The organism is Enterococcus sp. 3H8_DIV0648 (assembly GCF_002140655.1).
Taxonomy (GTDB): Bacteria; Bacillota; Bacilli; order Lactobacillales; family Enterococcaceae; genus Enterococcus_A; species Enterococcus_A hulanensis.
The window spans coordinates 3,458,778-3,507,930 of sequence record NZ_NGLG01000001.1; the positions used below are offsets into that span (position 1 = coordinate 3,458,778).

At 42.0% G+C, this 49,153-nt stretch carries 46 protein-coding genes; 36 read left to right on the plus strand and 10 right to left on the minus strand.

Annotated elements, in window-relative coordinates:
* The 9 genes from A5875_RS15765 to A5875_RS15805 form a co-directional block, all read left to right on the plus strand.
* Positions 1–1,486, plus strand: a 1,486-nt coding sequence (locus tag A5875_RS15765; protein ID WP_254911882.1) for a helix-turn-helix domain-containing protein, incomplete at its 5' end; no start/stop codon positions are given.
* Entirely contained in the window at positions 1,479–2,021 is a 543-nt protein-coding gene (locus tag A5875_RS15770; protein ID WP_088934468.1) for a hypothetical protein, read from the plus strand. The genes A5875_RS15765 and A5875_RS15770, both read left to right, overlap by 8 nt.
* 15 nt (positions 2,022–2,036) lie before the next feature.
* Positions 2,037–9,287, plus strand: a complete 7,251-nt coding sequence (locus A5875_RS24170) for a Spy0128 family protein (protein ID WP_088934469.1) — start codon at positions 2,037–2,039, stop codon at positions 9,285–9,287.
* 26 nt (positions 9,288–9,313) lie between these two features.
* Entirely contained in the window at positions 9,314–9,622 is a 309-nt protein-coding gene (locus A5875_RS15780; RefSeq protein WP_088934470.1) for a DUF2089 family protein, read from the plus strand.
* A 183-nt stretch (positions 9,623–9,805) separates the two neighbouring features.
* On the plus strand, positions 9,806–10,249 hold the full coding sequence (locus A5875_RS15785) for a PTS fructose transporter subunit IIA (protein WP_088934471.1): 444 nt from the start codon (positions 9,806–9,808) through the stop codon (positions 10,247–10,249).
* 64 nt (positions 10,250–10,313) lie between these two features.
* The gene (locus tag A5875_RS15790; protein WP_088934472.1) at positions 10,314–11,789 is read left to right on the plus strand and encodes a fructose-specific PTS transporter subunit EIIC; all 1,476 of its coding nucleotides are present in this window, start codon (positions 10,314–10,316) and stop codon (positions 11,787–11,789) included.
* 68 nt (positions 11,790–11,857) lie between these two features.
* Positions 11,858–13,036, plus strand: coding sequence for a MalY/PatB family protein (locus tag A5875_RS15795; RefSeq protein ID WP_088934473.1), 1,179 nt, complete (start codon positions 11,858–11,860; stop codon positions 13,034–13,036).
* A 1-nt stretch (position 13,037) separates the two neighbouring features.
* A complete protein-coding gene (locus A5875_RS15800; protein WP_088934474.1) occupies positions 13,038–14,780 on the plus strand; it encodes a PTS sugar transporter subunit IIA in 1,743 nt (580 codons plus the stop codon).
* Between the two features lie 10 nt (positions 14,781–14,790).
* Complete coding sequence (locus tag A5875_RS15805; protein ID WP_176244700.1) at positions 14,791–15,894, plus strand: M20/M25/M40 family metallo-hydrolase; 1,104 nt, start codon at positions 14,791–14,793, stop codon at positions 15,892–15,894.
* A 53-nt stretch (positions 15,895–15,947) separates the two neighbouring features.
* Here A5875_RS15805 and A5875_RS15810 read toward each other — a convergent pair whose 3' ends face one another.
* Entirely contained in the window at positions 15,948–16,748 is an 801-nt protein-coding gene (locus A5875_RS15810; protein WP_088934476.1) for a hypothetical protein, read from the minus strand.
* A gap of 144 nt (positions 16,749–16,892) precedes the next feature.
* On the opposite strand from A5875_RS15810, the gene A5875_RS15815 reads away from it, so the two are divergent.
* From A5875_RS15815 to A5875_RS15845, 7 genes are all read left to right on the plus strand, one after another.
* Positions 16,893–17,639, plus strand: coding sequence for an AAA family ATPase (locus tag A5875_RS15815; RefSeq protein ID WP_088934477.1), 747 nt, complete (start codon positions 16,893–16,895; stop codon positions 17,637–17,639).
* A gap of 77 nt (positions 17,640–17,716) precedes the next feature.
* Positions 17,717–18,373, plus strand: coding sequence for a DUF998 domain-containing protein (locus tag A5875_RS15820; protein WP_088934478.1), 657 nt, complete (start codon positions 17,717–17,719; stop codon positions 18,371–18,373).
* 142 nt (positions 18,374–18,515) lie between these two features.
* The gene (locus tag A5875_RS15825) at positions 18,516–19,625 is read left to right on the plus strand and encodes a hypothetical protein (RefSeq protein ID WP_088934479.1); all 1,110 of its coding nucleotides are present in this window, start codon (positions 18,516–18,518) and stop codon (positions 19,623–19,625) included.
* A gap of 286 nt (positions 19,626–19,911) precedes the next feature.
* Positions 19,912–20,736 (plus strand): class I SAM-dependent methyltransferase, encoded by an 825-nt coding sequence (locus A5875_RS15830; RefSeq protein ID WP_088934480.1) that lies wholly within the window; start codon positions 19,912–19,914, stop codon positions 20,734–20,736.
* A 47-nt stretch (positions 20,737–20,783) separates the two neighbouring features.
* Complete coding sequence (locus A5875_RS15835; protein ID WP_088934481.1) at positions 20,784–21,476, plus strand: aspartate/glutamate racemase family protein; 693 nt, start codon at positions 20,784–20,786, stop codon at positions 21,474–21,476.
* Positions 21,477–21,489: 13 nt separating this feature from the next.
* Entirely contained in the window at positions 21,490–22,719 is a 1,230-nt protein-coding gene (locus A5875_RS15840) for a glycosyltransferase (protein WP_088934482.1), read from the plus strand.
* A 69-nt stretch (positions 22,720–22,788) separates the two neighbouring features.
* The gene (locus A5875_RS15845) at positions 22,789–23,580 is read left to right on the plus strand and encodes a MerR family transcriptional regulator (protein ID WP_088934483.1); all 792 of its coding nucleotides are present in this window, start codon (positions 22,789–22,791) and stop codon (positions 23,578–23,580) included.
* A 49-nt stretch (positions 23,581–23,629) separates the two neighbouring features.
* On the opposite strand, the gene A5875_RS15850 is transcribed toward A5875_RS15845, so the two are convergent.
* Together A5875_RS15850 and A5875_RS15855 are read right to left on the minus strand one after the other, a co-directional pair.
* Positions 23,630–24,196, minus strand: a complete 567-nt coding sequence (locus tag A5875_RS15850) for a hypothetical protein (RefSeq protein WP_088934484.1) — start codon at positions 24,194–24,196, stop codon at positions 23,630–23,632.
* 138 nt (positions 24,197–24,334) lie between these two features.
* Positions 24,335–25,030, minus strand: a complete 696-nt coding sequence (locus A5875_RS15855) for an SDR family NAD(P)-dependent oxidoreductase (protein WP_088934485.1) — start codon at positions 25,028–25,030, stop codon at positions 24,335–24,337.
* 105 nt (positions 25,031–25,135) lie between these two features.
* Between A5875_RS15855 and A5875_RS15860 the strand changes: the two genes are divergently transcribed.
* On the plus strand, positions 25,136–25,579 hold the full coding sequence (locus A5875_RS15860; protein WP_088934486.1) for a MerR family transcriptional regulator: 444 nt from the start codon (positions 25,136–25,138) through the stop codon (positions 25,577–25,579).
* Positions 25,580–25,855: 276 nt separating this feature from the next.
* A complete protein-coding gene (locus A5875_RS15865; RefSeq protein ID WP_088934487.1) occupies positions 25,856–26,731 on the plus strand; it encodes an ROK family protein in 876 nt (291 codons plus the stop codon).
* Positions 26,732–26,778: 47 nt separating this feature from the next.
* On the opposite strand, the gene A5875_RS15870 is transcribed toward A5875_RS15865, so the two are convergent.
* Positions 26,779–27,111 (minus strand): hypothetical protein, encoded by a 333-nt coding sequence (locus A5875_RS15870; RefSeq protein ID WP_088934488.1) that lies wholly within the window; start codon positions 27,109–27,111, stop codon positions 26,779–26,781.
* 183 nt (positions 27,112–27,294) lie between these two features.
* On the opposite strand from A5875_RS15870, the gene A5875_RS15875 reads away from it, so the two are divergent.
* The 4 genes from A5875_RS15875 to hxlA all read left to right on the plus strand — a co-directional run bounded on the left by A5875_RS15875 (position 27,295) and on the right by hxlA (position 30,118).
* On the plus strand, positions 27,295–27,864 hold the full coding sequence (locus A5875_RS15875) for an isochorismatase family protein (protein ID WP_088934489.1): 570 nt from the start codon (positions 27,295–27,297) through the stop codon (positions 27,862–27,864).
* Positions 27,865–27,963: 99 nt separating this feature from the next.
* Positions 27,964–28,911 carry a class I mannose-6-phosphate isomerase gene (locus A5875_RS15880; RefSeq protein WP_088934490.1) on the plus strand — a complete coding sequence of 316 codons (948 nt, stop codon included), beginning with the start codon at positions 27,964–27,966 and terminating at the stop codon, positions 28,909–28,911.
* A 1-nt stretch (position 28,912) separates the two neighbouring features.
* A complete protein-coding gene (gene hxlB, locus A5875_RS15885) occupies positions 28,913–29,476 on the plus strand; it encodes a 6-phospho-3-hexuloisomerase (protein WP_088934491.1) in 564 nt (187 codons plus the stop codon).
* A gap of 15 nt (positions 29,477–29,491) precedes the next feature.
* Positions 29,492–30,118 (plus strand): 3-hexulose-6-phosphate synthase, encoded by a 627-nt coding sequence (gene hxlA / locus A5875_RS15890; RefSeq protein ID WP_088934492.1) that lies wholly within the window; start codon positions 29,492–29,494, stop codon positions 30,116–30,118.
* Between the two features lie 33 nt (positions 30,119–30,151).
* On the opposite strand, the gene A5875_RS15895 is transcribed toward hxlA, so the two are convergent.
* Complete coding sequence (locus A5875_RS15895; RefSeq protein WP_088934493.1) at positions 30,152–32,086, minus strand: BglG family transcription antiterminator; 1,935 nt, start codon at positions 32,084–32,086, stop codon at positions 30,152–30,154.
* Between the two features lie 240 nt (positions 32,087–32,326).
* Between A5875_RS15895 and A5875_RS15900 the strand changes: the two genes are divergently transcribed.
* From A5875_RS15900 to A5875_RS15925, 6 genes are all read left to right on the plus strand, one after another.
* A complete protein-coding gene (locus A5875_RS15900; protein WP_088934494.1) occupies positions 32,327–32,788 on the plus strand; it encodes a PTS sugar transporter subunit IIA in 462 nt (153 codons plus the stop codon).
* Positions 32,785–33,108 carry a PTS fructose transporter subunit IIB gene (locus tag A5875_RS15905; protein ID WP_088934495.1) on the plus strand — a complete coding sequence of 108 codons (324 nt, stop codon included), beginning with the start codon at positions 32,785–32,787 and terminating at the stop codon, positions 33,106–33,108. Before A5875_RS15900 ends, A5875_RS15905 begins: the two co-directional genes overlap by 4 nt.
* Before the next feature lie 18 nt (positions 33,109–33,126).
* The gene (locus tag A5875_RS15910; protein ID WP_088934496.1) at positions 33,127–34,227 is read left to right on the plus strand and encodes a PTS fructose transporter subunit IIC; all 1,101 of its coding nucleotides are present in this window, start codon (positions 33,127–33,129) and stop codon (positions 34,225–34,227) included.
* A 449-nt stretch (positions 34,228–34,676) separates the two neighbouring features.
* Positions 34,677–37,352, plus strand: coding sequence for a mannosylglycerate hydrolase (mngB, locus tag A5875_RS15915; protein ID WP_088934497.1), 2,676 nt, complete (start codon positions 34,677–34,679; stop codon positions 37,350–37,352).
* Between the two features lie 26 nt (positions 37,353–37,378).
* Positions 37,379–38,257, plus strand: a complete 879-nt coding sequence (scrK, locus tag A5875_RS15920; RefSeq protein ID WP_088934498.1) for a fructokinase ScrK — start codon at positions 37,379–37,381, stop codon at positions 38,255–38,257.
* A gap of 132 nt (positions 38,258–38,389) precedes the next feature.
* Entirely contained in the window at positions 38,390–38,815 is a 426-nt protein-coding gene (locus A5875_RS15925) for a phosphate-starvation-inducible PsiE family protein (RefSeq protein WP_088934499.1), read from the plus strand.
* A gap of 61 nt (positions 38,816–38,876) precedes the next feature.
* Here the strand turns inward: A5875_RS15925 and A5875_RS15930 are convergent, their stop codons facing one another.
* Positions 38,877–39,752 carry a sulfite exporter TauE/SafE family protein gene (locus A5875_RS15930; RefSeq protein ID WP_088934500.1) on the minus strand — a complete coding sequence of 292 codons (876 nt, stop codon included), beginning with the start codon at positions 39,750–39,752 and terminating at the stop codon, positions 38,877–38,879.
* A 119-nt stretch (positions 39,753–39,871) separates the two neighbouring features.
* Entirely contained in the window at positions 39,872–40,738 is an 867-nt protein-coding gene (locus tag A5875_RS15935) for a LysR family transcriptional regulator (protein WP_088934501.1), read from the minus strand.
* A 273-nt stretch (positions 40,739–41,011) separates the two neighbouring features.
* Between A5875_RS15935 and A5875_RS15940 the strand changes: the two genes are divergently transcribed.
* Entirely contained in the window at positions 41,012–41,551 is a 540-nt protein-coding gene (locus tag A5875_RS15940) for a prolyl-tRNA synthetase associated domain-containing protein (protein ID WP_088934502.1), read from the plus strand.
* A gap of 38 nt (positions 41,552–41,589) precedes the next feature.
* Here the strand turns inward: A5875_RS15940 and A5875_RS15945 are convergent, their stop codons facing one another.
* The 3 genes from A5875_RS15945 to A5875_RS15955 all read right to left on the minus strand — a co-directional run bounded on the left by A5875_RS15945 (position 41,590) and on the right by A5875_RS15955 (position 44,443).
* The gene (locus A5875_RS15945) at positions 41,590–43,158 is read right to left on the minus strand and encodes an L-serine ammonia-lyase, iron-sulfur-dependent, subunit alpha (protein ID WP_088934503.1); all 1,569 of its coding nucleotides are present in this window, start codon (positions 43,156–43,158) and stop codon (positions 41,590–41,592) included.
* 11 nt (positions 43,159–43,169) lie between these two features.
* Positions 43,170–43,382, minus strand: a complete 213-nt coding sequence (locus A5875_RS15950) for a tautomerase family protein (protein ID WP_088934504.1) — start codon at positions 43,380–43,382, stop codon at positions 43,170–43,172.
* A gap of 74 nt (positions 43,383–43,456) precedes the next feature.
* The gene (locus tag A5875_RS15955) at positions 43,457–44,443 is read right to left on the minus strand and encodes an ornithine cyclodeaminase family protein (protein ID WP_088934505.1); all 987 of its coding nucleotides are present in this window, start codon (positions 44,441–44,443) and stop codon (positions 43,457–43,459) included.
* Between the two features lie 146 nt (positions 44,444–44,589).
* On the opposite strand from A5875_RS15955, the gene A5875_RS15960 reads away from it, so the two are divergent.
* The 7 genes from A5875_RS15960 to A5875_RS15990 all read left to right on the plus strand — a co-directional run bounded on the left by A5875_RS15960 (position 44,590) and on the right by A5875_RS15990 (position 48,825).
* Positions 44,590–45,516 (plus strand): FAD:protein FMN transferase, encoded by a 927-nt coding sequence (locus A5875_RS15960; RefSeq protein ID WP_088934506.1) that lies wholly within the window; start codon positions 44,590–44,592, stop codon positions 45,514–45,516.
* Between the two features lie 162 nt (positions 45,517–45,678).
* On the plus strand, positions 45,679–45,948 hold the full coding sequence (locus A5875_RS15965; RefSeq protein ID WP_088934507.1) for a type II toxin-antitoxin system RelB/DinJ family antitoxin: 270 nt from the start codon (positions 45,679–45,681) through the stop codon (positions 45,946–45,948).
* Entirely contained in the window at positions 45,938–46,291 is a 354-nt protein-coding gene (locus tag A5875_RS15970) for a type II toxin-antitoxin system PemK/MazF family toxin (protein ID WP_088934508.1), read from the plus strand. Before A5875_RS15965 ends, A5875_RS15970 begins: the two co-directional genes overlap by 11 nt.
* 588 nt (positions 46,292–46,879) lie before the next feature.
* Positions 46,880–47,365 (plus strand): rhodanese-like domain-containing protein, encoded by a 486-nt coding sequence (locus tag A5875_RS15975; RefSeq protein WP_088934509.1) that lies wholly within the window; start codon positions 46,880–46,882, stop codon positions 47,363–47,365.
* Positions 47,366–47,576: 211 nt separating this feature from the next.
* Positions 47,577–47,762, plus strand: coding sequence for a type II toxin-antitoxin system HicA family toxin (locus tag A5875_RS15980; protein WP_088934510.1), 186 nt, complete (start codon positions 47,577–47,579; stop codon positions 47,760–47,762).
* A gap of 36 nt (positions 47,763–47,798) precedes the next feature.
* Positions 47,799–48,176, plus strand: coding sequence for a type II toxin-antitoxin system HicB family antitoxin (locus A5875_RS15985; RefSeq protein WP_088934708.1), 378 nt, complete (start codon positions 47,799–47,801; stop codon positions 48,174–48,176).
* Positions 48,177–48,336: 160 nt separating this feature from the next.
* Complete coding sequence (locus A5875_RS15990) at positions 48,337–48,825, plus strand: hypothetical protein (protein WP_088934511.1); 489 nt, start codon at positions 48,337–48,339, stop codon at positions 48,823–48,825.
* Positions 48,826–49,153 lie beyond the last annotated feature (328 nt).

Genomic DNA, 49,153 nt, shown 5'->3' on the forward strand with positions numbered 1-49,153 from the left:
AAAATATATTAATCAAAAGTTAATCCAGATTTGGAAGGAGCGAGAAATGCAGGCAAACGATTTATTAATGGATGATGACCGTTATAAATGGTATTTACTCCAGTATTTGGAATTAAACAAGAATGCGTATTGCTCAGTTGATCAGCTTGGAGATATTTTAGAGCTTTCTCGCTATAAACTAGAAAAATATCTGCAGGAACTTCAGGATGAGCTGAAAGAAAATCATTACGACGCAACGATCGAGTTGTTGGAAACTGGTGAAATCGAGGTTCATCACTTGACTCATGCGATCGTGAAAAAAATGCGGCTTTACTTGGTAGAACGAAGTCTTTCCTACCAGATTTTTCACCGCTACGTAACAAAAGAAACCAGTCTTGATAATCAGATTGAAGAGCTGCATGTGAGCCGTTCGAGCACCTATCGTTTATACAAACATTTGAAAGATCAGCTCACCGATGAAGGCTTTCAGTTAAAGAAAAACCAACTGATCGGTGCTGAAGGAACTCTCCGAAATTTTTTATTTGGTTTGTATTATGAAATGTTCAATGGTTTAGCCAATCCCTTTGATGAGGAGCTCCAGCATCAAACAAAAGAGCTCTTTCGTTATTTAGAACATTATCTGAATTTATCGCTTCCTAAAACGAAGGAACATAAGCTGCTGTTTTTCATGAGTATCGGCTTGATCCGTATGAGAAACAATCATTCAATGGATCAAGAATACGTCGAGTATGAGGAAAGTGCTGCCACTGAATATCTGAGCAAATGGTTGGATGGCCATTTTTCTTTGACTCAAACAGAAAAGCGGCGAGAGATTGCCGCATTGCTGCTGTTTTGTCAGATGATGGAGATCGACTCGAAGCAGGAGCTGACACTCCTCGCGGGAAAAGAAATGCGGCAGGCCGAGGATTTGGTGGATGATTTTTTAACTTATTTGGCCGCTCACTCACGTTTTGAGATTCAGCGATTAAAAGAGGATACCGGATTAGTCTCAGGATTACTCAGAATCAATCGCCGATGGCTGCTTTATCATTTCCGTGAAACGACCTTTGTGACGAAAATCCAGCGTCGCTACTTTCAAGAGATCAATCCCAAACTCGATGAGTTGATCCAAGACTTCATTGAAACAATCGCTCAACGCGGTTTGTTTCATTCGGATCAAGAGCGTAATAAATTGTACTACGATTATCTATTCTTTCTGATCACACAGATTTCAGTAGAAGAATTGGAAGATCCAGTCTTTATTTGTATCGACTTTTCTCATGGCAGCAGCTACAACGAATACATTCAAACAATGCTGAGTTCCTTGCAAAGTATGAACATCTGCTATGAGGAAAAGTTAAGTACCAAAACTCAAATCTATTTATCTGATTTTCTGATCGACACGCTTCCTTGCCATCAAATGATTTGGAAGCGTCCGCCGACACCGGAGGATTGGGCGGAATTTGGCCACTTATTATTGACTGTTAAAGGAGGCGCTTATGAATAGGAATTTGTTGATCGCACTGACTTTGCCGTCGATGATGTTTTATCAATCAAATGCGCCGATCATATACAGCAGTGAGAAGTTGATCGCTCAAGTAAAAGAAGAGCAGGCGATGCGGACGTTTGATTTATCAGATACGGGAAATACGCTGATTGTGTCAAATGATCGAATAGAAGAAAAAAGGGAATCCGCTGCTTCAACCGAAAGCGGCAAACCAGATCAGTCCACGAATCACGCTCGAGAGAGGGAGAATGATTCGTCTGAAACGACGGAAAGTACGCACAGCGAAAAAACAGAGACATCAAAAACGACAGGTGTCCTGCCGAAAACGAAACAAAAGGCTGCGGAGCACAAGAAAAACAGCAACGAAGTTTTAGAAACGATCGAACAGAAAATCAGTGCCTTGCCATTTACGAACCCGCCTTCTGATAAAAATGGCGAACGGGAACTGGTTCGGATGCTGGCGAGTATGTCTGGGACGATTCTGTATGGCACCAAAATGACTGAAACCAATCGACAAGAATATATTACTTTTTAAAGGGGATGGAACAGGATGAAACAATTGAAAAAAATCTGGTCACTGACAGCGATTTGCGGAATGATTATCGGAATTTTCCCGATGACCATTTTCGCAGAGACGATCACAGCAGCGAGTGTGGTGATCAATCAAGCAGAAATTACAACTACCGAGGATCAAGCAATCACGGAAGACAATCCGATAAAACATAAAGCAACAGTAAAAACAAAATTAAGCTGGTCATTGGATCAAGCTGCTTTGATCGATGAAGGGACACTGACAGCTGTCAATTTGCCAGCGAATCTAAATTTTCCAGATCAAGCCGGCAGTTTAGGCGAGATGGGTAACTATCAAGTCAGCAACCAGCAGCTGCTTTTTCAGTTCAATAAAAATTATCAGGAAACAGAAGATGGTCGCGCACCTGATTTTACCAGTGCAAAGTTCTATGAAGGTGTAGTGGAATTAACTGCTGAAACAACAGCAGAAGATGTGGAAACAGAAATGGTCGATTTTGGAAATAATTTAGTTTCGACACTTTATTACGATAAAAAAGTTGATCCGGCTGCTGATCCGCTGGAAGCAACCGAAGCAGCAAAGAAATTTCAACCGCAGACACACAATCCTAGTTTGAATGAACGAGGCGTAAATCTTTTTAACGATATTCAAATCACTGATTTGGATGGAAATGCCTTTACCGAAGCCAATCCAGCTGTAAAAGATGCGAATATCAATATCCATTTTAATTGGTCATTAGATGATGACGAAAATATTTTAGATGGCGATACTTATACGTATCAATTACCAGAATATTTTTCCGTTCACAATATTGTTAAAGGCGATTTATACAATGATACAAGCAAACTAGTCATGGGAACTTTTTATGTAGATCAAATTGGGAAAATGACGGTTACGTTTAACGCAACTGGAACAAACCTAAGTGAACGTCAAGGAACGATAACTTTATCCACTGAGTTGAATGTGACTGAGGATAAGGAAGAGATAAAGATCGAAACAGATATCACCGATCAAGAGGATCAAAAAATCACGATTTACATTCCGATAGCTAAAGGAGACATCCATAAAGCGGGCATAATTGCTCAAAATAATTCGATTACATGGACGATCACTGCGAATAGAGATCGCCGAAATCTGAAAAATGCAGTTATCACTGATTATTTCCCAGATGGCCTGAATCTCTGGTACGTGAATTATTATCTTCAGGAAGAAGATGGTACATGGACGAAATCAGAGGATTTTGAATACAAACAAAAAGACGAAAAGACATTTGAATTTAGATATATAAAAGAAGAGTTAAACGTTCCTGTAAAAATAGAAGTTAATGCAACGGTAGCGGATACTTCTCAAAAAGAGTTTGTGAATCACGCAAAGATTGAGGGCAGCAATTTTATTACAAATTCAACAGAAGCAAGTGTTTCGATTGATGAAAAGGATAATTTCAAAAAATTGCTAAACTATAATTTGAGTGATGGGATTTTTAATTGGGAGGTAAAGTCCACTTTTACTCAAAGCGGCGGTATATTGAAGGATTGGATGTACAACAAAGTAGAAGCTGACAAAGCTGTTCATTTCTTAAAAAAGGAAACGTTGCAGGTTTTCTATCAAGACGGTAAAGAAGTTCCCAACGATGATTGGGAATTTGTAACCACTCCTGCTAGTGAGTTTAAACAGAAAAATGGCGAATATGTTCATTTTACCTTGAAGTTCAAAAATCCTGGTGTCTATACCATCAAATATTCAACGGAGGCTTTTGAAAAACCAGTTAAGCCAGGAACCGAGGTGGGAAATCTAGCAACAGTAATTGATGGGGAAAACACTGAAGAATTAATTGGAGGAGAAATAGTTAAAGTAAGTGAAGAAATAGGTGTAGGTAAAAGAGCAGAGAAGAAGAATTACACCAATTCTACCGTTGATTACGTGATAGATTTCAATACTGAGAAAGTTATGATGAATAACGCAGTGATCATTGACCGTTTTGAACGACTGAATGGAAGAAACAAAAATGCTCAACAGCTAGTTGAATCAACATTGAAGCTGACAACCGCCAGTGGTGTCATATTGACAAAAGGGGAAGACTATATATTAGAAAATTTAGCTGGCGATCCTGAATATAAAACAGGATTTAAGATCACGCTGATAAATGCCTATGCACGGACGAATGAAGTATTCAAAATGATCTATACTGCTAAGTATTTTGTCCATGAGCAACCAAAGGAAGATGATGGTTTGCCGAGTATCCGCTTTGATAATAGTGTTACAGTTTCATTTACTGACAATGATGGAAAAGAACATTTAGACGGTGCTGAAACAGCCTTTTGGTTGGATATCAAGTTGACATACAATGGTCTCAAACAGGGCGTCTTCGTTTCTAAGGATACAAATGTTGCAAAGAAGCTGGATATTTATAATTTAAATCCGTTTAGCGATACAACCGCCCCAACAGACAGCGTGTACTGGTCAGCAATCTTTAACTTGTGGAATAGGAAGCTGCCTGAAAATACAACGATAAGAGAAGCATTGGGAGAAGGTCAGAAAAAACGAGAAATCGTGATTTATGATATCGGCATTTCCGATTCAACCGCAAAGATAAATAAATTGGATTATAAGTGGGAGCTTGAGAAAGATTATACGATTATCGATGACAATGGTGTACCCGTCATCAAGCTGCTAAAAGAGAAGACAAAAATGTTTGCGATCTTTGTTTCCGCCGATGCCTCTGAAGAAGTATACAAATATAAAAATGTAGCGACCATGACAATCCCTGGTGAAGAGCCTTTAAAGATCGAGGGAATAGCAGAAAAGAGTGACAAGGACGATTGGCTCGATAAAAGCGGACAGCAGGGTACTGGCGATGACTACCGTTTGATCAACTGGTCGGTAGTATTGAATAAAGATGGTCATAAAGTCGTTCAACCATATATTGAAGATACGATTGATATGGCTGATCAGACCTTTGTCTATGATGCAGATAAAAATGTGCTCGTTAAAGTTTACAAAGCAAAAGATGATGGAAAAGGCGGTTTTGAAAAAGACGGGGAAGCAATTGTCTTCGATGAAGAAAATCGCCCAGTTGTGACAACCGACTTGGCTGAAGGAACCCAAACATTGACAATCAAGTTGGGAGATTCAATCAATTCGCCGTACATCATAGAATATCAAACCATGCTTGATCCAGATATCGGTAATAATGAAAAGGTCAGCAATAAAGCCATACTCTTCGGAAAAGATGTCTATATTCATGAAACATCCAAAGAAGTCGTAGTGAAATCAACGAATGGTGAAGGAACCTCCAGCGGGAAAAACGGGTCGTTGGAATTCAGAAAGTTAGACGAAAACAAAGAACTGATTACGAGCGATTCTGCCTTTTTCGATCTTTATCGAAAAGACAAAGAAGGCAACTTAACGCTGATGCTGTCAAATATCGAAGTAAAAGGCGACAAGATTATTGAAGACGGCACTGAAGTCGATAACCTTTCCAAGCTGCGCTACGGAAAATATGTCGTTGTCGAAAGCAAAGCACCAGACGGATATGTAAAAGATGATACGAAGTATGAGTTTGAAATTGATAAGGATCATGTTGAATATACCTTTACTCTGGAAAATAAAAGAGAATCAAACAGCCTTGATACGAAAATCGAGCTGGCAGCGCAAAAAGAATTAAGCGGTCGCCCGCTAGAAAATGAAGAATTCAGCTTTAACCTAAAAGGTGATGGCGTGGATCAAACAGTCAAAAACGATGAAGATGGCAAAATTGTTTTTGACGAAATCTACTACCTCGCAGAAGGAACACACGAATACACAATCTCAGAAGTCATTCCATCTGAAAAGGAAACAGGAATCACATATGACGAGACGAAGTACAAAGTAACGGTCACAGTAGAAGAAAAGGCTGGCAAGTTAGAAGCCACGTTGGTCTACGAAAACGTAAAAGCCGGCGAAGTTCCAATCTTCAAAAATTTCTACAAAGCATTGCCAACCAGCATCAAGTTGGAAGCGAAGAAAGAACTAGAAGGTCGAAAACTGAAAAATGAAGAATTCAGCTTCAGTCTAAAAGGTAATAATGTCGATCAAACAAAGAAAAATAACCTTGATGGCAAAGTCGAATTTGCTGAGATCAACTATGACCAAGCTGGCACCTATGAATACACAATCTCAGAAGTCATTCCATCTGAGAAAGAAACCGGGATCACTTACGACGAGACGAAGTACAAAGTAACGGTCACAGTAGAAGAAAAGGCCGGTAAGTTAGAAGCCACGGTAGTCTACGAAAACGTAAAAGCCAGCGAGGTTCCAGTCTTCAAGAACACGTATAAAGCATTGCCGACTAGCATCAAGTTGGAAGCGAAGAAAGAATTAGCTGGTCGTGAACTAAAAAATGAAGAATTCAGCTTCAGTCTAAAAGGTAATAATGTCGATCAAACAAAGAAAAATAATATTGATGGCAAAATCGAATTTGATGAGATCACTTATTCAGAAGAAGGTGTGCACGAGTATACGATCTCAGAAGTCATTCCATCCGAAAAAGAAACAGGAATCACTTATGACGAGACGAAGTACAAAGTAACCGTTATAGTAGAAGAAAAGGCTGGCAAGTTAGAAGCCACAGTAGTCTACGAAAACGTGAAAGCCGGCGAAGTTCCAGTCTTCAAAAATGCCTACAAAGCTTTACCAACTAGTATCAAGCTGGAAGCGAAGAAAGAGCTAGACGGTCGAAAACTAAAAAATGAAGAATTCAGCTTTAACTTAAAAGGTGATAATGTCGATCAAACGAAACAAAATAGCCTTGATGGCAAAGTTGAATTTGATGAGATCACTTATTCAGAAGAAGGCACACACGAATACACAATCTCAGAAGTCATCCCATCTGAAAAAGAAACCGGAATCACTTACGATGAGACGAAGTACAAAGTAACGGTCACAGTAGAAGAAAAGGCTGGCAAATTAGAAGCTACGGCAGTTTACGAAAACGTAAAAGCTGGCGAAGTTCCAATTTTCAAAAATGCCTACAAAGCTTTACCAACTAGTATCAAGCTAGAAGCGAAGAAAGAACTAGAAGGTCGAAAACTGAAAAATGAAGAATTCAGCTTCAGTCTAAAAGGTAATAATGTCGATCAAACAAAGAAAAATAACCTTGATGGCAAAGTTGAATTTGATGAGATCACTTATTCAGAAGAAGGTGTGCACGAGTATACGATCTCAGAAGTCATCCCATCTGAAAAAGAAACCGGGATTACCTACGACGAGACGAAGTACAAAGTAACAGTGACGGTTAAAGAAGAATCCGGCGAACTAAAAGCCACGGCAGTCTACGAAAACGTAAAAGCTGGCGAAGTTCCAATCTTCGAGAACGCGTATAAAGCATTACCAACCAGCATCAAGTTGGAAGCGAAGAAGGAACTAGAAGGTCGAAAACTGAAGAATGAAGAATTCAGCTTTAATCTAAAAGGCGACGGCGTGGATCAAACAGTCAAAAACGATGAAGATGGCAAAATTGTTTTTGACGAAATCTACTATCTCGCAGAAGGCACACACAAATACACGATCTCAGAAATCATCCCATCTGAAAAAGAAACAGGAATCACTTACGACGAGACGAAGTACAAAGTAACGGTCACAGTAGAAGAAAAGGCTGGCAAGTTAGAAGCCACGGCAGTCTACGAAAACGTGAAAGCCGGTGAAGTTCCAGTCTTCAAAAATGCCTACAAAGCATTACCAACCAGTATCAAGCTAGAAGCGAAGAAAGAACTAGCTGGTCGAAAACTGAAGAATGAAGAATTTAGCTTCAATCTAAAAGGTGATAATGTCGATCAAACGAAACAAAATGATCTTGATGGCAAAGTCGAGTTTGATGAGATCAACTATGACCAAGCTGGCACCTATGAATACACGATCTCAGAAGTCATCCCATCTGAAAAGGAAACCGGGATCACTTACGACGAGACAAAATACAAAGTAACGGTCACAGTAGAAGAAAAAGCTGGCAAGTTAGAAGCCACGGCAGTCTACGAAAACGTAAAAGCTGGCGAAGTTCCAGTCTTCAAAAATGCCTACAAAGCATTACCAACTAGCATCAAGTTGGAAGCGAAGAAAGAACTAGACGGTCGAAAACTGAAGAATGAAGAATTTAGCTTCAACCTAAAAGGCGACGGCGTGGATCAAACGAAACAAAATGACCTTGATGGCAAAGTCGAATTTGATGAGATCAACTATGACCAAGCTGGCACCTATGAGTACACAATCTCAGAAGTCATCCCATCTGAAAAAGAAACAGGAATCACTTATGACGAGACGAAGCACAAAGTAACGGTCACAGTAGAAGAAAAGGCTGGCAAGTTAGAAGCCACGGCAGTCTACGAAAATGTAAAAGCTGGCGAAGTTCCAATCTTCAAAAATTTCTACAAAGTTTTACCAACCAGTATTAAGTTAGAAGCACAAAAAGAATTAAGCGGACGCGAATTAAAAAATGAAGAATTCAGCTTCAACCTAAAAGGCGACGATCTCGATCAAACAGTCAAAAACGATGAAAATGGAAAAATTACGTTTGATGAAATCAACTACACGAAAGCTGGCACGTACAACTATACGATTTCCGAAGTGATCCCAGAGGAAAAAAATCCGACGATCACTTACGATGATACGGAGTATAAAGTCATCGTTACAGTAGCAGAAAAAGCTGGCAAGCTGGAAGCATCGGTAGACTATGAAAATGTCAAAGCCAATGAAGTTCCGACCTTTAAAAATCTGTTCACCCCTGAAAAAAAAGTGCCGACAGGTGAAATCCTATTGAAGAAAATCGATAGTAAAACTGGGAAAACACTAGCAGATGCAGAGTTCAAGCTTGTTGATGAAAAAGGCCAGCCGGTAGCGGGGCATGAAAAAATCGTTACTAGTGCAGACGGAACGATCTTCATTAAAGGATTGACTGATGGGAATTATCAATTGATCGAAACGAAAGCACCAAAAGGCTATCAATTAGACGAAACACCGATTGAATTCACGGTGAAAAATAGTCAGCCAAGCAAAAAAGAAATCAAGAAAGAAAACACGCGAATCAATTTACCGGATACCGGAGATTCTAGTGATCCAAAAACTAATAATGCAGCGACTAATACCCACACAACTTATCGCAATGGCTCTGCAAGTAGTTCAGCGACATCAAAGCGATTACCATCGACAGGTAGTGTTCGCAGCAATGGATTGATCATTTTAGGCTTGTTCTTCTTAGCCATGATCGCCTTAGTAATTTTTGGGAAACGTAAAAAAGTTTAGCTATAAGAGCAGAAAAGAGGGAAGATATGAAAATCGGTGAAGAACCAAGTTGGATTTTGGATTTGAACGATGAGGAGCTTGAGTTTATAAAATATTTCGTCCTTTCGTCCGGATCAATTAAAAAGTTAACAGGAATTTACTCCACGAGTTATCCAACCTTACGTAAACAATTGGATAAACTTATTCAAAAAATTCGCGTCGGTGAACGCAAAGAAAACGATAAGGTCATTCGCTTGATCCAGCAACTTGAAAGAGAAGGAAAGATTGATCAGGATATTGCCGACACAGTTGTGTCAGAATATGGCAAGTCATTAAATTGTTTGCTTACAGAATAAAATGAAGTTTCAAGTCTAACCTATATACTAGGGAAGACTTGAAACTTTTTTTGTTAATCAAATGTCCGAATGAAGATGACAAACACTTTACTTTGTGAGCCTTTTGTCTCTGCATAGATGACAAATAAAACATGTTGCAACGCTTTAATTGTCTGTATGATGAAAATGTAGGAGGCGAACGAAATGGAAAAACTCACTGAGAAAGATTTAAACTTTGATTTGAAAGCGGATACGCAAAAAGAAGCGCTGCATGCTCTAGCTGAACAGGCGTTTGAAAGAGGAAAAATTGCGGACACAGAAATTTTTTATCAAGAATTATGCAATCGTGAAAAAGAAAGTACCACAGGATTTGGAAATGGTGTGGCAATCCCACATGCAAGACATAGTGTCGTACAAGAAGCTGGAATTTTAGTTGCTCGCTGCAAAAACAACTTGGAATGGAACTCAATGGATGGTGAACCAGTCAATGTATGTATTTGTCTGATTGCACCAGATGATCAAAATGATTTTCATCTAAAAACATTAGCCAAAATTTCTCGACGGATGATCCATGATGATTTTATTGAAACATTGAAGAATGCTTCAGAAGCAGATGTGTTAGCGGAAATAAATAAAGTCATTGAGTAAGAGAGTCATTTATTTTTTAGGGGTCAAAAAATAAATTCATTAATATGAATCAGGAGGAAAAAGAATGAGTTATAAGATCGTAGCAATAACAAACTGTCCGGCTGGGATCGCCCATACCTATATGGTAGCGGAAGCTTTTGAAAAAAGAGCGCGTGAGCTTGGGCATGAGATCCATGTTGAAACTCAGGGAGCCAGCGGAGTTGAAAATCGTTTGACCGATGCTCAGATCGCAGAAGCGGATTATGTCATTTTAGCGATGGGAAAAACCATGAGCGACTCAGAGCGAGCACGTTTTAATGGAAAGAAAGTCATTAACCTTAAAGTCAGTGATGCGTTGAAGGAAGCCAAAACGATTTTTGATCAATTAGAAGAACGTTCGGTATTGATGGAGGGTGACAAGCCTCATGTGAAATTAGGCAAACAGGATTCGGCGCAAGGTTCGATCATGTCTCATTTGATGGCAGGAATTTCTGCCGCATTACCATTCGTAATCGGCGGCGGTGTCTTAGTCGCGCTGGCCAACGTCCTGATGCGTTTTGGGATGGCTTATACCGGCTTCGATGATGGCGGCGCGTCATTCGCTTGGATCATGGAGCAAGTCGGATATTTAGGATTTAAGTTTATGATCCCGATTATGGGTGCTTATATTGCCAATAGTATCGGCGACAAACCAGCATTAGCACCAGCCTTTATTATTACTTATTTTGCTAATGACAATACGATGCTAGGTACGGAATCTGGTTGTGGTTTCTTCGGAGCAATTTTCTTTGGTTTGACGATTGGTTACTTTGTTAAATGGATCAAGGGCTTCAAGTATCCTCAAGCTGTGAAATCGTTGATGAACTTAACGATCATTCCATTTCTCACGATTCTTATATTTGGTACTTTGACCTTCTATCTCGTCGGTCCACTTTTGGGCGGTATGATGGACGGCATGTTGAAATTCTTGAATGGTGTACCGGCTGAATTTAAGCTGCCATTAGCCTTCTTGATCGGTGCGATGTTAGCCTTTGATATGGGGGGACCAATCAATAAAATCGCTTGGTTCTTCTGCTTCTCACTTGTTGCGGAAAAAGTCTATGTTTGGTATGCCATCGTTGGTGTGGTTGCTTCAGTACCGCCAGTTGCTGCGGGAATCGCTTCACTTGTTTGGCCAAAAATGTTTTCTAAGGATCTGCGTGATACGGCTACATCCGCGATCATTGTTGGGGCAACAGTAGCCACCGAGCCTGCGATCCCATTTGCAATGTCTGATCCAATTCCAATGATTGCAGCGAATACCTTATCAGGCGGATTGACTGGGGTCTTGACCATTATGTTGGGAATTGAACGTTTAGCACCTGGTATTGGTGTGTTTGATCCATTGCTAGGTTTGATGACACCAGGCTGGGCCTTCTATCTAGCTTATGCTTTTGGTGTAGCCAGCAATATCTTGTTGATTGTTGTCTTTAAGAAGCTCCGTGTTCGTCACACTACCAAGAAATTAGCTGCCAAAGCAGCGCAGGGTGATGTGATCGAAGGGGAGATCGTTAAAGAATAAGACAAAACAAACGATTGAGCGTGAGAAGCTTTTGTTTTCTCACGCTTGAATTGATTGGAGGAAAAAGAATGATTCATGATTTTGATTCCATTATTGATCGAAAAAATACATATAGTACTCAATGGGACTTTGTCATTGATCGCTTTGGAGAAGCGGATCTTTTGCCCTTCTCAATTTCGGATACCGACTATCGTGCGCCGGAACGGCTGCTAAACAAGCTGCATCAAGTGATTGATCACGGGATTTTCGGCTACAGCCGTTGGAATCATGCCGATTTTAAACAAACGATCACTCGTTATTATCAGTGGGCGCATCATACAAAAGTGGCAGATGAGTGGGTCGTTTATAGTCCGAGTATCCTGTACAGTATTTCAGTTCTGTTGCGGCTGTTGACTGAAAAAGATGAGGGAGTACTGGTTTTTGATCCAATGTACGATGCCTTTATCAAAGTGGTCAATGAAAATGATCGTAAGCTGTTGACTGTGCCGCTAAAGCGTGAGGAGCACTACAAGATCGACTTTGCCTTACTGGAAGAAAAAATCGCAAAATGCAAAATCTTTTTACTTTGTTCGCCCCATAATCCCACGGGCAAAGTTTTTACTAAAGAAGAACTGGCTAAGATCATTTCACTATGCAAGAAATATCAGGTGTATTTGATTAGTGATGAAATCCATAGTGACATTATTTTGTTTGATGCCGTTCATTATCCAATCTTGAATTGGTACAATGACTATGATCGGCTGATTCTTTTGAACTCAGCCTCAAAGACCTTTAACATACCGGGATTAGGCGGTTCGTATGGGTTGATCCCTGATCAAGAATTGCGAACGGAATTTTTGGTTCAGACAAGGGAACGCGATTTTGTGAACTCTCCCAGCATCATGGGGATGATCGCTACGATGACTGCGTATAATGAGTGCCAGGAATATGTCATGGAGTTAGTTCATTATATAGAAGAAAACATGCGCCAATTAAAAAACTATCTAGCTGAGCAGCTGCCGGAAATTCAATTTGAGCTTCCGCAGGCAACCTATCTGGCATGGCTGGATGTGCGAGGATTGCCGTTTTCTGATGATGAGCTTCAAAAGGCTTTGGTTCAAGTTGGGAAAGTCGGGATTATGCGTGGTGATGTGTACGGAGCAGAGGGCCGCGGCTTTTTACGGATGAATGTGGGCTGTCCGCAGGTGAAAATGCTGGAGGGGCTTCAGCGCATGAAACAGTCGATGGATTTTTTAGAGGAGGGATAGTATGTTGAATGAGCGCCAGTATATTATTATTGAATTGCTGACAAAGGCGCCTTCGCCTATTCGCGCCGATGAGATTGCAAAAATCGTAGTGAAATCCAAACGAACGATCATGCGGGATTTATCTAGTATCAAACTTTTTCTGGAAAGCAATAATGTCGGTGAGTTAATGGCATCTCCTGATCAGCAGGGCTACAAAATTCGGATCATCGATGATCAGGCCTATGAAGAAGTCATGATGAAAAATATCAATGATGAACATATTATTTTGTATCAATTGATTATGAACGATTACGTCACTATCGAACAGCTAGCAGATTTATTGTTTGTTTCTCGGATTACCGCTTCTGAGAAAGTTGGGGTTATCAAAGAAACCTATTCTTCGGTGCTGAACATCACTGTTTCTCATAAAGGACATTATTTAGCGGAATCGAATGTGACCAAGTGCTTTTTGCTGAGCAATTTGGTTGAGACGAATCCGAAGTATTATTTAGAACTGGCTAGGGTAACGGCTGAGCAATATGAGCTGTTACTTTCGCAACTCAAACATTCAAAAGTAATTATGGATTATTTTCCTAACATGTCAGAAAGCCAGTTGGCCAATCTTTTTATTGCTAGTTTGTTGTATATCAATAACGGCTGTGAAGAAAACGAAGACTTTGAATACATTTATGGAGCGTGCCAATTGTCATATACACCGCAAGCGATCAAAAATCTCAGTTTGGTCTCTGATTATTGTGTGAACACGAATTTGAATTTGGGGATTCATCAAATTGAAGAGATCCTTCAAAAAATCGAACAGGAAAATAATATTCGCTTTTCGAATCCTGAATTAGCGAAGCAATTGTATCATCATCTAAAACGAATTCTTTGCTACCCGGTCTTTCTCAAGAGCAAGGAAATCCATAATATTTCCAACATCAAGGCACTGTATCCGTTTGCCTTCGATTTAGGAATCGTCTTTATTGATTATATGAAGAAGCTGTATGATTACCGAATTACGAACAGCGATTTGATAGGCTTGTATTTTACCGTGGGCATGGAAAGCATGATGAAAAAGAAACCTCATATCTTGATTTACTCCCATGTCAATTCAATCGCCAACATTAATCGGCAGCTGATCGAAGCGTCTATTTCAAATTGTAAAGTGGAGATTTGTGATTCCTTAGAACAAGTTCAGCTAGAAGATTTTTCCTTGATTGTTAATAGCAGCTCGGAAGCATTAGAGTGCAACCTTCCTGTGTTTCAAACAGAGTACATTTTTAGCGAAACCGATCTGGCGAAGCTCAAGGCGATGATGGAAAATATCAGCATCGGTTATAGCTTGAAAACCATTTTCCCGAAGGAATACAGCTTTACTTATAAAGTCAAAGAGAATGAGAGCTGGTTGGAAATCCTTGCGGCGATTTGTGATCGCTTAGAAGAATCATTAGTCATTTCGAAAGAAGAGGCGAAGCGTATCATTGAACGAGAAAAATCTGGGAATCCGTTAGTGATCAATAATTACTCGGTCCCTCATTGCATCAGCAAACGAGAGAATTTTGTCATTTGTATCTATATCCATTTAGATCGTCCGGTAATGGTTGAAACGACGTCCGTTTCGCAAGTTTTGCTGACGATGATGAATCCTAATATGAACAAATCAATCAATATTTTTAAATTCCTATATCGTTATTTACAGGAATATCAAGAGCCGTTATCGACAGTAGAAAGCTATGATGAATTTATTCAATTTATTGAAAAATGAGGTCTTATCGATGAGTGAGATAGTAAAGATTTTTCTGGAACTAGCAAAAATTCCGTCGCCGTCAAAAAAAGAACGTCCGGTCGCCGAGTATATCAAAAACTATTTGGCTAAGTATCCAACGATTGAGGTGCTAGAGGATCGAACGGGGCAAAAAATTGACGGCAATTGCGGCAATCTGATCGTAAAAATACCAGGCGGCAGCCCTCACATTTTATTTGATGCCCATATGGATACTGTTGCTCCTTGCGATGCAATCAATCCTCAGCTTAAAAATGGCGTGATTACTAGCGACGGTACATCAATTTTAGGTGCCGATGATAAGAGCGGGTTGGCTTTGATGCTGGCCCTGATTGATCACCTAATGACAGATGACTTTCCACATCCGACGTGCACTTTTCTGTTTACCGTTTGCGAAGAGCAAAGCCTTATGGGAGCCAAATTATTAGAACAAAAATACCTCGATTCAGTGGATTACATCTACGTTTTAGATGGTGAAGGGCCGATTGGGACAGCAGTTGTGAAGACACCTCATGGCTGTAAGGGAACTTTAAAAGTTATCGGAAAAGAGGCGCATGCAGGAGTTTGTCCAGAAGAGGGGATCAATGCCTTTGTAGTTGCGGCCGAGGCAGTTTCAACCTTGTCAATTGGTCGAATTGATGAGGAGACTACCTGTAATATCGGCGTTGCTCAAGGTGGCACCGCGACTAATGTGGTTATGGGAGAGCTGAGTCTTCAATTTGAAGCTAGAAGTTTTTCTCCACAGAAGCTTGAGGAGTTAACAAATCATGTAAAAGAAACTTTTGCACGGGTTTGCCAGCAATATGGTGCTCAGTTTGAGGAGACGCTTCAACTAGGAACCCCAGGCTATCAGTTAGCAGATGCGGCCCCCATTTTAACAGCCTTTAAAAAAGCCTGTGAGCATGAAGCTGTTGTTTATCAAGGCGCTGCATGTGGAGGCGGCAGCAATGCCAATGTTTATCGTATGCGTGGAATCAACGCGGTCAATCTATCGACGAATATGCAAAATATTCATTCAGTCAATGAGCAGATTGCAGCAGCTGATTTGGAAAAAATGCTGACTGTGTTAAAGCAGCTTCTTCAGAAAGTAAAATGATTTTTTGTCGGTGAAGCTCACCGACTTTTTTTATTTTCAAGTTAACGAACTGATCAATCATCAATCTCTTCAAAATGCTTTCTACCTCGCAAGGCCTTTACATCATTTTTCAAATTTCCGCCAAAAATCACAATCCCCATGCCAAACAGCAGGGTCCCGGCAATTCCGGCGATGCGTGTCATCGGGTCCGTGACCATCCAAACGCTGCCGATAGTCAGGATAAGCGAGAGGATAAAAAAGAAACCACTCTTAATACTTTGGTAAATCATGCTGGCTTTAGTTGGAGTCGATGGCTTATCGACATTTTCCTGATTATCAACCTGATAGCTTTCACCTAAATATTGCTCATGATGATTAGAGAAGTCATCAAAGCCAATCGTCGTACCTAAAATATCATCTTCGTTGATCCAGTCTGTCATTTCAAAGGAATCCAATGCATCGAATAATGCTGAAAACGTTGCAAGTACGTCGGCCGTATTTTCGAAGAAGAAAAGATAATCCAAGTAGATGAGTTCTAGCTTATCGGCGTACTCGCTTTCTTCGGCAATCAGCTCTTGGAAATCTTGGTAGAGCGCCAGCAAGTCAGGATAGACCGTCGCAACATACTCTGAACGAGAATCAAGATTTTGCAGGAACTCTTCAAACGTTAGATCAATCACCCCGAATTGTTTCTCTGCTAAACGTCGTTCGAATTCTTTTTCTGAGAGTGTTTCAGCCAATTCGAAGGTTTCGAGTTGTTGCGCGAGCTGCTGCAAGTGTTCTTCCGCTAAGCCCATGAGCCAAAAGGTCGGCAGACTATTATTTGATTCGAGAATGTGGGTTGTTTCCGTGGTTAAATAGCAACGATTGCCCATGTCTGCCCCTCCATTTTTCCTTCTATTTAGAAACATCATAACATATCGTTTAACAGTATTTTTGAAGAAAGAAGCTGGACATGACTACTTTTTGAGCGCCGCTCCATGTAGAATGGTCTATAACTAGAACAAAAGGAGGAAGCGATGTTTGTACATGAGTTGAAATTGAGTGAGCTGCCAAAGAACATGGAAATGACTTATCCCTTCGGTGTGTTTGCTGTTCAAGAAATTTTGCGAAGTGGTGGATTGCGATTTGAGCGGCCGGTTACTTTTTTATCTGGCGATAATGGAACTGGCAAGTCCACGATTTTAGAAGCGATCGCGACAGTATATGGGATAAATCCAGAAGGCGGCAGCCAAAATTTTAATTTTCATACGGTGGACAGCCATTCTAATTTGTATGAGTTTATCCGTTTAGTTCGAAAAGGCAGCCTGCCTAAAACAAAGTTCTTTCTGCGCTCAGAAACTTATTACAATGTGGCCTCTGAGTTGGAGGAGCTGGCGCGCGATCCGATGGAAGGCGATCTAGCCTTTGCTTCCTATGGCGGAAAATCCCTGCACACTCGCTCTCACGGGGAAGGATTATTATCGATCATTGAAAATCGTTTTGGCAAAGACGGCTTTTACCTATTAGACGAGCCGGAGGCGGGCCTAGCGACAAGCCGCCAATATGCTTTGCTGCAGGAAATCCATCGTTTGGTACAAGCCGGAAGTCAGTTGATTATTGCAACCCACTCCCCCATACTGATGGCTTATCCTGATGCGACGATCTATCAATTTTCCGAAGAAGGCTTGGAAGTTTTGCCATTAGAAGAAACAACCGCTTTTAAAGAAACGAAACTATTTTATGATGATCCCAAGCGCATGCTGCATTATTTGCTGTATCAATAATGATGAGGGCTTTCTTTTTCTCGTGGAGACGTTCAATGCTAGAATGAAGCTAGCTAGGATCTTAGGAGATGAGGAAAGTGAGCTTCTTAAAAAAATACGGCTTCCATTTTTTACTGCTGGGAGTCATCAGCGATTTTCTAACGCCCTATGTCTTGGGGCTTTTTTATCCTAAACTTAATCAGATGACTGCGGTCATGAGTCTGTTTGGCGAGGTGGGGAGCCCAGTTCGCGGCGCTTTTTTGATTTGGTCGGTGGTTGCCGGTTGTTTTTATACGCTGTCTTTGCCGGCAATTTATGCGATCTTTAAAGAAACCTCTAAACCATTGGCTGGAATCGTTGCTGCGGCGATCGGTTCATACGGTATTGGAGATTGTATTTTTACCGGCTTATTCAGTGTTGATTCTGCGGAGGCACAGTGGAATTTTTCTACATGGGTGCATAATATTGGTTCGGGGATCGGCTATGCGGGCTTTTTACTTTTTCCGTTGTTTCTGAGTTTGATTTATAGAAAACAAAAGAACCTACAAGCCAGTCACCGCTATTTTGTTTTATTGCTGTTGAGTCTGGCTGTTGCAGCAATCTACGGATTAGCCCGCATCCCGCAATTAAATCAATTTACCCTTTTTCAGCAATTAGGCTTTTGGCAACGGCTCAGCTTTGTATTTAATTATTTGCCGATGGTTCTTTTTGCACACGAACAACTCCAAAAGGCTCGCAAACAAATTAGCCATTAGCTGATCTGTTTGCGGGCTTCTTTGAGCTTCAAGAATTTTAACGATTCGATAAAAAAGATTTGTGTTAGCCAATCCGTACCTATATGATGGGATTAAGAATATTTATAAATAGGGTTTAGTTTAATAAAAGGAGATAGGCGAGATGAAAAAGTTTAAAGTGATTATGGTTATTGCGTTAGCGTTGGTAGTTTTCACTGGATGTAAGAAGCAGACGCAGAAAGAATTTTCTGAAGAATTAGCAAAACAGGGTGAAATGAATTCAGGAGAGTTTTCAGCTGTGATCGATAAATTAACGATAGAGACAGAGGATTCAGATGCACCAACTCGTACAATGACGGATATGGCAGCAAAATTGATCAGCGGGACGAAAGTATCTGGAGATTACTTAATTGATTTCAAGAAAGAGCTTTTGGCAACGAATATGACAGTTGATAACTTGGGGCAAAAGCTTCCTATTGAATTATATATAGATGGAAAGAGACCCTCCACTTATATGAGTACTGCTTTCATGTCAGAATTAGTGGATATTGTAAAAGAATTTAACCCAGATATTCCCTTTGATGCAGAAATGTTCGAGGAAGTAGAAGGGAAATATATTCTTGATGATCAAAAAGAGTCTAAAGAAAAAGATGATGCCAAGACTGATGTGGGTACACTTAGCGAAAGTATCAATTCAGACCTTTTTAGTGATTACCTAGGTACCTTAGATCCAGATTCTTTTGAGAAAAAAGAGGATTCGATCAAACGAACATTTACTAAAAAGGATATTCAAAACTTCATCAAATATGCAAAAGAAAATGGTGACAAAGATGCAAAAAAAGAGGTTAAAGAGTTAGAAAAAAATATTGATGATTTAACTGAATACAAACAAACAGTAACTCTGAATACGAAAAAGCATACACAAAAATCAACGATGAAACTTACTGTTAAGAGTGAGGATACCACGAGCACGATTGATTTAACGATGAATAATCAACCAAAGGATTCAGATAAAAAAATCAAGCTACCCAAAAAGGCAGACACGATTTCGATGGAAGAATTCGAAAAAATCATTGAAGATGCTCAAGAAAATACCTCACTTATCTCAGAAGAAGACTTCAATGATTTGTTGGAGGTTATCAGAAGAGGTGGCGGACAATTTTCCCAAACAGAAATCGATCAAATTAAACGCACCTACAAACCTTATTTGACAGACGAACAATACAAGCAGCTTGAAGAAGCATTGGATCAGGCTGGTCAGATTACTGCTTAATTCAAAGGATCGATCATTTCGGATGATTGATCCTTTTTGTGAATTCATCACAGATTATGCTAAAATATTACTGACGACAATCACATTGAAAAGACAAGGAGCGGTTTCGGTCCGGCGCACTACTCATTACGCAACTGAAGTAATTTAGTGAAACGTGGAAAAGGATTCTGACAGCAAATAAACTGAAAATTTTTCGCAAGAAAAGACAGTTTATTTGGTGTGCAGAAATTTTTCGCGTTTTTTTGTTGCCTGTTGGATTGTCGTCAGTCAGAAAGAGGAATGAAAAATGATCAACAAAATTAAGATGGATGTACCCATTTTTAGCCCAAGTCAAGATTCGATTTGGTTAGATGCACATTTAGCGCCGAATATGCTAACGGCTCATTTGGATACTGAGTTTGACGGTGCGACTAGAAATGCTGATTACATCAACCAATCTATGAAATGGCTGATCGAGACATGCCCGGTGCAGGATTTTCCGCAGCTGTTGGATCTGGGCTGCGGGCCGGGAATCTATGCTGAAAAATTCGTTGAAGCAGGGTACCAAGTAAAGGGGATTGATTTCTCTGCGTTGAGTATTGATTACGCAAAAAAATCTGCCCAAGAAAAAAATCTTTCGATTGATTATCAATGTGGAGACTATCTGCAAGAAGATTTAGGCAGCGAGGAATATGACATCATCGTTTTGATCTATTGCGATCTTGGTGTCTTTTCAACTGAAGATCGGAAAAGGGTGTTCCAAAAAGTTTATCGCGCGTTGAAAAAGGGTGGACGATTCATTTTTGATGTCTTCACACCGCAGAAGTATACGGATTTTAAAGCTGAGAATACTTGGCAGTTGGCAGAAAATAATTTCTGGACGCAGAAAGCGTGCCTGCATTTATCGGCGCAGAAAAAGTATCCAGAAACGAATACCTATTTGGATCAGCATTATTTGATTTATCCCGCTGCTATCAAGGAGTTTTTTATTTGGGAAACGGTCTTTACTCCGAAAGAATTATTAACAGAATTGAAGACGTGTGGTTTTGCAGGCGGTGAAGTATTTGGCGACATTCGCGGCATCAAATATACAGATGATTCAGAAACCCTTTGCCTGGTCGTGGAGAAATAGAAATCTTGCTATAATGAAGAGATAATTAAGCAAGAAGAGGTGGAAGGATGAAAACGATTGGATTACTAGGCGGGATGAGTTGGGAAAGTACGGTGACTTATTACACACGAATCAATGAGTTGGTGAATGAAAAATTAGGTGGCCTGCACTCAGCGAAGATCAAATTGGCGAGTGTTGATTTTGAAGAGATCGAGCAATGTCAGGTGAACAATGAATGGGACAAAAGCGGGGAAATCTTAGGAAAAGATGCTCAAGGGTTGGAACAGGCTGGGGCTGATTTTCTATTAATCTGCACCAACACGATGCACAAGGTTGCGCCGCAAATCGCTGAGTATGTATCGATTCCAATTCTGCACATTGCTGATGCAACGATCGCTGAATTGCGGGCTAAGAAAATCAAAAAAGTCGCGCTCCTTGGAACGAAATATACGATGACACAAAATTTTTATAAACAGAAGATCATTGAGAGCGGAATCGACGTGTGGATTCCAAATGATGCGGATATCGAAACGGTGAATCAGATTATTTTTGCTGAATTGTGTCACGGCAAGATTTTGGCTGAGTCAAAGGAAGCATTTATTGAGGTAATCAATCAAGCGATTGATGCAGGTGCGGAAGGAGTCATATTGGGCTGCACGGAGATTGGCTTGTTGATCCAGCAGGAAGACATAGCTATTCCAGTGTTTGATACGACCGAAATTCATTCGCAAAAAGCAGTCGAATTAGCTTTGTCAGAATAGGCGGGGAACTTTGATGAAGACTATTCTTTTTGCGCCAGCAACTTTCAATTTAGCCGAGACGACTCGCATGATCGAGATCGCAAAAGTTTTGCGTCACGACTATCATTGTGTTTTTTGCGGCTTTTCTGAGACCTATCTTGAATTGATCAAAGAAGAAAAGTTTGAAGTGACTTTACTGAATCCGATTCTGACATCAGCACAAGAGGCGGCGATCATAAAATTTGATCAGGGAAAAAGCTTGAAAAATCCTTTTACTACTGAGCTAGTGGCAGAACGCGTTGCGAGTGAGCTGGCATTGATTGAGAAGCTGGCTCCTCGCGTCATCGTGACTGGCAGCAATGTGACGATCTTTCTATCTGCCCGCATCGCACGCATTCCTTTAGTCTATGTCAAACCCATTGCGATGTCGCGACCGCATTTCAATAATGAAGCGGCTTGCATCCTTCCAAGTCAATTGGACCAGCCGTATCTTCCGGCAAAAACACTTTGGAAGGTATTTCTTAAAGCGTCGAAACGCCTTACTTGGAAACCAAAGGCCTTCAAAAGTGTTGCGCAAAGCTACCAATTAGTACTGCCCAAATACACATTAGATATGTTAGATGGGGACTTGAATTTAATCACTACCCATCCGGCATTTACCACGGACTTGGCGTTTCCAGATAATTACCAATCCGTTGGTCCAATTTTTGCTCATCTGCCTTATCAGATTCCGGCTGAAGTCCTGCAGGTGGTCAAAAACGCACGGCAAAGAAAAAAAGCAGTGGTCTATCTCGCTCTGGGAAGCTCCGGCAATCTTCAAGTGATCGAGGGATTACTGGCCTATTTTGCAAAAACAGATTTTGAAGTGATTGCCCCGATTAAAAACTATTTGCCAGAGAATTTTATCGCGGGCAATATTCATGTATTTGATTGGCTGCCGGCTTTGGCAGTTTCTGAGCTGGTGGATTTTTCCGTGATCCATGGCGGGGAGGGAACGGTGCAGACTGCCTGTTCCTCGGGGAAACCATTTATCGGAATCGGTTTGCAGTATGAACAAGAAGTCAATGTCACCTATTGCGTGAAGTTCGGCAATGCTGTGGCTTTAAGTCCGAAGAGGATTTCTCCTCAGACATTGGAGGAAGCGATCAGAAAAATTGGTTCACCGGAAATCCGTAAGAAGGCGCAGGAGATGCACTATTTAATGAAGGAAGTAAACGGAGCGGAAAAGGCGGCAGAAGCGATCCAACGGCAGTATCTTGAATAGACTTGACCTTCCAGCAGCTGGAACCCTTAGACTAAAGCTGTTCAATAGAAAAAGAATGGAGCTTAAGCGATGTTAAGTATCAGTCAGTTTTCCCGTGTCAGCCATATTACCGCTAAAACTTTGCGTTACTACGATGAGATCGATTTGCTGAACCCCGAGGTTGTTGACGCTGACAATGGGTATCGCTATTACTCTAGTGAACAGTTGGTGACGGCGTTTAAAATTCAAAAGCTGAAGCATTACGAGTTTCGTCTGGCTGAGATCCGTTTGGCTTTAGAGGATGAAGCCTATCTGTTTGATCGAATGATCGAAAAGCAGCAAGAGATCCAACAAAAAATTACGGACTATCACTCCATTCAGGCAGCTATTGAGACAGACATTGCCATTTTAGCTGAAGGAGGAAGTTTTATGTGTAATCAAGAACTGCCAATCGAAATCGCTGAAGAGGTTGGTTGGGATGTTGTTTCAATCAGAAAAACGATCAACATCAAGGATTTCGATCAATTAATGATAGCTGTCTACAAAAAAGTCGAGGAAGAGCAGGCGACGCCGACTTATGCGCCACTAACTTTGTATCATAGCCCAGAATATACACCTGAAAGCTATGATATAGAGATTGCGATTCCGATTTTGGAGGAACAGCTGCGAACACGCCGCTTACAAGCAGAACACTGTGTGAAGTATCACTTCCACGGGAATTACCTAGAGCTGCCAGCTGCCTACACGCAAGTAGCGAAATGGATTGATGAGCACGAGTATGAAATTATCGATGCCGCTTTTGAAGTATATTTGACCGACCCAAGTGAAACACCCGTAGCTGAAAATGAAGTCGATATCTATTTACCAGTAAAAATTAAATAATCAAAAAAAGCCCTCCAGCTTGATAGTCAAAAGCTGGAGGGCTTCTATTTTAGTGACTGCGCTTACGCATGAAAAGACCAGCGATCAATCCAATGCCGCCGCAAGCTAAGAGTGTGACGATCGTGATAAAGCTCATTTCGATCGAGTTGTAGATACTTCCTTGATTAGCGATCGTATTAGTAACGAGTACTGCTGGAATTGCTAGAAGGGAAGCTATCCCTAAACATGATCCCATGTTCCAATGCAAAATCTTACGAATGCCGATATTGATCCAGAAATAAGCGATCCAAGTCAACGCGATCGGTAAACCAATTGGCACCAGCCAATAAATCGGCGCATCTAAGTAGTAATTATTCACCGTTCGTTCAAGCACCATGAAATAGGGGATGATCAAAGCGGTAAAGACTGATACCGAATGAATTACGCGATAGTTTTTGCTGAATAGCAACGCATCCAACAACATTCCGCCAAAAATCAAACTGCTTCCCACAATCCGAAACCAAGTAAATTGTTGATCTATCGCTAAATTAGTAACAGCTGTTATTGCAAACGCTAAAAAAAATAAAATCCAAAAGAACTTTCTGCCAACATTAACCTTTTTATCTGAATGCTTCATTTGTTTTCTCCTTTTTGCCCTTTTCCAAAGTATAGCAGTCCACCCATCTGCTAAGCATCAGACTTACGACTCATTTTTGGCTACAACCAAAAAAACTCTATCAGATTTCGAAGTCTGATAGAGTCCGTTTTATAGAGACTATTTTAGCTCACCGTAGATTTCTAAAAATTCTCCTTGATGTGTGCTGCCGTCTAACAGAATTGCAGTGATTTTTTCAGCAACATCGTCTGGTGTATGGAAGCCTTCTGCGGTGATGTTTCCGTTTAAATCAGTTGTCGTTGGTCCGGGATGAATACTGAAGGTTTCCAAATTTTTGTTTTCCTTTTCGAAATCAATGGCTAAAGCCTGCATCATGACATTTTGTGCAGCTTTGGTTGATTTGTAAGCAAAAGGATTCCAGAAAGGATTTGGATCTGTTGGGATTGTGATGTTGACGATCCTTCCGTGGTTTTCTTCTAGTATGGGCAGCAAACCTTGAGTCAATTGAAAAGTTCCGAAGAAATTGACTTGCATAGTAGCTTGCAGGTCTTCAACACTTTCAGTCAGGCTTGAACCATGTCCGCCGGGGATACCTGCGTTGTTGATTAATAGATCGATGTCCGAAAAATCTGATTGGACAGCTTTTACTGCCTGTTCGATTGTTTCTGGCGCGCTAAGATCGATTAATACATAATCGACAATTTCCACGTCTGCTTCTTTAAGTTGAGCGACTGCGGCTTCTGCCCGATCCTTGTTACGTGCACCGATAATCACATGCCAACCTTGTTTTCCAAGGGACTTGGCGATAGCGAATCCGATCCCTTTATTTGCGCCAGTGATTAGTGCTGTTTTCATAGTGATTCCTCCATTTGACTATTTTTTCTTATTGAACTATTGTTAGCATAAACCCTAAACCATGGTTTAGGTCAAATGCTTTGTTTATCTTTAGGAGGTACGAATATGACTAAAACTTATACAATCAAAGAAGTTGCTGAAAAATTTGATTTGACGATTTCGACGATACGCTTTTATGATAAAAAAGGTTTGTTGCCATTTGTAGCCAAGAACGAATCTGGTTATCGCGAATTCACTGAGTCAGATTTAAATATGATCCACACCGTGTGCTGTTTGAAAAATACTGGGATGCCGATCCACGATATTCGTCAATACATCGAATACTGCATGGATGGTTCTAAGACGATCCCGCAGAGAAAAGCGTTATTGCAGTCTCACAAAGAAGAGGTCCTGCGTCAACAGGCACAATTGATGGAGAACTTAAAGGAGCTCGACATCAAAATCGATCGGTATAACTCACCGATCGCTAAAGAATTGATCGATGCACAAGTCGCCTATGTAAAAAAAGAAAAAGCCGAATTGCAATTGGCAAATGGCTTCCGGGTGTAAAAGCAGGTGGCATCATCATAAAAAAATTTTTAACGAATGATTATACAGTAGTTGTTTTGTTTCCTGCTTTTTTGAGTACATGTTGTTCTTTTCGTTTAAACGTCTTAGCTGTGGCATACAGGAATAGTAGAAAGCTAAAACACATTGATCGCATTGAGACAATTTAAGATTGGTTTTTTTGTTGGAATTTGTTTTTTTGGGTAAGAAGGATATTGTAACAAGGGGCGATCTTCTTTAAAATTTGATCTAGTAAGTACTAACTAGGAGGATCAATCAATGAATCAAAAAATCTTAGCGATCGACATCGGCGGAACGGCGATCAAAAGCGGATTATGGGAAAATGAAGCGTTAATCGAGCTGCCAAGTTTTGAGACACCAAAAACTTGGGATGAAATGAAAGCGTATTTAAAAATGTTGGTAGAGAAGCATCAAATCACCGACGGAGTGGCGATCAGTGCACCGGGAGCGGTGGATGCTGAAGAGGGTGTGATCTATGGGGTGAGTGCTGTGCCTTATCTTCATCGTTTTCCGATTAAACAAGAATTGGCAGAATTTTTAGGTGTGCCGGTTTCTTTTCAAAATGATGCGAATTGTGCGGCGTTAGCAGAGCTTTGGCAAGGAAATGCCAAAGGCTTAGAGTCTGCGGCGCTGATGATTATCGGGACAGGGATCGGCGGCGGGATCGCGATCAATGGAAAATTACGTCCGGGATCAAATTTATTTGGCGGCGAGTTTGGTTATCAGATCATGAATAATGACACGTTGGAAACACTCAGCGATCTTGGCAGCCCGGTTGCTATGTCGGAACGTTTTTCAAAAATCAAAGCAGACGGCCGCGAATATACCAGCAAAGAGATTTTCGACTTAGCTGAAGCAGGCGATGAACTGGCACAGGAGCAGATCGATCAGCTCTATCAGGCGTTAAGTATCGGTATCTATAATATTCTAATTTCATTGGACCCGGACCGGGTATTGATCGGCGGCGGAATTTCGACGCGGGAAGATTTATTGCTGAACATAGAAGAACGGGTGCAGAAATTATTGCTGAAAAAAGGGGCGAAGGAATTGAAGGCTTCAATCATGCCATGCAAATTCTTGAACCAAGCCAATCTGATCGGCGCAGTGTCTCAATTTTTAACTGAACAAGCATAAAGTAAAACCACTTTCCAAAAAGGAGAGTGGTTTTTTAGCGGGAATAATCAATTGAGGTAGTCTTTTCTGAGAAAGGCGAAGGGCGGCTTACTTATCTTGCCGTATTCATCAGCGGTTAGACAATCGACCTGAACATCGGGATAAGCATTCAGTTCTTCGATGTAATCTTTCAGCATGGGAACTAAGATCAGCCGATCGATTTTGACCTTGTGCATTAATTCTCTGGCTTCTGTCAAAGTTGCGGGACGCCAATCATGGCTTGGATGCATCTTTGAGATGTTCTCAACCAAATCCGAAGTTCCGTAATCCTTTGCGACAGACCCCCAGTCATCATCGTCTTCTGATTTATATCGATGCACGACGAGCAATGCTTTTTTCATAAGAAATTCCTCCTTTGTAGGAAACTGCTGAGTTTACACCTATTGTACCTAGTTCCAACCAGCTTCACAAATATTAAATGAAACGCTTTACTTCTTAAATTAGCTGGTTTGGCTGGATTTTCAGCAAAAATTGGCGTAGATTACGAAGGAAACTTTTTGAAATTTAGAAGGCGAGTGTTTTATATGGAGAATTTGAATTTAGCGAGAACGGCTTTGGTCGTCATCGATTTGCAAAAAGGAATTATGGAATCTGGCGATTTGCAGCCCTATACTGCTTCAGAAGTCGTAGAAAAAAATAATCAATTGGCGCAAGCTATGAAAAATACAGCCGGTTTGATTACGTTAGTCAATGTCGATCCAACGACGATGCAATTTTTGAATCGAAATGGCAGCGGCAGAGGCTATGGAAATTTACCAGCTGAATTTTTGGAATATGTGATGCCGATTGCTCAAGATGGAGAAGCCGAAAATGTCATCAAGATAACGAAGCATAATCCCGGAGCTTTCTTTGGAACGGATTTAGATCTGCAATTGCGCCGACGCGGTATCAATACGGTCATTTTGACAGGTGTAGCAACATCCAACGGCGTTTATGCGACAGCTTTAGAGGCTTATCAACACGGATACAAGGTTATCGTTGTTGAAGATGCCTGTGCCGATCGTGATGGCGAGCTGCATCACGTCTTCTTTGACAAGTTATTTGTTAAGCTGGGCCAAGTTGCCGCCACAAAGGAAATTTTGGAAAAGATCTAAAAAAAATGAGCGAGCCATTCGCTCTTTTTTTGTGTGGTTAATTTTATGTAAGCCCTTTATAATTTGGAGTGAAGGAAGAATAGGAAGGGCGGATTTTCAATGGAAAAACAGCTACTAAAGATTTTGCCATTTTTTGAAGCGCGAATTTGGGGCGGCAAACGAATGCTGGAAACGTTCAATTATCAGACAGATATTTATCCGATCGGAGAGGTTTACAATGTCGTTGCGTTACCCGGGGCAGCCGATTGTCCTGTAGCGGGGACGGATCTGACGCTCTCGCAGCTTTATACTGCATATCCAGATTGGTTTGACTGCGATACAGAGGAACTGCCGATACGAGTGAATTTGTTGGACCCTTTGGCGGATCTATCGGTTCAGCTTCATCCTGATGATGACTATGCGCTAAAACATGACAACTCGCGGGGAAAACCGGAAGCATGGGTGATTTTGGATGCTCCTGCTGATGGCAAGATTGAATTTGGCCACCATGCGAAAAATAAAGCGGAGTTCGCAGAATGGGCGCAGACAGGGGATTGGGGCAAGTTATTAAAATATTTGCCGACCAAGAAGGATCACTTCATTGATATACCTGCTGGGACCTTGCATGCTATCAATCGCGATGTGCTGACCTATAATATTTCTCGCAATGCAGATCTGACCTATCGTTTGTATGATTATGGAAGAATCGATCCGGCGACAGGTGAAGAAAGAGAATTGCATATCGACAAGGTGTTGGAAAATGTTTTGGTTTCAGACACATCAGAAGGGTTTGTTTGGGTTGAACCGTATCAAATGGCTGGCTGTGAAATTACCGATTATTGGGACGAGCCGGGATTATATAGTTTAAGCCGCATCAAAACGAAGACACAGGGCAGTTATCAGCTGGAGCGTTTTGCCTTTATCACGGTGGTAGAGGGTAAAGGTACGATAAATGATGTCGCGGTCTCAAAGGGTGAGACGTTATTTGTACCTGCGGGAATCAGCCAATTAGCATTTTCAGGAATGTTGGACATGTTTGTTGCGAGCTATAAAAATGAGGAGGAGTAAGATGGAAACCAAAGAGGTGGCCTATACGGCAGCGATGGAGCTGGCTGCTGTGCTAAGGAGCATCGATCAAAAGCAGATTGACCAATTAGCGGTTAGTATCAAACAGGCACAGCGGATTTTTGTCTCGGGTGCGGGGCGTTCATTATTGATGCTGAAGGGGTTGGCGATGCGCTTGATGCATTTGGGCTATGAAGTTTATGTTGTCGGAGAGGTAACAACGCCGGCTTTTTTGCCAGAGGATCTATTGATACTAGCCAGTGCTTCAGGCGAGACGTCGTCATTGATCAATACAGCGAACAAAGCGAGTGAAATTGGCGGAAAGATTATCAGTATGACTGTTTTTCCAGATTCGACTTTAGCAAAGTTATCAGCCGGCGTGATCAAAATTCCAGCCTATACCGACAAGCTTCCTGCAAGCGAAGAAAATCAAAAGGGCATTTTACCAGGTGGCAGTATGTTTGAAGAAGCGGTCCTGTTATTAGCGGATTCCTTGATCGTTGAGTTGGCACTTGAGCAAAAAATACCAACTGATCGGGCATTTGAAAAGCACGCGAACCTAGAATAAGCGAGGAGGAACAGCATGAAGCTGCAATTAGCGATTGATGAGTTAAACTTGAAGGAAGCTCTTGATGTGCTGGAGCAAGTACATTCGTATGTAGATATCATCGAGGTCGGCACCCCATTTTTGATTGATGCCGGTCGAGAAGCGGTACGACAAATAAAAGAAAACCATCCAGAGGTTGAAGTATTATGCGATGCGAAAATTATGGATGCGGGTGAATATGAGGCGCAGTTAGCCTATGATGCTGGAGCTGATTTTGTGACTGTCTTAGGAATCACCGATGATTTGACCATTAAGGGATGTGTGGAGCAGGCGCGCAAGCAAGGACGGCAGGTGATGGTGGATCTAATTTGTGTGCCGGATTTTGCGAGGCGTGTTCCCGTATTAGAAAGTTTAGACGTGGACGTGATCGCGGTTCATACAGGGGTGGATCAGCAGCATGCCGGACGAACGCCGCTGGAGGATTTGCAGGAATTGAAGCAGTATGCGAAAAAGGCGCAGATCGCTGTCGCAGGCGGGATCAACAGTGAAACCGTTGGAGAGTATGTTGCATTAGAGCCGGATATCGTGATCGTTGGCAGCGGAATCTTGAATGCAGCTGATCCAGTGGAAGCAGCCAAGACCATCAAAGCAGCATTGAAATAGAAGAAAGGAGCTGGGTTTATTTTCCAGCTCCTTTTATAATTGTTTGATGTATTTTAAAAAGCTTTGGTAATCGTTTTGCTGCAGGATTGCCTGCTGGATATCTTCTCGTTCCATCAATTCCAGCAGCAGGCTGTAGATTTCACCGGTATCTTCATAGTCTTCTTTGCTGATAGCAAACAGAAAGACGAATTTTACCAGATCGCCGTTGCCCCAGTCCACGCCATTAGGAATGACCGCAACCGATACCGCGGATTGCTCGGCTAATAGCGACATCGGATGGGGAATCGCCAGCCACTCGTTGATATTGGTTTGGTTGATGGCTTCACGTTTCATAATGCTGTCGTGGAAGCCCTCTGGCACAAAGTCTTTTTGGTATAATTGCTGAGTCATTTTTTTCAGCAGCTGATCTTTATCGTCCACATCGGTGTGTAAATAAAACTCTTCGCGGAACAAGGAATAAATCTCATCATTCGCCTCATTAAAATTTTCTATGAAGTGTTCGATTTTAACGATTTCTTTATCTAATTTTGCCATATTGATATAGATATGAGGGATACTCAATTGCTCCAGCGGTACCGTCGTGATCACAAAATCAACCGTTGCCAGATTGTGCTGCTGCAGCTCTACATAAGAAAGGCGATCCACCACTTCGATGGTTTCTTGATAGTATTTATTGATCTTGGCTTCGATGATACGGCTCATGGCACGGCCGGTCCCGCAAACCAAAATCACGCGATATTTCCGGTGATCGTTGATGGAATTTCTTTCCATCGCACCGGCAATATGAAGAGCGATATATCCGACCTCATCCTGCGAAAAATACAATCCGTGCTTTTTGCCTAATATTTCTAAATGAGTCAGACACAGGTCGTAAGCCTGCGGAAAGGATTTCTTGATCGTCGCTAGTAAGGGATTGCTGCGGCGCGCTTCCATCAAATTCATATTGATAAAGCCTTCAATATGGGAAGTCAGGTCTTCAACCAGCATCTTGTCTTCGATCCAGTCAAAATTCGAGGTTCGTTTGATGGCCTGCAATAGTTCATCCACGATCGCGGCGGCCGTTTCACTAGATGTATTGCTGGCCGCTTCTGTCTCAACTAAGCGCGGAGCGTTCAATGCTAGATAGTAGGTAAAATATTCTTTTTCCCCATTGGTTAACTGAATATCAAAGGCTTGGTCCAGCGCAGCTAAAAAATGGCAAAGTGTTTTTTGAGCATGTGGTTTTAACACCGGCACACGCAAAGGAAACTCCGTCATTTCATGACCAGCCAAGAAGCGGCTGATTGCTAACGCGAAATGAGAAAGAATATTTTTATGGTAATAGTCCGAATCCAGCAATTCCAAAGGAGCGAGATGCTTCAGCTCTAATTCCTGTAAAAGATCCAGGTCGATATTATCAAATAGTGCTAATTCCATTTCGGTGAAGCCGACTAAATATTCCTGCAAATCCTTTTCGATCAACAGATCACTGATCGCCTGCCGCTTCGCAAACTCATTTCCTAAAATCTCAAAACCAATATTCGGCCGATTGACGATTTTTAATTGATAGGTCATTAAGTTGTCGCGGGCCGTTTTTAAATAGGAGTAAAAGGTATTTTTACTAATGAACAGCTGATCCAAAAAATCGTCCAATGATAAAGGGTTTTCATTCTTAAATAGCAGAAAGAGTAAATATGCCTGCCGTTCTTCACTAGTGGTCAAAAAAGAATCCGCAGAAGACATGCTTTCAGTCCACCAATTATTGAACTGTTCTTTAGAAAGAACCTTCAGTAAATATCCTTGACCTCGAACCAGCGTGATCGCAGCCCCAACATTGCTTAATAAATCGTTCAGATTCGCAATATCTGTCCGCACCGTTCGCTCGGAAATAGAAAAGCTCTTGGCTAATTCCTTCATCGGCAGCGGGGTGGTTTGTTTAGCTAGTAATTCTAATAGGTCATCTAATCGTTGGTAAGCAAGCTTTGACACGTGGTTCACCTCCTGTTCGTAACCCAATCATACAATATAGAAGAAAAGATTGAAATCTTTCAGCCGTACTGCATTTTTCCAAAAAAGTTGGAAGTCCTTTTGGAAAACGCTTTACTAATCATTGCCAAATTAGTTGGCAATTGGAAGTGTTTACATATATGCTCAAACCTCGTAAATTAAACGTGTAAAGCAAAACGTTACATGATTCAAAAATAAACAAATGAGAAAGGGGCTTCCGATATGGATTTTAAAGAATCAAATATCCTGTTAGATGTGGCGGTCGCTTCGAAAGAAGAACTATTTGAAGTCATTGCAGCTTATGCGTATGAATCAGGTTACGTTGCGAATGCGGCTGAGACCTGCAAGGCTTTTAACGAACGAGAAGCAGAATATTCTACCGGACTGCAGGATGGCTTTGCGATCCCGCATGCAAAGGCGGACACGGTTTTGGCGCCGACTGTTTTATTCATTCGTTTGGCCCACGAAGTCGAATGGGAAACCTTCGATGACTCGGCGGTTAAAAATGTTTTTGCCTTGATGGTTCCAAAAGAAGACGAAGGCACCGTCCATCTGGAAATGCTGAGTCGTTTGGCGACGGCTTTATTGGAAGATGAATTTATTCAGCAGATTCAAGAATCAGAGGATAAAACCCAATTAGTAGAATTGATCAAAAAGGTAATGATAGGAGAGAAAATCATATGAAAATCGTAGGAATTTCCGCATGTCCGGCAGGCTTGGCTCATACACCGATGGCTGCTAAGGCTTTAGAAAAAGCTGGTGTGAAATTAGGGTATGATGTCAAAATCGAACAACAAGGTTCACTAGGACAAGTCAATGAGATCACCGCAGCAGAAGCAAAAGAGGCCGATTTTTTACTGTTGGCAACGGATCAAAAGGTCGTTGGTTTGGAACGTTTTGAAGGAAAACCACAGCTTCGCGTGAACATCAATACCTGCATCAAAGCACCAGAAGCTGTTTTGAAGAAATGTATCGCCGCTGTTGAGCAAAGACAGGCAAATTAAAGAAAAGGGGCAAGAATGATGAAGAAAGTTCTAGCAGATGTAAAAGGCCACTTAATGAGTGGAATCAGTTTTGTACTGCCGTTGATTATTGGTGCTTCGTTGGTTGTCGCGATTCCGAAAATGATCGCGCTGGGCATGGGATTAACGAGTTTAGATCCATACGCGGAAGCAGAGGGCTTCAAGCATGCACTTTATTTGATTGAACAGGTTGGTTGGACCGGGATTGGTTTGATCAACACCGTATTAGCTGGATTTATTGCGTATTCGATTGGTGACAAAGCTGCTTTAGGTGCCGGCTTTATCGGCGGAGCAGTCGCAACTAGTACGAACGCAGGCTTCCTTGGCGCTGTAATCGCCGGTTTCTTAGCGGGCTACTTAGTAAAATGGTCAAAAGAAAAAATCAAATTACCAGAATCATTCGCTGGTGTTATGCCGTTAGTCATCCTGCCGCTGATCGCGACTCTATCGGTGGCGATCGTGATGGGAGCACTGTTATCCGAACCGCTGGCGTGGATCAATACCAGTCTCGTTGATTGGATTCGCAACATGATCGAAAACGATGTGAACAAGATCTTATTGGCGATGATTATGGGTGCCATGATCGGTTCTGACTTAGGCGGACCAGTCAATAAAGCCGCATGGATGGCAGGCAATGTTTTATTAGCAGAAGGCGTGTATCTACCAGCAATTATCGTAAACGTAGCAATTTGTGCGGTACCGTTTGGCTATGCCTTAGCAACTGTGTTCCATAAAAAACGCTTCAACAAAGAATTATTGGATGCCGGACGCAACAACTTTATCATGGGCTTTATCGGGATCACGGAAGGCGCGATTCCATTTACATTGGTGAATCCGCTGCGCTTAGTTCCGGTCAACATGATCGGCGGGGCGATCGCATCAGGCTTGGGAATTGCACTCGGTATGTACGCGAAAATGCCGCCGGTTGGTGGAATCTACGGCTTCTTCACAGTTGGTAACGGCTGGGCTTACTTGATCGGATTGTTCGTCGGAGCAGCCTTTATCGGATTCGTAGCACCATTATTCGTCAACTTCAACAAACAGGAAGAGCAAACTGAAGAAATTGAACTCGACGATATCGATATCAGCTTTGAAAATTAGTAAGAAAAGTATAGCGAACTCGCTAAACTAGACAAAATAAAAATTAATAGGCACTGACGGTGAAAATCGTTGAGTGTACTATAGCGAAACCATGTTCTTTACAAGTTAAATAATTATTATTACGGGTGTTTTGATGTCCGGCTTCACGAACTAGCTTTATCGACAATAAGCGAAAATTTTGTTAAGACTGAGAAACGCCAAGTAGGTATCAATCAACATCAGCTCCTAAAGATCGCTGTGTTTCTTGACAACTTATCAAAATTTTAGTCTTATTGCTCAGCTAACTCCAATGTGGGAAATCATTTTTCAAAAATCGCGAAAAATGCTTCTGACTGTTGTTACGCATACCATTCCACTAATCACGCTAAAGCGTGAAGTAGAACTGGTAAAAGCTGAACGAGTTCGTGAAGCCTTTCTTATTATTTTAATCAAACGAGAGGGATTTTTGCATGAAAAAAACAGTACACGTAGTACCTCACAGTCATTGGGATCGCGAGTGGTATTTTACTACCAGCCGCTCAAAAATTTATTTGATGCACGACTTGAAAAAAGTTTTAGAACAGCTGGAAAAAGAGAATCCCTATGAGAGCTTTATTTTAGATGGACAGGCTTCTTTGCTAGACGACTATTTGAAATGGCGTCCGCAGGATAAAGCGCGAATCGAAAAGCTGGTCCAACAAGGCAAGCTGATCATTGGTCCATGGTATACCCAAACGGATCAGCTGGTGATTTCTGGTGAAAGCATTGTCCGTAATATGCTGTACGGTATGAAAATCTGTGAAGATTTCGGCGATTATATGAATGTCGGCTACGTGCCGGATTCCTTTGGCCAAGCCGCCAGTATGCCGCAAATTTACCGCGAGTTTGGTATCAGCGACACGATGTTCTGGCGCGGGGTGAGTGATGATGATGTGGCCCACACAGAATACAAATGGCGGGGCGAAGATGGATCAGTAGTCAATGTCTATCAAATTCCCAGCGGGTATTACATCGGCGGTGCGATTCCAGAACGGGAAGCTGATTTGGCAGAATTCCTGCATCAAGAACCATTTAAAACAACCTGGGGCCGCAGTTCAACCGATCAAGTTTATTTTCCGAATGGCTTTGACCAAGCGCCGGTAAGAGAGAACTTGCCGGAACTTGTCGATCAAATGAATGAGCTTTATCAAGACGAATACGAGCTGCAATTTTCAACGATTGAAAAATATATCGCCGCGGTCAAAGAACGTCAGCCAGAATTGGAAGAAATCGCAGGAGAGCTGATCAATGGCAAATTGATGCGTATCCACAAAACGATCTTTTCTTCCCGGCCGGACTTAAAAGCGCTGAACACAAAAATTCAGCATTATCTAGTAAACGTGATGGAGCCTGTATTGACGATGGCGATGCAGCTCGGCTTTGAGTATCCAGTCGAAACGGTCAAAGAAATTTGGAAGCTGATGTTTGAGAATGCCGCGCATGATTCGATCGGTTCTTGCGTATCTGATACCACCAACGAAGATGCCTATATGCGCTACAAGCAGGCGCGAGATATTTCTATGAACCTAGTGGAGTTGACTCTGCGCCAAATCTCAACGGCGATCAATAATCCGCAGGCACAAGAAATCACCTTCACGCTTTTCAATACCTATGACACGATTCGTGATGGGGTGGTCGAAGCAGAGGTTTACTTGCCGAAAAAAGAATTCGCAATTCTTGATCAAGCGGGGAATTCTCTGCCTTACACGATTTTAGAGCTGATCGACCAAACCGAGTATGTCTTGAATCAAGGCAATGTGCTGAATCAAGTCAAGGAGATCTATTTGCCGGAGAAGGTCTATAAAGCTAAAATCGCCTTTGAAACAACGGAAGTGCCAAGCATGGGCTATACGCAATTAACGATTGATCTCAAGGGCGACAGCAGCGCGCCGATTCAAGAGCTTTCAAATAATACGATTGAAAATGAGCATTACCGGATCACCATTAACAAAAATGGTTCTTTAGATATTTTAGACAAAGCCAATGAGGTTCTTTATCAGAATCAAGGGATCATTGAAGAAAATGGTGATGATGGAGATTCTTTCAACTATTCGCCGCCAGTGAAGGATTGGGTGATTTCTTCTAGCGAGGCTGAGCCTCAAGTCACGATCAAGCAGTCAGCGATCTATCAATCGGTACGCGTAGAATTTTTACTAACGGTACCAAAGGATCTAACTGAGCGGGCTGAGCAAAAAGCCTCTGAGAAATTACCGATCACGCTTGAATTAGCTTTGAAGAAAGGATCGCCGTTGTTAGATTTCAAGCTGACCGTTGAGAATCAAAACGTGGACAGTCATCGTGTTTGTGTGCTGTTTGATACTGGGATCGCTTCGAAGTTCTCGATTGCCGACCAGCAATTTGGTACCCTGCAGCGTCCGGTTGTTTTTGAAAAGGAAATGGCTCTTTGGGAAGCAAACAAAGACCAATGGAACGAACAGCCGATCGCGATTGAAACGTGCCAAAGCTTTGCTGGGCTATTCGATGAAGGTCGCGGAGTCGCTGTGATGCCGAAGGGCGTGCGGGAATATGAAATTATTGGCGAGCAATTCGATACGATTCGTTTAACGATCTTTCGGACCTATGGCTTCATGGGCAAAGAAAATCTGATGTATCGTCCCGGTCGTGCTTCCGGTGAAACAGTGATCGCGACTCCAGATGCGCAGTGCCATAAAACCATGAGCTTTGAATTTTCGGTAGTCTATTTTGCGGAAGGCTTTGATCAAGCCAATGTGGCCCAATTAGCGAAGCAAGCAGTCACACCGATCGAAGTCTATCAATACGCGGAATTCCTGAATTCTCGTCTGATTTTCACTTTAGGCGATGTGGAACAAACACTGCCGGCAAGCTTTAGCCTTTTGAGCATCACAGGCAATTTGACCTTGAGCGTTTTGAAAAAGGCCGAGGACCGTCCGGGTTATATCCTGCGTCTTTATAATGGATTATTAGAAGAAGAGGCTCGAGCAGCGATCACCTTCAAGCACCCAATCAAAATTGCAGAAAAAGTTGACCTGAAAGAAAAAACGAAGGAACCGCTGTCAATAAATAATGATACAATAGAGCTTGAGAACATCGGGCACGCGAAATTCGTGACCTTGTATGTTGAATAAATCTAAATGATTGCGAGTGAAGCTTAGTGGAAAAATTATTTGGCGGGATCGAAGCCGGCGGTACAAAATTTGTTTGCTCGGTGGGAAATAGTGAGCTGGAGATCGTCGAACGGGTCAGCTATCCGACAACGACACCAGAAGAAACGATGGACTTAGTGATCGGCTTTTTCAAGCAGTACGCAGAACAATTGGTAAGTATCGGTGTCGGTTCATTCGGTCCGATTGATATCCATCGCGATTCGAAAACCTATGGCTACATCACTTCGACACCAAAACTAGCGTGGCAGAATTATAACTTTGTCGGGGCATTGAAAAATGAATTCGACTTGCCGATCGCTTGGACAACCGATGTCAATGCGGCTTGTTATGGCGAGTATGTGAAAGGCCGCGGCGATGGCGTCAACAGTGTCGTTTATTATACGATCGGCACAGGGATTGGCGGCGGCGCGCTGCAAAAAGGCAATTTTATCGAAGGCTTTAGTCATCCGGAAATGGGTCACGTGCTGGTAAGCCGCAACCCGAATGATGATTTTGAAGGCAGCTGTCCATTCCACGGACATTGCTTAGAAGGCATGGCGGCAGGTCCGGCAATCGAGAAACGTTTAGGACGCAAAGGCCAAGACTTGAGCGAAGACGATCCGTATTGGGAGATCGAAGCCGATTACATCGCGCAATGTGCGTATAACACGACCTTGATGTTTTCACCTGACGTGATCATCTTTGGCGGCGGCGTAATGCAGCAAGAGCACTTGGTTAAAAAAGTGCGCGCTCGTTTCAAAGAGCTGGTGAATGATTACGTGAAAACACCTGATTTGGAAGACTATATCGTGACACCAAAATTAGGCAACAACGCCGGCACGATAGGTTGTTTAGCCTTAGCCAAAGAAGCAAAATTACATTCATAATAAAAAAGGTTCCGCAATTCGATTACAGCAAGCGGCTGTTTGAATTGGCGGAGCCTTTTTTGGTGCGTATCTTTTCTGATTTAAATAAAGAATTGCTATACTTTAAATGAAATCGACTAAGGGGGACATGCCATGAAAGAGAATTATTTTTTGAAGTTTGAAAAAGCAATCAGTACGGTCGTGGATATTTTATTGGCTTTGTTGATCGTCGTGGTAGTGATCGTCATGGGAGAGGGCATCTTCAACATCGTCATGCATGTGATTCCGCTGAATAATGTCTCTGAGCTGACACTGTTGATCGAGGAGATCGCAACCCTCTTTATTTTATTAGAGGTTATCCTGATGCTGCTGCGCTATATCAAGGAAGGGCATCATATTCCTGTCCGCTATTTGATCCTGATCAGTATCACCGCTATTTTGCGGGAGCTTTTGTTGGCTCACGGAAACGGCACCAATTCCTTATTATTGTCGCTTTCGATTTTGATTTTAGTAGGTGTCTTGTTCATTTTGGAAAAGGTCAAGGCCTTTCATAAGGGCGAAAATAGAATCGAAAAATAAAAAGGCTCCGTACCAAAATCAAATCAGGTACAGAGTCTTTTTTACCGTAAAACTGAGTGCGCTAGGCTACCGCAGTTTTGCGTGATTTTAGAATGTATTGAATCCCAGTATAGAAAATAATGACAATAACTAAATAAGTAACCATCGAAATGTCTAGGTTCATCAAGAATTGAGAGGCAATGATTACGCCGGGAATCCCGCCGATCGTGATCGCTAGCGCAATTTTTCTAGAGTAGGCTTTTTCGCGAATGAAGTTGATACTTGCGACTGGTTGAAGGCCCGCACATGAACACATCATGATCGGGAAAGCCGCTAACGGTGTCATACCTAACATGTAAACCATCGCCATACATGGCGCATACAAACCAACACCAACAGTCATTAAGGCTCCGAAGAAAAAGTTTCCGATGATGCCGACAATTAATTTAACGCCGGTCAATCCCATGGCCGTATTGCCTTTACCTAATAAGGCAATGACTTCTGTTTGGCGCAGCAACATTAAAATAGCAGTGATCAAAAGTGCCCAGCCGATCCATTTCTGAACAGCCGTTTCCGAAAGCTTCGTAACGTATTTTGAGCCAAACCAAGAGCCGCCGATCGCTGCTAAAATCAAGGTAACTAAAGTTAACGAATCTACCTTGATGACTGTGACGAAAATCACAGCTTCCGTCAACACCGGAATCGCATGTCCAACATTCAAAATCCCCGGTAATTTTCGGTCGTCATTGTTTTGCTTTGTAACATTTAACATCATGGTAGTAAGGGCAAAACTCCCAATCCCAATCGTGTCCGCAAAGTCTGCAATAAAGCCAATAATTCCACTAATAAGCCAATTTCCTGGTCCTAAATCATCACGATGGGTCACAACATCGCGCACAAGCATGAACGCTTGAAAGATCATCAGACCAATCAAAACATAAAAAATAATCTGTGCCATAAGTCCTCCCGTAGGTCTTTTTCCTTTTATTATAACAATAAATAAAAAAGAAAAACCATAAAAATTTAAATTTTTGTGATTGATTGAACTATTAGGGTGAGAAATAAGTCCTTCGTAACTTAGCTTGTCGGGATTATTTTGAGAAATTCTTTACTGGCTAAAGAGAGCAATGTCTTGTTACGGTAGAGGATTCCGACCTTTCGAAAAACGGGATCGACTAAGGGTCTTGTTTCAACGCGATATGCGATTCGTTGCAAAATTAATTTTGGCAAAATACTAATGCCTAAGTTTTTTTCTACCATCGCGAGGATCGAATAATCATCCCAGGTTCGGAATTTGATCTGAGGTTGAACCTGTGCGTCTGCCAATAGCTCGGTAATATCGGAAGTTCCTTCACGTTCTAGTAAAATGAACGGCTGCGCCTCTAAATCAGTCACGTTGATTTTTTCTTTGGCTAATAGCGGGTGCCCCTGCGGCAAGACGACTAATTGTTCATCCGCATGCAAAAACTGCTGCTCCAAATCATGAGCAGCTGGCAGGCGTGAAAAGCCAAAGTCAACACGACCATCAATAATCCATTGTTCGATCTCTTCGTAGTCGCCTAATAATAGTTCAAAATCAATATTCGGATAATCCGCTTGAAAGTGCTGGATCATCTCAGGCAGCCAATGGGTAGCGACGCTGGAAAAAGTACCAATGCGGATCAAGCCAGTGTCTAAATGTCCCAGCTCCGCCAGCTGGTTTTGCAGCGTCTGGTATTTTTCTGCCAGTTCTTTTGCGTAAGGCAGAATGTTCATGCCGTCAGAGGTCAGGCGAAGTCCTGCTCGATTTCGTTCTAACAACGTGATGCCCCATTCCTGTTCGAGGTCATTGATCATTCGGCTGATCCCCGATTGAGAATAATTCATGATTTTCGCCGCTTTAGTAAAACTGCCTAGTTCGACTGTTTTGACGAAGGCCATATATTTCTGAATATTCATATCCATCGCTGATACTCCTTATCGTTTCAAAATACTAATTTTCATCTTGGGAAAAGCAGAAGGGATATTCTTATATCTGATTTCCTCATGTTAACTATGATAAAAATTCGTTTTTGTAATCTATGGTTCTATGATAAATTACTGCTATTAACTATTCAAGCAGGAGGCGAAACCATTGCGTATTTTTGATGCTTTAATGAGTTCGTATAGAAATGTTGCTCCACCGGATTTTTCGTTAAGAAAATATGAAACTAAAAATTAAGAATAGGAATGATTAAAATGGTTTTTGTTAGTGAAGCGTATACGACAGTGCCAGCGACATTCAGCACGCCTTTGCAAGAAAAAGTCTATCAGGTCTTGCAGGAATTAACGATGGATTTTCAACGAGTGGAGACCGAAGAAGTTATCACGATGGAAGATTGCCAGCAGATCAACGAACGATTAGACATGGATATGGTGAAGACCTTGTTCTTATGTAATCGTCAAAAAACGAATTTTTACTTATTCGTTACTTGCGGAGACAAGCCGTTTAAGTCTAAGGAATTTAGCCAAGCATTAGACATCGCTCGCGTTTCCTTTGCATCGGCAGAGCAGATGGATTCGATGCTAGGGACAAAAATCGGTGCGGCGACGATCTTCAGCACCTTGCTGCCAGAAGCTGCAAAAGTTCAGCTTATCTTGGATAAGGATGTTTGCGATCAGGAATACTATGGCTGCAGTGATGGCACAACGACTGGCTATTTGAAGTTGAAAACCGAAGATGTGCTGCGGAAGTTTTTACCTTATGTGAAACGGCAGCCGAAGGTTATAGAAGTGTAAAAAGACGAGCGTGTGCTCGTCTTTTTTAGGTGATTCAATTAACAGCAATCCAACGGACAGCCTAAGCGTTCGGCGATTGCCAAACCAGAGGGTGTTTGAGCAATACCGGCGTGACCGGTACAGCGCAATTCTGGCGGGATCATTCGTCCGACTTTATTGAAGCTTTCGATCGTCTCATCTAATGGAACGACGACATCATAGCCTGCCAGTGCCATATTGGCGGCGCCCAGCGCATTCATGCCGCACATCATATTTTTTCCAAGACAGGGAACTTCTACACGTACACCGATAGGATCACAGGTCATGCCAAAGACATTTTGCAATCCCATGGATGCGGCGTTCACGGCTTCTTCGATGGTGCCGCCCATTAATTGGACCAAAGCGCCCGCCGTCATACCTGATCCCGAGCCGCATTCGGCCTGACAGCCGGCAACCTCTGCCGCAAACGTGGCGTATTCCGCGATAAAGACTCCAATCATTCCAGCGGCCAATAAGGCCCGAACTAATTCATCGTGCGATTTTTTCTGATAATCGCTGACAGCGATCAAGGTTCCCGGCAAGGCTCCGCAAGAACCGGCAGTAGGTGCCGCCACAAAGACATTCATGGAGCTTTTGACTTCCATCAACGCGGAAATATTCTCGATGATTTTGGCTGGCAGCTCATCACCGATCAGCTTGTCGCGGTTGGCTTTTATCTTCGGTGCTTGTGAGCCTAGCATTCGATCTTCATAGGAAGTGCCCGCTAAGCCCACCTTGATTCCGTTAGCCATGATTTCAAGAATGTCTTCGGCTTTTTGATAGACCTCTTCTTCGGAAATACTGCCGCGATGGCTTTCGTAGCGCAGGGCCATATCCGCTAAATCCAGCTTTTCTTTTTTCGCCGCAGCGATCATTTCTTCCGCCGTTGCAAAAAGCATTTTCGGTTCCTTTTGCGACATGATTGGCAGGACAGGGTCGAAGGCGATGAAGCGTTCGACGGTCATCTGCTCATTCAGCCAAGCGATCTCGTTTTCTGGAATGGCCTGTTGCGTTTTGATATGCAGCAATGTTTTACCGTCTTGCTCTTTGATCGCCGCAAAGCAGAACTTGTTGATCTTTTCAGCCAGTTCAGTTTCGGTTACGGTCAATTGATCGCCAAAGAGCAGCGTTTCATAAAATCCGCCTGTGACTTCTACTTCAAAGTGATCAATCTCAATGATCTCGATCATTCCACCGCCGACCGAAAGAGCTACAACATCCAGCTCTTCACCACGATCGGTTTTGATCGTCATTTTGTAGGTGTTGGGGTGGTTATTCTCATAGGAAATGACACGGAAAAGAATTTCCATCCCTTCGTCTTCTGCAATTTGAATGGCGCTCGTCAGCCGACTATCTGTCGGGTCCATCCCCAATAAGCCGCCCACCAGACCAATGTCTGAACACTGGCTGATATAGCTTGCGGCCAAAGAGCCTTCAGGATCAAAGTCCGCTTGAAAATAAGTGATCTTGCCGGCGACCATCTGGCGCAGGGCACGACCGATCCGAACAGAAGCAGCGGTATGGGAACTGGAAGGACCGATCATCACCGGCCCTAAAACGTCGTTAAAAATACTCGCATGTTCTTTCATCCGCGTCCTCCTTAGAAATCGGATTCGATATAAACATCTTCACCGGCGATTTCATCACCGATCACGTCTTTCCATTTGTCCGCGTCGATCTCCTTGAATGACACAGAGACGGCACTAGCTTCACAGCCTAATTCCTTCACTACGAAATCCTGCAGCTTGTCCGCAAACTCCTGTTTTACTTCTTTTGAACGACCGGGATACATTCTGACTGATAAATGTGGCATGGTTTATTCCTCCTTTTTCATATTTATGAATTCATTTTTAAGCCTTATATCATCCAACTAGTTTTTTGATCAAGCTAAGACCATTGCGTTCCAACTTTTTCTTCAAGTGCCCGTTCATAAATTTTTTGCGCGGTGACTAAGTCTTGTGCGCCGATCCCGACTGTTTTGAAGACGATGATCTCTTCATCATTCTCACGGCCGCCGATTTTGCCCATCAATACTTCGCCGATATCGCCAGTGAAGTCCTCTTTGGTAATCGTGCCGTCCTCTAACGGGATCAAAATATCGCCGGCCTCAGAAAGCACCGCTTCTTCTGAATCAAAATAAATCTTGCTGGCTCGTTCTAAAATCACCGGGTCCATTTCCTGCATGTGGGGCTGATAAGAGCCGACACAGCTGACAGTCGCGCCCGCCTTGACTTTGCTGCCGTCAAAAACCGGAGAAGTCGCTGGTGTAACTGTGACGATCAAATCAGCGTCACTGATGGCTTCATCAGAGGTCGCCGCTGGTAAAATCTGTGCACCATAGGCCTTCAGCTCTTCATTCATTTGGGCTGAGAAATCCTTTGTCCGCTCAGGATTTTGATCGAAAACATAGACCGTCTCCAAATCGCGGGCGCAAACCATCGCTTCTAATTGAGTCGCCGCTTGTCCGCCAGTCCCGATCAAAGCGCCTTTTTTCGCATCCTTGCGTCCTAAAACATCAAAAGCGACACCCGAAGCAGCGCCGGTTCTAAATTGAGTAACGGTCACGCCGTCTAATAAAGCATTGATATAGCCGGTTTTGCCATCCACCAACAACACTTGTGCCGGAGCAGAGGCTAAGCCCTTATCAATATTGTCAGGAAAAATATTGATGACTTTTACCGCTGCTGCATCTAAATCAGGAACATACGAAGGCATGAATAGGAACGTCCCATTTTGTTTTTCCGACACGATCTGAGTGCGCAAGGGCACATCGGTTTTGCCTTCACTGAATAATTGGAAGGCTGTCTTGTCCGCCTCGATGGCGTCTTTCATAGTAAAAACTTCTTTGATATTGGCGCGAGATAAAAGTAACATAGAATCCCCCTTTAAATTTTTTCTTTCACACCTAGAAGTATAAGCGATTACATTGGCGGATACAAAACAATTCCCGAAGTTTCTCTTTTGTTCTGATGAAAAATCGATTAAGCTGTTTAGGAGAAGAGCAGGAAAGGAACACGAACATGAGTGAGAAAACACTGCACCTGATGGGAACGGTCATCAAGCTTTGGGTCCAGCACCCTGAAGCAGACGAATTATTAGCTAAAGCAGAAGCACAACTGCGGGACTTTGAGCAGCGCTTCAGTGCCAATGCAGAAGACTCAGAACTAATGAAAATCAATCATCAAGCAGGCCTTGCGCCAGTCAAGGTAGCTGCGGATTTATTCGAATTAATAAAAATCGGCAAAGAACAAAGCTTGATATCCGATAGCGCATTGAATATCGCCATCGGTCCTTTGATCCAGGAATGGCGGGTCGGCTTCACCGACGCGAAATATCCATCCGCCGAAAAAATCCAAGAACTGCTTCCTCTGATTGATCCACAGGCGATCCACTTAGATGAAGGGAAGCAGACGGTTTACTTGGCACATGCGGGCATGGCAATCGATCTCGGCGCATTAGCAAAGGGCTACTTTGCCGATCAGATTATCGCCGATTTTAAAGCCGCCCAAGCCGAAGCCGCCTTTATTGATCTCGGCGGAAACGTGCTGACCTATGGACCAGCACCGCAACGAGCAGAAGGTCGTTGGCGAATAGGTATTCAAAATCCCTTCCTGCCTCGAGGCAACTATGTCGCGGTGGTAAAAGCCCAGAACGAATCGGTCGTGACCTCAGGCATCTATGAACGCAAATTCGAATGGCAGGGTCAAACCTACCATCATATTTTTGACAGCCGGACTGGATATCCCATCCAAACCGATCTAGCCAGCCTGACGATCGTATCCGACAAATCGTTGGACGGTGAGATCTGGACGACGCGCTTATTTGGCAAAAATGCTCAGGAAGTATTAACCGAACTGAATCAGCTTGAAGGCATCGATGGGATCGTCATTACCACCGATCAGCAGATGGCGTATAGCGATGGCTTAAAAACGAAAATCGAAATCTGATCAAAAGGCACAAGGATGTTTGGTGCCTTTTTATTATTTGTCCTTAATGCATGGGTGTATGGCTAAAATTGAATTAAAGCGCAATTCAGAGTATAATAAACTCAAAATAGAGAGTATTTTATTGTAAATGAGTACATTGTTCTCCGAAAAGAGGCGGTAAAAGTGAAAAAAAAGAAAGAAAGAATTCAAGTAGGAATCGATGGAGAATTAAAAGAGACTGCTGAAATGATATTAGGCGAATTAGGAATGAATCCCACTACAGCAATCACGATCCTGTATAAGCAAGTCGTAGAAAGAGGGGAGTTTCCGATAGACATAAAATTAAGCGAGGATACCAAGCAAGATATTCGTTTGAGACAACTGACAAAACAACTGCCTATAAAAATGTTAGAGACAGAAAAAGAAATTGCTGAGTGGCTAGATGAAGAGTAATGAAATAGTCACGGTCTATGTAGCCTTTGCAAACGGACAAGGCGGAAAAAGAAGACCAATTCTAGTGGTAGAGGATAAAGAGGAACGAGTGGCATTTTTCAGTATCACGACGAAATATGAAAAAAAATCAGAAGCGATTAAAAATCTATATTATCCAATCAGGGATTGGAAAGAGGCAGGTTTGCATAAGCAGTCGTGGATAGATGTAGGAACGCTTAGAGGAATTTCTAGAACACGGAGAGATATTACCTTTAAAAAGGTTGGCAAATTAACAACGACCGATAAAAAAATGTTAAATGATTTTATCGAAAAATTAATTCCTAATAGTGATGAGAAAAACTAAACTAAAATCTGATTTAAAGGCACAAGCGCTGAATCTTGTGCCTTTTTCTAAACTATAAAATAAGTATAAAATTTTCAGATGAATAAATCGCTTTGTAGCGGGTATCTCCATGTCTGGCTTCACGAACTAGCTTTATCGGCAATAAGCAAAAATATTTCGAAATTTGAGAAGCAATTTAGAAATATTTTGGTCTTATTGCTCAAAAGCTGAGCGAGTTCGCGAAGCCTTTCTTATTGGAATTCAAGCTGCCGTAACATTGTGTATATTTTCTCATTGTCATTGAAAAAGCGTTTTCCTTTATATATACTTTGTTAGGAGATAACCCTTACATTATGCACTGGAGGTGGAAGAAATGGCAAAACGACTATGACTATGAGGCCAAATTTTACTTAGAGTCTCTAAGCGAGTGTATTTAGCATTCTTTCCCTCAAAATATCTATGTGATTAAACATACAATCCGAACCTTTCGAAGCATACGTACAGCATCAGTATGTCTATTTGTGCGGAAAAATTTTTGATGGTTGGAACGCTAAAGCTCATGCAGCAAATGCTCCAAACAAAAATTAAACGAAAGAAGGATTTAGAAAAATGAAAAAAAGAATTAGCGGATTATTGGTCGCTTTGGCGATGTTGGCAATTGTATTGACCGGCTGTTCAAACAATGACAAGAAAGAAGAAACAAAGGACCGTGCAGAAGCCGATATCGAATGGCAAATGATCGCACCAGAAGATATGAAAAAAGTGCTTGAAACCGATGATGCAACGGATTATCAAATCATCGACATCCAGCCAGAAGATGACTATGCTAAAGGCCATCTGCCAAACTCGATCAGCGTACCCGCCTATCCAGTCGACACAAAAGAGTTAGAAAAACTAGTTGTTGATAGTGCTGACGATTTCAAAGAAGGCGACAATCCAATCTATGTCGTTTGCCCAGGCGGCGGTGGCGGAGCAAAACGCACGATCTCACTATTGATCGATGAAGGGATCGACGAATCACGCCTGTTCATCGTTGAAAACGGCGCGAAGAAATGGCCTTACAAAGACGACAGCAAGCTTTGGGTGACAGATTAATCATTGAAAATCAGAGAACTCTCTTAATTAGAGGGTTCTTTCAGACTGTAGGCAAAATCCGTTTTCTGGATGCTGTCTACAGTCTTTTTATCTAGCTAACAAAATTAAATGCGGATGTTTATATACAAGGATAGGTATTGTACATAACAATTTCAAATTTTGACATCAACGCGCATTGTGCGTATGATTAAATTGTGAAGAGGCAGCTTGTATGCCGCTTACTGGAAAAGAGATGCTGAAACTTGCCAAAAAACATGGTTGGATAATGGCTAGAATAAACGGGAGCCATCATATCATGGTAAAAGAGGGACATTTACCAGTCTCTATTCCTGTTCATAATAAGGATTTGAAAATCGGGACAGAGCAAAAAATATTAAAAGATTTAGGATTGAACTAACTTTCAGGCACCAATCTTTTAAGGAGGATGATCCAAGTGAAAAAAAGTTATCCGGCAGTATTCTCAAAAGAAGATGAGGGCTTCTCAATAATTTTTCCTGATTTTGCCGGAGCTGCTCAAGGGGATAATTTAGAAGACGCGCTGTCTAATGCAAAAGAATTTTTGGATGGAATACTGGCTTATTATATTGACGAAGACATCCCGCTTCCAGAACCGACAGAAATAGTGGCTATCCAAGTGGAGAACAATACTCAATTTGTATCCCTTATCCAAGGAGATCCTTCTCCTTATATCAAAAAAAAGACCGTGCGAAAAAATGTGACAATACCAGAATGGCTGGCTAGTCGCGGAGAAAAGGACAACGTGAATTTCTCCAAACTACTTACCGATGCTTTATTTGAAAAATATGGATAATGTAACAAACGGAATCATGGGAATCTCAGGAGCAGGAAGCTGCTCTTGAGGTTCCTTTTTCAATCTCCTAAAAATAAACCAACTTCTCTTTGCAGGCGAATGGAATCAATAGTATTATTTAGATAATTAGCAGTCAAAGAAAAGTAAAGGGGGCTTTCATATGTCGATCGGAATGTATCTAGCTAGTGACCATAAGTTAACGACCACGCCGCAATCAGCTTCTTCAGAATTATTGTCGATAAATGATCTCAAGAAGTACGAAAATTATGCCACGTTGATCTCCAATTTGAAAACGAATCTAGGAATCGATCCTCAAGCAAGCGACCCTAACGAAAAGCTGTTTGTCCTGCTGGATGATGAGGAGGAAGTATTCTCAGTGATGAGGGATCGAGACGAAGGAACCATCAATCAATATACTGACAAGCCATTTATTTACTATGTTGATATTTATAATTGGGAGCAGTTTTATCACTCCTTCGCGAACTATCTACAGTCTTTGCAGGCCCCCTTTGAGTTGTGGAAACTCTGGGAAGGAACAGTTGATTTGCAGGCGTTAGAAACCGTACAGCTGGACGAGTTAAATGAACAAGCATTGGAAAAGCTGTTCGGGAACAATGAATATATGAACCCAGTCGTTGGTGTGCATTAGTTTTTTCGACTCAAAATTACAGGAATCTCAGGAGCAGAAAGCTGCTCTTGAGGTTCCTTTTTTATTACACTAAAAAACACTTTTTCAATCATATCTCGTCTCTCAACAGAAGATACTAGCAACAAAATAATTGTGCGCAGCGAAAATTAATGAGTAACGGACAGCGAAAATAATAGTTTGAAAAGACTGAATAAAGATAGTAATAAAGCTTCGATAATAGAATAAAGGGGGAAATAAGGAGTAATTTCTTCGAGTTGAAATAGTTATTACCTATTTATTATTCGTTATTGATAATTTTATATTAAATCTGCAAACGCTATTTTGATGC

Coding starts and splice junctions, on each gene's coding strand:
- A5875_RS15905 (WP_088934495.1), top strand. CDS start 32,785: ATGAAAATCGTAGGAATTTCCGCATGTCCGGCAGGCTTGGCTCATACA.
- A5875_RS15925 (WP_088934499.1), top strand. CDS start 38,390: ATGAAAGAGAATTATTTTTTGAAGTTTGAAAAAGCAATCAGTACGGTC.
- mngB (WP_088934497.1), top strand. CDS start 34,677: ATGAAAAAAACAGTACACGTAGTACCTCACAGTCATTGGGATCGCGAG.
- A5875_RS15860 (WP_088934486.1), top strand. CDS start 25,136: ATGACTAAAACTTATACAATCAAAGAAGTTGCTGAAAAATTTGATTTG.
- A5875_RS15940 (WP_088934502.1), top strand. CDS start 41,012: ATGGTTTTTGTTAGTGAAGCGTATACGACAGTGCCAGCGACATTCAGC.
- A5875_RS15850 (WP_088934484.1), bottom strand. CDS start 24,196: ATGAAGCATTCAGATAAAAAGGTTAATGTTGGCAGAAAGTTCTTTTGG.
- A5875_RS15790 (WP_088934472.1), top strand. CDS start 10,314: ATGAGTTATAAGATCGTAGCAATAACAAACTGTCCGGCTGGGATCGCC.
- A5875_RS15815 (WP_088934477.1), top strand. CDS start 16,893: ATGTTTGTACATGAGTTGAAATTGAGTGAGCTGCCAAAGAACATGGAA.
- A5875_RS15980 (WP_088934510.1), top strand. CDS start 47,577: ATGCCGCTTACTGGAAAAGAGATGCTGAAACTTGCCAAAAAACATGGT.
- hxlA (WP_088934492.1), top strand. CDS start 29,492: ATGAAGCTGCAATTAGCGATTGATGAGTTAAACTTGAAGGAAGCTCTT.
- A5875_RS24170 (WP_088934469.1), top strand. CDS start 2,037: ATGAAACAATTGAAAAAAATCTGGTCACTGACAGCGATTTGCGGAATG.
- A5875_RS15865 (WP_088934487.1), top strand. CDS start 25,856: ATGAATCAAAAAATCTTAGCGATCGACATCGGCGGAACGGCGATCAAA.
- A5875_RS15900 (WP_088934494.1), top strand. CDS start 32,327: ATGGATTTTAAAGAATCAAATATCCTGTTAGATGTGGCGGTCGCTTCG.
- A5875_RS15810 (WP_088934476.1), bottom strand. CDS start 16,748: ATGGGCAATCGTTGCTATTTAACCACGGAAACAACCCACATTCTCGAA.
- A5875_RS15830 (WP_088934480.1), top strand. CDS start 19,912: ATGATCAACAAAATTAAGATGGATGTACCCATTTTTAGCCCAAGTCAA.
- A5875_RS15935 (WP_088934501.1), bottom strand. CDS start 40,738: ATGGATATGAATATTCAGAAATATATGGCCTTCGTCAAAACAGTCGAA.
- A5875_RS15870 (WP_088934488.1), bottom strand. CDS start 27,111: ATGAAAAAAGCATTGCTCGTCGTGCATCGATATAAATCAGAAGACGAT.
- A5875_RS15955 (WP_088934505.1), bottom strand. CDS start 44,443: ATGTTACTTTTATCTCGCGCCAATATCAAAGAAGTTTTTACTATGAAA.
- A5875_RS15945 (WP_088934503.1), bottom strand. CDS start 43,158: ATGAAAGAACATGCGAGTATTTTTAACGACGTTTTAGGGCCGGTGATG.
- A5875_RS15975 (WP_088934509.1), top strand. CDS start 46,880: ATGAAAAAAAGAATTAGCGGATTATTGGTCGCTTTGGCGATGTTGGCA.
- A5875_RS15835 (WP_088934481.1), top strand. CDS start 20,784: ATGAAAACGATTGGATTACTAGGCGGGATGAGTTGGGAAAGTACGGTG.
- A5875_RS15780 (WP_088934470.1), top strand. CDS start 9,314: ATGAAAATCGGTGAAGAACCAAGTTGGATTTTGGATTTGAACGATGAG.
- A5875_RS15880 (WP_088934490.1), top strand. CDS start 27,964: ATGGAAAAACAGCTACTAAAGATTTTGCCATTTTTTGAAGCGCGAATT.
- A5875_RS15800 (WP_088934474.1), top strand. CDS start 13,038: ATGTTGAATGAGCGCCAGTATATTATTATTGAATTGCTGACAAAGGCG.
- A5875_RS15795 (WP_088934473.1), top strand. CDS start 11,858: ATGATTCATGATTTTGATTCCATTATTGATCGAAAAAATACATATAGT.
- A5875_RS15990 (WP_088934511.1), top strand. CDS start 48,337: ATGTCGATCGGAATGTATCTAGCTAGTGACCATAAGTTAACGACCACG.
- A5875_RS15960 (WP_088934506.1), top strand. CDS start 44,590: ATGAGTGAGAAAACACTGCACCTGATGGGAACGGTCATCAAGCTTTGG.
- A5875_RS15875 (WP_088934489.1), top strand. CDS start 27,295: ATGGAGAATTTGAATTTAGCGAGAACGGCTTTGGTCGTCATCGATTTG.
- A5875_RS15840 (WP_088934482.1), top strand. CDS start 21,490: ATGAAGACTATTCTTTTTGCGCCAGCAACTTTCAATTTAGCCGAGACG.
- A5875_RS15770 (WP_088934468.1), top strand. CDS start 1,479: ATGAATAGGAATTTGTTGATCGCACTGACTTTGCCGTCGATGATGTTT.
- A5875_RS15970 (WP_088934508.1), top strand. CDS start 45,938: ATGAAGAGTAATGAAATAGTCACGGTCTATGTAGCCTTTGCAAACGGA.
- A5875_RS15845 (WP_088934483.1), top strand. CDS start 22,789: ATGTTAAGTATCAGTCAGTTTTCCCGTGTCAGCCATATTACCGCTAAA.
- A5875_RS15950 (WP_088934504.1), bottom strand. CDS start 43,382: ATGCCACATTTATCAGTCAGAATGTATCCCGGTCGTTCAAAAGAAGTA.
- A5875_RS15930 (WP_088934500.1), bottom strand. CDS start 39,752: ATGGCACAGATTATTTTTTATGTTTTGATTGGTCTGATGATCTTTCAA.
- A5875_RS15855 (WP_088934485.1), bottom strand. CDS start 25,030: ATGAAAACAGCACTAATCACTGGCGCAAATAAAGGGATCGGATTCGCT.
- A5875_RS15910 (WP_088934496.1), top strand. CDS start 33,127: ATGAAGAAAGTTCTAGCAGATGTAAAAGGCCACTTAATGAGTGGAATC.
- A5875_RS15785 (WP_088934471.1), top strand. CDS start 9,806: ATGGAAAAACTCACTGAGAAAGATTTAAACTTTGATTTGAAAGCGGAT.
- A5875_RS15805 (WP_176244700.1), top strand. CDS start 14,791: ATGAGTGAGATAGTAAAGATTTTTCTGGAACTAGCAAAAATTCCGTCG.
- A5875_RS15825 (WP_088934479.1), top strand. CDS start 18,516: ATGAAAAAGTTTAAAGTGATTATGGTTATTGCGTTAGCGTTGGTAGTT.
- hxlB (WP_088934491.1), top strand. CDS start 28,913: ATGGAAACCAAAGAGGTGGCCTATACGGCAGCGATGGAGCTGGCTGCT.